This window comes from Curtobacterium sp. MCBA15_016, assembly GCF_001865105.1.
GTDB lineage: Bacteria > Actinomycetota > Actinomycetes > Actinomycetales > Microbacteriaceae > Curtobacterium.
In genome coordinates this window covers 1-50,283 of record NZ_MJGR01000027.1, presented here as the reverse complement: position 1 = coordinate 50,283, position 50,283 = coordinate 1, and the positions used below count along the sequence as shown (strand labels likewise).

Annotated in this window: 52 protein-coding genes, 1 tRNA gene and 1 riboswitch; of the genes, 31 read left to right on the top strand and 22 right to left on the bottom strand. The window is 70.9% G+C overall.

What is annotated here, in order from left to right:
- Nucleotides 1–58 precede the first annotated feature (58 nt).
- Genes rlmB through BIV03_RS12060 form a run of 4 tightly spaced genes read right to left on the bottom strand, consistent with a single transcriptional unit; the run spans nucleotide 59 to nucleotide 4,232 of the window.
- Nucleotides 59–1,069, bottom strand: a complete 1,011-nt coding sequence (gene rlmB, locus BIV03_RS12075; protein ID WP_070417805.1) for a 23S rRNA (guanosine(2251)-2'-O)-methyltransferase RlmB — start codon at nucleotides 1,067–1,069, stop codon at nucleotides 59–61.
- Between the two features lie 28 nt (nucleotides 1,070–1,097).
- A complete protein-coding gene (cysS, locus tag BIV03_RS12070) occupies nucleotides 1,098–2,507 on the bottom strand; it encodes a cysteine--tRNA ligase (protein WP_071295881.1) in 1,410 nt (469 codons plus the stop codon).
- 17 nt (nucleotides 2,508–2,524) lie between these two features.
- Nucleotides 2,525–3,700: a 2-C-methyl-D-erythritol 4-phosphate cytidylyltransferase gene (gene ispD, locus BIV03_RS12065; protein ID WP_083403400.1), complete on the bottom strand. Its 1,176-nt coding sequence runs from the start codon at nucleotides 3,698–3,700 to the stop codon at nucleotides 2,525–2,527.
- A gap of 49 nt (nucleotides 3,701–3,749) precedes the next feature.
- Nucleotides 3,750–4,232, bottom strand: a complete 483-nt coding sequence (locus BIV03_RS12060; protein ID WP_017888066.1) for a CarD family transcriptional regulator — start codon at nucleotides 4,230–4,232, stop codon at nucleotides 3,750–3,752.
- Between the two features lie 158 nt (nucleotides 4,233–4,390).
- Here BIV03_RS12060 and BIV03_RS12055 point away from each other — a divergent pair, with 158 nt between their 5' ends.
- Nucleotides 4,391–4,996: a hypothetical protein gene (locus BIV03_RS12055; protein WP_071295879.1), complete on the top strand. Its 606-nt coding sequence runs from the start codon at nucleotides 4,391–4,393 to the stop codon at nucleotides 4,994–4,996.
- A 79-nt stretch (nucleotides 4,997–5,075) separates the two neighbouring features.
- Here BIV03_RS12055 and BIV03_RS12050 read toward each other — a convergent pair whose 3' ends face one another.
- Complete coding sequence (locus tag BIV03_RS12050) at nucleotides 5,076–5,756, bottom strand: response regulator transcription factor (protein WP_022906624.1); 681 nt, start codon at nucleotides 5,754–5,756, stop codon at nucleotides 5,076–5,078.
- Nucleotides 5,753–6,919, bottom strand: a complete 1,167-nt coding sequence (locus tag BIV03_RS12045) for a cell wall metabolism sensor histidine kinase WalK (RefSeq protein ID WP_070417801.1) — start codon at nucleotides 6,917–6,919, stop codon at nucleotides 5,753–5,755. Before BIV03_RS12045 ends, BIV03_RS12050 begins: the two co-directional genes overlap by 4 nt.
- A 146-nt stretch (nucleotides 6,920–7,065) precedes the next feature.
- Here BIV03_RS12045 and phoU point away from each other — a divergent pair, with 146 nt between their 5' ends.
- Nucleotides 7,066–7,737, top strand: coding sequence for a phosphate signaling complex protein PhoU (gene phoU, locus BIV03_RS12040; protein ID WP_070417800.1), 672 nt, complete (start codon nucleotides 7,066–7,068; stop codon nucleotides 7,735–7,737).
- 95 nt (nucleotides 7,738–7,832) lie between these two features.
- Nucleotides 7,833–8,381 (top strand): AAA family ATPase, encoded by a 549-nt coding sequence (locus BIV03_RS12035; RefSeq protein ID WP_071295878.1) that lies wholly within the window; start codon nucleotides 7,833–7,835, stop codon nucleotides 8,379–8,381.
- A gap of 62 nt (nucleotides 8,382–8,443) precedes the next feature.
- Here BIV03_RS12035 and BIV03_RS12030 read toward each other — a convergent pair whose 3' ends face one another.
- On the bottom strand, nucleotides 8,444–9,190 hold the full coding sequence (locus BIV03_RS12030) for a phosphoglyceromutase (protein WP_071295877.1): 747 nt from the start codon (nucleotides 9,188–9,190) through the stop codon (nucleotides 8,444–8,446).
- Between the two features lie 56 nt (nucleotides 9,191–9,246).
- Here BIV03_RS12030 and BIV03_RS12025 point away from each other — a divergent pair, with 56 nt between their 5' ends.
- Entirely contained in the window at nucleotides 9,247–10,020 is a 774-nt protein-coding gene (locus BIV03_RS12025; protein ID WP_070417797.1) for a methylase, read from the top strand.
- A 31-nt stretch (nucleotides 10,021–10,051) separates the two neighbouring features.
- Here BIV03_RS12025 and BIV03_RS12020 read toward each other — a convergent pair whose 3' ends face one another.
- From BIV03_RS12020 to BIV03_RS12010, 3 genes are all read right to left on the bottom strand, one after another.
- Nucleotides 10,052–11,137, bottom strand: coding sequence for a folate-binding protein YgfZ (locus BIV03_RS12020; protein WP_071295876.1), 1,086 nt, complete (start codon nucleotides 11,135–11,137; stop codon nucleotides 10,052–10,054).
- Nucleotides 11,137–11,739 carry an FABP family protein gene (locus BIV03_RS12015; protein ID WP_071295875.1) on the bottom strand — a complete coding sequence of 201 codons (603 nt, stop codon included), beginning with the start codon at nucleotides 11,737–11,739 and terminating at the stop codon, nucleotides 11,137–11,139. The genes BIV03_RS12020 and BIV03_RS12015 overlap by 1 nt, the downstream gene beginning before the upstream one ends.
- A 163-nt stretch (nucleotides 11,740–11,902) precedes the next feature.
- Nucleotides 11,903–12,184, bottom strand: coding sequence for a hypothetical protein (locus BIV03_RS12010; RefSeq protein WP_083403399.1), 282 nt, complete (start codon nucleotides 12,182–12,184; stop codon nucleotides 11,903–11,905).
- Nucleotides 12,185–12,311: 127 nt separating this feature from the next.
- Between BIV03_RS12010 and BIV03_RS12005 the strand changes: the two genes are divergently transcribed.
- From BIV03_RS12005 to pstB, 8 genes are all read left to right on the top strand, one after another.
- Entirely contained in the window at nucleotides 12,312–12,995 is a 684-nt protein-coding gene (locus BIV03_RS12005; protein ID WP_022906634.1) for a winged helix-turn-helix domain-containing protein, read from the top strand.
- Nucleotides 12,995–13,813, top strand: a complete 819-nt coding sequence (gene mshD, locus BIV03_RS12000; RefSeq protein WP_071295874.1) for a mycothiol synthase — start codon at nucleotides 12,995–12,997, stop codon at nucleotides 13,811–13,813. The genes BIV03_RS12005 and mshD overlap by 1 nt, the downstream gene beginning before the upstream one ends.
- Before the next feature lie 90 nt (nucleotides 13,814–13,903).
- Complete coding sequence (locus tag BIV03_RS11995; RefSeq protein ID WP_071295873.1) at nucleotides 13,904–16,069, top strand: RNA degradosome polyphosphate kinase; 2,166 nt, start codon at nucleotides 13,904–13,906, stop codon at nucleotides 16,067–16,069.
- Nucleotides 16,066–17,013 (top strand): NUDIX hydrolase, encoded by a 948-nt coding sequence (locus tag BIV03_RS11990; protein WP_070417792.1) that lies wholly within the window; start codon nucleotides 16,066–16,068, stop codon nucleotides 17,011–17,013. Before BIV03_RS11995 ends, BIV03_RS11990 begins: the two co-directional genes overlap by 4 nt.
- Before the next feature lie 267 nt (nucleotides 17,014–17,280).
- Complete coding sequence (locus BIV03_RS11985; protein WP_070417791.1) at nucleotides 17,281–18,390, top strand: phosphate ABC transporter substrate-binding protein PstS; 1,110 nt, start codon at nucleotides 17,281–17,283, stop codon at nucleotides 18,388–18,390.
- Between the two features lie 145 nt (nucleotides 18,391–18,535).
- A complete protein-coding gene (pstC, locus tag BIV03_RS11980; protein WP_070417790.1) occupies nucleotides 18,536–19,483 on the top strand; it encodes a phosphate ABC transporter permease subunit PstC in 948 nt (315 codons plus the stop codon).
- 13 nt (nucleotides 19,484–19,496) lie between these two features.
- Nucleotides 19,497–20,582, top strand: coding sequence for a phosphate ABC transporter permease PstA (gene pstA / locus BIV03_RS11975; protein ID WP_071295872.1), 1,086 nt, complete (start codon nucleotides 19,497–19,499; stop codon nucleotides 20,580–20,582).
- A 31-nt stretch (nucleotides 20,583–20,613) separates the two neighbouring features.
- Nucleotides 20,614–21,393 carry a phosphate ABC transporter ATP-binding protein PstB gene (gene pstB / locus BIV03_RS11970; protein ID WP_070417788.1) on the top strand — a complete coding sequence of 260 codons (780 nt, stop codon included), beginning with the start codon at nucleotides 20,614–20,616 and terminating at the stop codon, nucleotides 21,391–21,393.
- A 378-nt stretch (nucleotides 21,394–21,771) separates the two neighbouring features.
- Here the strand turns inward: pstB and BIV03_RS11965 are convergent, their stop codons facing one another.
- From BIV03_RS11965 to BIV03_RS11955, 3 genes are all read right to left on the bottom strand, one after another.
- Complete coding sequence (locus tag BIV03_RS11965; RefSeq protein WP_071295871.1) at nucleotides 21,772–22,653, bottom strand: anti-sigma factor; 882 nt, start codon at nucleotides 22,651–22,653, stop codon at nucleotides 21,772–21,774.
- Complete coding sequence (gene sigK, locus BIV03_RS11960; protein ID WP_071295870.1) at nucleotides 22,650–23,249, bottom strand: ECF RNA polymerase sigma factor SigK; 600 nt, start codon at nucleotides 23,247–23,249, stop codon at nucleotides 22,650–22,652. Before sigK ends, BIV03_RS11965 begins: the two co-directional genes overlap by 4 nt.
- Nucleotides 23,250–23,841: 592 nt before the next feature.
- Nucleotides 23,842–24,471: a DNA-directed RNA polymerase subunit beta gene (locus tag BIV03_RS11955; RefSeq protein ID WP_070417785.1), complete on the bottom strand. Its 630-nt coding sequence runs from the start codon at nucleotides 24,469–24,471 to the stop codon at nucleotides 23,842–23,844.
- Nucleotides 24,472–24,596: 125 nt separating this feature from the next.
- Here BIV03_RS11955 and BIV03_RS19650 point away from each other — a divergent pair, with 125 nt between their 5' ends.
- Entirely contained in the window at nucleotides 24,597–24,758 is a 162-nt protein-coding gene (locus BIV03_RS19650; RefSeq protein WP_175473634.1) for a hypothetical protein, read from the top strand.
- A gap of 52 nt (nucleotides 24,759–24,810) precedes the next feature.
- Nucleotides 24,811–24,883 (top strand) — tRNA-Lys (locus BIV03_RS11950).
- 56 nt (nucleotides 24,884–24,939) lie between these two features.
- On the opposite strand, the gene BIV03_RS20245 is transcribed toward BIV03_RS11950, so the two are convergent.
- On the bottom strand, nucleotides 24,940–25,284 hold the full coding sequence (locus BIV03_RS20245) for a tyrosine-type recombinase/integrase (protein ID WP_083403398.1): 345 nt from the start codon (nucleotides 25,282–25,284) through the stop codon (nucleotides 24,940–24,942).
- Nucleotides 25,285–25,533: 249 nt separating this feature from the next.
- On the opposite strand from BIV03_RS20245, the gene BIV03_RS11940 reads away from it, so the two are divergent.
- From BIV03_RS11940 to BIV03_RS11925, 4 genes are all read left to right on the top strand, one after another.
- The gene (locus BIV03_RS11940; protein ID WP_071295868.1) at nucleotides 25,534–27,252 is read left to right on the top strand and encodes a hypothetical protein; all 1,719 of its coding nucleotides are present in this window, start codon (nucleotides 25,534–25,536) and stop codon (nucleotides 27,250–27,252) included.
- 319 nt (nucleotides 27,253–27,571) lie between these two features.
- A complete protein-coding gene (locus BIV03_RS11935; protein ID WP_070417784.1) occupies nucleotides 27,572–28,675 on the top strand; it encodes an acyltransferase in 1,104 nt (367 codons plus the stop codon).
- A 63-nt stretch (nucleotides 28,676–28,738) separates the two neighbouring features.
- Nucleotides 28,739–29,548, top strand: coding sequence for an SGNH/GDSL hydrolase family protein (locus tag BIV03_RS11930; protein WP_175473635.1), 810 nt, complete (start codon nucleotides 28,739–28,741; stop codon nucleotides 29,546–29,548).
- Between the two features lie 165 nt (nucleotides 29,549–29,713).
- Nucleotides 29,714–30,034, top strand: coding sequence for a hypothetical protein (locus tag BIV03_RS11925; RefSeq protein WP_070417782.1), 321 nt, complete (start codon nucleotides 29,714–29,716; stop codon nucleotides 30,032–30,034).
- A 240-nt stretch (nucleotides 30,035–30,274) separates the two neighbouring features.
- On the opposite strand, the gene BIV03_RS11920 is transcribed toward BIV03_RS11925, so the two are convergent.
- A complete protein-coding gene (locus BIV03_RS11920) occupies nucleotides 30,275–31,207 on the bottom strand; it encodes an aldose 1-epimerase family protein (RefSeq protein WP_071295866.1) in 933 nt (310 codons plus the stop codon).
- Entirely contained in the window at nucleotides 31,204–32,082 is an 879-nt protein-coding gene (locus BIV03_RS11915) for a DeoR/GlpR family DNA-binding transcription regulator (protein WP_083403395.1), read from the bottom strand. Before BIV03_RS11915 ends, BIV03_RS11920 begins: the two co-directional genes overlap by 4 nt.
- A 64-nt stretch (nucleotides 32,083–32,146) precedes the next feature.
- Here BIV03_RS11915 and galT point away from each other — a divergent pair, with 64 nt between their 5' ends.
- Nucleotides 32,147–33,256: a galactose-1-phosphate uridylyltransferase gene (gene galT / locus BIV03_RS11910; protein ID WP_071295865.1), complete on the top strand. Its 1,110-nt coding sequence runs from the start codon at nucleotides 32,147–32,149 to the stop codon at nucleotides 33,254–33,256.
- The gene (gene galK, locus BIV03_RS11905; protein ID WP_071295864.1) at nucleotides 33,253–34,389 is read left to right on the top strand and encodes a galactokinase; all 1,137 of its coding nucleotides are present in this window, start codon (nucleotides 33,253–33,255) and stop codon (nucleotides 34,387–34,389) included. Before galT ends, galK begins: the two co-directional genes overlap by 4 nt.
- A gap of 41 nt (nucleotides 34,390–34,430) precedes the next feature.
- Here galK and BIV03_RS11900 read toward each other — a convergent pair whose 3' ends face one another.
- The 4 genes from BIV03_RS11900 to glyA all read right to left on the bottom strand — a co-directional run bounded on the left by BIV03_RS11900 (nucleotide 34,431) and on the right by glyA (nucleotide 37,849).
- Nucleotides 34,431–34,934, bottom strand: a complete 504-nt coding sequence (locus tag BIV03_RS11900) for a hypothetical protein (protein ID WP_139201954.1) — start codon at nucleotides 34,932–34,934, stop codon at nucleotides 34,431–34,433.
- A gap of 29 nt (nucleotides 34,935–34,963) precedes the next feature.
- Complete coding sequence (locus BIV03_RS11895) at nucleotides 34,964–35,416, bottom strand: hypothetical protein (protein WP_071295862.1); 453 nt, start codon at nucleotides 35,414–35,416, stop codon at nucleotides 34,964–34,966.
- Between the two features lie 211 nt (nucleotides 35,417–35,627).
- Entirely contained in the window at nucleotides 35,628–36,539 is a 912-nt protein-coding gene (locus BIV03_RS11890; protein ID WP_070419370.1) for a tetrahydrofolate dehydrogenase/cyclohydrolase catalytic domain-containing protein, read from the bottom strand.
- A gap of 26 nt (nucleotides 36,540–36,565) precedes the next feature.
- Nucleotides 36,566–37,849 carry a serine hydroxymethyltransferase gene (gene glyA, locus BIV03_RS11885; protein ID WP_302847420.1) on the bottom strand — a complete coding sequence of 428 codons (1,284 nt, stop codon included), beginning with the start codon at nucleotides 37,847–37,849 and terminating at the stop codon, nucleotides 36,566–36,568.
- A gap of 59 nt (nucleotides 37,850–37,908) precedes the next feature.
- Nucleotides 37,909–37,994, bottom strand: a riboswitch (ZMP/ZTP riboswitch).
- A gap of 37 nt (nucleotides 37,995–38,031) precedes the next feature.
- Here glyA and clpS point away from each other — a divergent pair.
- The 8 genes from clpS to nagA all read left to right on the top strand — a co-directional run bounded on the left by clpS (nucleotide 38,032) and on the right by nagA (nucleotide 44,456).
- Nucleotides 38,032–38,331: an ATP-dependent Clp protease adapter ClpS gene (gene clpS / locus BIV03_RS11880; protein WP_083403394.1), complete on the top strand. Its 300-nt coding sequence runs from the start codon at nucleotides 38,032–38,034 to the stop codon at nucleotides 38,329–38,331.
- The gene (locus tag BIV03_RS11875; protein ID WP_071295861.1) at nucleotides 38,328–38,804 is read left to right on the top strand and encodes a DUF2017 family protein; all 477 of its coding nucleotides are present in this window, start codon (nucleotides 38,328–38,330) and stop codon (nucleotides 38,802–38,804) included. Before clpS ends, BIV03_RS11875 begins: the two co-directional genes overlap by 4 nt.
- Nucleotides 38,801–39,742 carry a GNAT family N-acetyltransferase gene (locus tag BIV03_RS11870; RefSeq protein ID WP_071295860.1) on the top strand — a complete coding sequence of 314 codons (942 nt, stop codon included), beginning with the start codon at nucleotides 38,801–38,803 and terminating at the stop codon, nucleotides 39,740–39,742. The genes BIV03_RS11875 and BIV03_RS11870 overlap by 4 nt, the downstream gene beginning before the upstream one ends.
- Before the next feature lie 51 nt (nucleotides 39,743–39,793).
- The gene (locus BIV03_RS11865; protein ID WP_071295859.1) at nucleotides 39,794–40,225 is read left to right on the top strand and encodes a MarR family winged helix-turn-helix transcriptional regulator; all 432 of its coding nucleotides are present in this window, start codon (nucleotides 39,794–39,796) and stop codon (nucleotides 40,223–40,225) included.
- 164 nt (nucleotides 40,226–40,389) lie between these two features.
- Complete coding sequence (locus BIV03_RS11860; RefSeq protein ID WP_083295175.1) at nucleotides 40,390–41,724, top strand: MFS transporter; 1,335 nt, start codon at nucleotides 40,390–40,392, stop codon at nucleotides 41,722–41,724.
- Between the two features lie 269 nt (nucleotides 41,725–41,993).
- Nucleotides 41,994–42,881: a formyltetrahydrofolate deformylase gene (gene purU, locus BIV03_RS11855; RefSeq protein ID WP_083403393.1), complete on the top strand. Its 888-nt coding sequence runs from the start codon at nucleotides 41,994–41,996 to the stop codon at nucleotides 42,879–42,881.
- Between the two features lie 7 nt (nucleotides 42,882–42,888).
- Complete coding sequence (locus tag BIV03_RS11850; RefSeq protein ID WP_083295174.1) at nucleotides 42,889–43,287, top strand: YrdB family protein; 399 nt, start codon at nucleotides 42,889–42,891, stop codon at nucleotides 43,285–43,287.
- Nucleotides 43,284–44,456: an N-acetylglucosamine-6-phosphate deacetylase gene (gene nagA, locus BIV03_RS11845; RefSeq protein WP_175475814.1), complete on the top strand. Its 1,173-nt coding sequence runs from the start codon at nucleotides 43,284–43,286 to the stop codon at nucleotides 44,454–44,456. Before BIV03_RS11850 ends, nagA begins: the two co-directional genes overlap by 4 nt.
- Nucleotides 44,457–44,468: 12 nt before the next feature.
- On the opposite strand, the gene BIV03_RS11840 is transcribed toward nagA, so the two are convergent.
- Nucleotides 44,469–46,925, bottom strand: a complete 2,457-nt coding sequence (locus BIV03_RS11840; RefSeq protein ID WP_254790873.1) for a GH92 family glycosyl hydrolase — start codon at nucleotides 46,923–46,925, stop codon at nucleotides 44,469–44,471.
- A 109-nt stretch (nucleotides 46,926–47,034) separates the two neighbouring features.
- Here BIV03_RS11840 and BIV03_RS11835 point away from each other — a divergent pair, with 109 nt between their 5' ends.
- Together BIV03_RS11835 and BIV03_RS11830 are read left to right on the top strand one after the other, a co-directional pair.
- On the top strand, nucleotides 47,035–47,700 hold the full coding sequence (locus BIV03_RS11835) for a hypothetical protein (protein WP_139201953.1): 666 nt from the start codon (nucleotides 47,035–47,037) through the stop codon (nucleotides 47,698–47,700).
- Between the two features lie 36 nt (nucleotides 47,701–47,736).
- Nucleotides 47,737–48,924 carry a MalY/PatB family protein gene (locus BIV03_RS11830; RefSeq protein WP_071295857.1) on the top strand — a complete coding sequence of 396 codons (1,188 nt, stop codon included), beginning with the start codon at nucleotides 47,737–47,739 and terminating at the stop codon, nucleotides 48,922–48,924.
- A 9-nt stretch (nucleotides 48,925–48,933) separates the two neighbouring features.
- On the opposite strand, the gene nagB is transcribed toward BIV03_RS11830, so the two are convergent.
- Nucleotides 48,934–49,719 carry a glucosamine-6-phosphate deaminase gene (gene nagB, locus BIV03_RS11825; protein ID WP_071295856.1) on the bottom strand — a complete coding sequence of 262 codons (786 nt, stop codon included), beginning with the start codon at nucleotides 49,717–49,719 and terminating at the stop codon, nucleotides 48,934–48,936.
- A gap of 61 nt (nucleotides 49,720–49,780) precedes the next feature.
- On the opposite strand from nagB, the gene BIV03_RS11820 reads away from it, so the two are divergent.
- Nucleotides 49,781–50,260, top strand: coding sequence for an NUDIX domain-containing protein (locus tag BIV03_RS11820; RefSeq protein WP_071295855.1), 480 nt, complete (start codon nucleotides 49,781–49,783; stop codon nucleotides 50,258–50,260).
- Nucleotides 50,261–50,283 lie beyond the last annotated feature (23 nt).

Here is a 50,283-nt window from a genome sequence, read left to right as displayed (position 1 = left end):
GCAGGAATGGTCGCCTCCCGAACCGGGAGGCGACCATTCCTGCTCACGAAGTGCGCGACTACTCGGCGCGACGGCGCCGGGCGACCTCCCACAGGGTGACGCTCGCGGCGATGCCCGCGTTGAGGGACTCCGTCGCGCTCGAGATCGGGATCGAGACGATCGCGTCGCAGGTCTCGGTGACGAGGCGCGAGAGGCCCTTGCCCTCGGAACCGACGACGATCACGATCGGACGGTCGGCGAGCTCGAGGCCGTCGAGCTCCACGTCGCCGTCACCGTCGAGGCCGAGGACGAACAGGCCCATCGACTTGAGCGACTTGAGGGTCTGCGTGAGGTTCGGGGCCATCGCGACGGGGGTCCGGGCGGCCGCACCGGCGGAGGTCTTCCACGCGGACGCGGTCACACCGACCGAACGCCGCTGCGGGACGACGACACCGTGGCCGCCGAAGGCCGCGGTGGAGCGGATGATCGCACCGAGGTTGCGCGGGTCGGTGATGCCGTCGAGGGCGACGAGCAGCGGGACCTCGTCCTTGGCGAACGCCCGCTCGACGACGTCCTCGGCCACGGCGTACTCGTACGCCGGGACCTTGAGCGCGACACCCTGGTGCACGCTGTCGTGCCCCGTGATGCGGTCGAGCTCCGGACGCATGATCTCCATGATCGGGACGCCGCGGTGGTTGGCGAGCGCGAGGATCTCCTTGACGCGGTCGTCGACCTCGATGCGGGAGGCGATGTACAGCGTCGTCGAGGGGGTCTTCGTGCGCAGGGCCTCGAGCACCGAGTTGCGGCCGGTGACCAGCTCGGAGTCGTCGGTCTTCCGCTGCGGCGGACGACCGGTGCGCTGCTGCGGTGAGCTCGACGCACCGTGGCGCCCGCGAGCGGCCTCGAAGCGCTCCTTCGCCGCCTTGCGCTTGCCGGCGGGGTGGTACGGACGGTCCTCGGCCTTCGGCGTGGGCTTGCGGCCCTCGAGCGCCTGCGCGCCCTGGCCGCCGGAGCCGACCTGCTTGTTGCCCTTGCGACCGGTCCGGACGGCGCCCGGCCGTCCCTTCTTGCTGCCCGAGACGTTCTTCATTGCTCTCTCCTGTCCGGCACTGCCGTTGTCAGGCGATGCTCCAGCGTGTACCTGCTGCGGTGTCCTCGATCGTGATGCCCGCGGATGCGAGGTCGTCGCGCACGCGGTCGGCCGTGGCGAAGTCGCGTGCGGCCCTGGCGTCGGCGCGTTCCTGCACGAGGCGTTCGACGAGTGCTGCGAGCGGTGCGGCCGATGCGTCGTGGCCACCACCCGACCAGTGGGCGGCTCGCGGATCGATGCCGAGCACTTCCACCATCGCAGCCACCTGATGGTACGCGGTTCCGAGCGCTTCCGCATCGTCCGCGTCGAGGGCGGCGTTCCCGGAGCGGACGGTCTCGTGCAGCACGGCGAGGGCCTGGGGCACCGAGAGGTCGTCGTCCATCGCCGCGGCGAAGGCCTCGGGCACCCCCGGGGCATCGGCCAGCCGGACGCCCTCGAGCCGCGGCGCGGCCCGGGTCAGGAAGCCCTCGATCCGGTCGAGCGCCGCCTCGGCCTCGGCCAGGGAGCCGTCGTGGTGGTCGATCGACGAGCGGTAGTGCGCGGCGCCGAGGAAGTACCGGACGACCACGGGACGCGCGGACCCGAGGAAGTCCGCGGCGAAGATCGAGTTGCCGAGCGACTTCGACATCTTCTGCCCGTCGACGGAGACCAGGCCGTTGTGCAGCCAGTAGGAGGCGAAGGCGTCTCCGGCCGCCGTGGACTGCGCGAGTTCGTTCTCGTGGTGCGGGAAGCGCAGGTCGAGCCCGCCGCCGTGGATGTCGAACGCCGGGCCGAGGTAACGCCGGGACATCGCCGAGCACTCGATGTGCCAGCCCGGGCGGCCGGGACCCCAGGGCGAGTCCCAGTTCGCCGTCGACGGCTCCCCGGGCTTGGCGCCCTTCCAGAGCGCGAAGTCGCGGGGGTCGCGCTTGCCGCGGGGGTCGGCGTCGGTGGCCTCGACCATGTCCTCGCGCCGCTGCCGGGTGAGCGCCCCGTAGGACGCCCAGCTGCCGGTGTCGAAGTAGACGTCGCCGGAGCCGTCCGCCGCCGCGTAGGCGTGCCCGCGGTCGATGAGCTTGGTGATGATGTCGTGCATCTGCGGCACGCTCGCGGTGGCCCGGGGCTCGTACGTCGGGGGCAGGATGCCGAGGGCGTTGTACGCGGCCGTGAACTCGAGCTCGACGCGGTACGCCCGGGCGAACCAGGCCTCGTCGGTGCCGTGCGCGAGGTCGAGCACCTTGTCGTCGATGTCCGTGACGTTCCGCACGAGCGTGACCCGGAGGCCGCGGTGGGTGAGCCAGCGGCGCCAGATGTCGTAGACGAGCGCGGAGCGGAGGTGCCCGATGTGCGGCGACGACTGCACGGTCGGACCGCACACGTACATGCTCACCTGTCCGTCGACCAGCGGGACGAGGTCGACGACGGCAGCGGCGCGGGAGTCGTAGAGGCGAACGGTCACGCGTCCAGCCTAGGACGTCAGACCGGTCGGACGACGGCTGTCGCGATCGCGGCGAGCCCCTCGCCGCGGCCGGTGAACCCGAGACCGTCCGTCGTCGTGCCGGAGACCGCGACCGGGGCCCCGACGACGGCGCCGAGGGCGTCCTGCATCTCGGTCCGACGTGCGCCGATGCGCGGGCGGTTCCCGATGACCTGCACGGTGACGGACACGGGCGCCAGACCGGCGGCGGCCAGCATCGCGACCGCACCCCGGACGAAGACGTCGCCCGCTGCCCCGGCGTAGGCGGGGTCCGACGTGCCGAACGTCCCGCCGATGTCGCCGAGCCCGCCCGCCGAGAGCAGGGCGTCGCAGACCGCGTGCGCGACCGCGTCGCCGTCGCTGTGGCCGGAGAGCCCCGCTTCACCGGGGAAGTCGAGCAGCCCGACCCGGCACGGGGACGCCGCGTCGAACGCGTGCACGTCCACCCCGAGGCCGACCCGGGTGTCCTCGGGGATGGCGGCGCGGGCACGCACGATCGACTCGGCACGACCGAGGTCCCACGGGGTGGTGATCTTGAAGGCGTCGGCGTCGCCGGGGACGAACCGCACGGTGCCGCCCGCCGCCTGGAACACCCCGGCGTCGTCGGTCTCGGCCTGCTGCGACACCGCGTACGCCTGCCGGAGCGCGGCGAGCGGGAACCCCTGCGGCGTCTGCACCCCGACGAGTGCCGCGCGGTCGACGGTCTCGACGACGGCGTCCCCGTCGACGCGCTTGATCGTGTCCGTGACGGGCAGTGCGGGGACGAACCCGGCACCCGCCCCGTCGTGCAGCGAACCGGCGACGGCGTCGAACACCCGCTCGAACTGGGCTGCCGGCGTCAGACAACGCGCCGCGTCGTGCACCAGCACCGCGGTGACGGAGTCCGGCAGCACGGCCAGGCCGGCCTCGACCGAGGCATGGCGATCCGCGCCTCCGGGGACGACGGCCGTGTAGGCGACCGCAGCCCCGGCGACGGACGCGACCACCTGTCGGCAGTCGTCGAGGAGCGCCGCCGGCGCGACCACCACGACGAGCGTCGGCGACGGCAGGGCGAACAGCGGCTCGAGCGCCCGCGCGAGCATCAGCGTGCCGGCCACGGGGACGAACGCCTTGGCCGTCCCGATGCCGAGCCGCGTGCCGGAACCGGCCGCAACGACGACGACCGCCCTGTCCACCCCGTGGGGGAACAGAACGGTCGAGGACGTGTTCAGTGGTCCGGTGCGCTCAGGAGGCGAGGACCTCGTCGAGGACGGTCGATGCCTTGTCCTCGTCGGTCTTCTCGGCCAGCGCCAGCTCGGAGATCAGGATCTGCCGCGCCTTGGCGAGCATCCGCTTCTCCCCCGCGGACAGGCCGCGGTCCTGGTCGCGGCGCCAGAGGTCGCGGACGACCTCGGACACCTTGATGACGTCACCGGAAGCGAGCTTCTCGAGGTTCGCCTTGTAGCGACGCGACCAGTTCGTGGGCTCTTCGGTGAAGGGGGCACGAAGGACCTCGAACACCTTGTCGAGGCCTTCCTTGCCGATCACGTCACGGACTCCGACCAGGTCGACGTTGTCCGCCGGGACCTCGATCGTGAGGTCACCCTGGGTGACCCGCAGCTTCAGGTAGACCTTTTCCTCACCCTTGATGACGCGCGTCTTGACTTCAGAGATGGTTGCCGCCCCGTGATGGGGGTAGACGACGGTCTCGCCGACCTCGAATTGCATGTATCAGGCTCCGTTCCGAGACACCCAGTTTACCACAAGCGTTGTTCGGGTAAGGGGCGCCTAACAACTGGCACCCCCGCTGATCGGTAGGATGGTGCCGGACCGTCCGGTCCACAATCGTGATCTTCCGGAGGAATCTCTTGCGAGCTCGGGTACTCGTGTCCGTCGCCGTTGCGGCAACCATCGCGCTCGGCGCCACCGGCTGCGAGTTCATGTCGCCCGCACAGACGACGGAGATCAAGCAGATCACCGACGGCGTGAACGTGTCGACCGGCAAGGTGGACATCCGCAACGCGCTCCTCATCGCGGACGACGCCGACGGGGCCCGGTTCGTGGGCACGATCGTGAACAACGCCGAGCGGGACGACATCACCCTCTCGATCGAGGTCGGTGGGGACACCCAGACCGTCACGGTCCCGGCGAACACGCACATCGACCTCGGCGGCGCCGCGGAGCCCTCCGAGCAGGCCACCGCCTCGACGGAAGAGGGCGACGGCACCACGCAGGGCACGGCCGCCGGCGACTCGCGCGAGGTCGTCTTCGACGACGCCGACACCAAGCCCGGCTCGCTGGTCAAGGTCTACTTCTCGTACTCGGGCGCCGAGGGCGTCTCGGCGAGCGTCCCGGTGCTGACCAGCCAGCAGGAGGAGTACGCGACGCTCGCGCCGACCTCCTCGCCGGAGCCCACCAGCGAGATCACCCTCCCGGTCGAGACGCCCGCGGCCACGCCGACGGACGACGCGACGCAGGACGCCGGCAACTAGCAGCAGACGCACGCACAGGAGGCGCGGTGCCGGTCCCAGGGACCGGCACCGCGCCTCCTGTGCGTCAGCCGACCTCGCGTCAGCCCTCGATGCGGTAGCCGAGCCCGCGGACGGTCACCAGGATCTCCGGCGCGCTCGGCACGCGCTCGATCTTCGAGCGGATGCGCTTGATGTGCACGTCCAGGGTCTTCGTGTCGCCGAAATAGTCGGAGCCCCACACCCGGTCGATGAGCTGCCCCCGGGTGAGCACGCGCCCGGCGTTGCGGAGCAGCAGCTCGAGGAGCTCGAACTCCTTGAGCGGCATCGGCGTCTCCGAGCCGTCCACCGCCACGGTGTGCCGCTCGACGTCCATCCGGATGCCACCGACCTGCAGGATCCCGCTGTCCGCGGGGTCGTCCTCGGTCCGGCGACGCAGGACCGCACGGATGCGGGCGAGGAGCTCGCGGGTCGAGTACGGCTTCGTCACGTAGTCGTCCGCGCCGAGCTCCAGCCCGACGACGATGTCCACCTCGGAGTCCTTCGCGGTGAGCATGATGATCGGGATGTTCGAGCGCGTCCGGATCTGTCGGCAGACCTCGGTGCCGGAGAGTCCCGGCAGCATGAGGTCGAGCAGCACCAGGTCGGGGTTCTCCGCGTCGAACTTCGACAGCGCGGTCACGCCGTCCGCAGCGACGGAGGTGTCGTACCCCTCGCGCTGCAGCAGGAACTCCAGGGGCTCGCTCAGGGCCGGCTCGTCGTCGACGATGAGGATCTTGGTCACGATGGCTGCTCTTCCAGTTGCTCTTCGAGTGCTGTGGTCAGTTCGGGGTCCGCCTCGGGCAGGCGGATGGTGAAGGTCGAGCCCTTGCCGGGCTGCGACCAGACGCGCACGTCCCCGCCGTGGTTGCCGACGACGTGCTTCACGATGGCGAGGCCGAGGCCGGTGCCGCCCGTGGCACGCGACCGGGCGGGGTCGACGCGGTAGAACCGCTCGAACACCCGGTCGAGGTCGGCTTCGGGGATGCCGACGCCCTGGTCGGTCACCGCGATCTCGACGAAGCCCTTCGCGGACCGAACGCCCACGCCGACGCGGGTGTTGTCCGGGGAGTACTTGACCGCGTTGGCGATGAGGTTCGACACCGCGATCTGCAGCAGGGCGGGGTCGCCCATCACCCGCAGCTTCGACTTCTTCGCCCGCACGAGTTCGATGTCCCGGGCGCGGGCGACGATCTCGTTCGCGTCGACGGCGGCCTGCACGATGCGGTCGATCGACGTCTCCTCGCTGTTCTCCAGCGTGTCGACGGACTGCAGCCGCGAGAGTTCGATGATGTCCTTCGTCAGGGCGGCCAGCCGCTCCGACTCGGTGACGAGCTGCGCGGCGAACTTCCGCACGTGCTGGGGTTCGTCGGCGGCGGCGACGAGGGTCTCGGAGAGCAGGCCGATCGCGCCGATCGGGGTCTTCAGCTCGTGCGAGATGTTCGCGACGAAGTCCCGCCGTACCTCGTCGATGCGCCGGGTCTCGGTCAGGTCGTCGGCCGTGACGAGCACGTACCGGTTGCCGAGCTGCGCGGCGCGGAAGCTCAGGTAGCCGATCTGGTCGCTGCCCCGGCCGCGGGGCAGCTCGAGGTCCTCGGCACCCATCTCCCCGCTCTTGCGCACGCGGTCGACGAGGTCGACGAGCTCGCGGTGCACGAGCTTCCGCCGCACCACCAGTCCGACCGTCAGTGCCTGCGGCGAGGCGGCGACGACCGTGTTCGAGGGGTCGACCACCACGGCCGGGTTGTGCATCGTGGCGATGACCGCGGCGACGCCGTCGGGCAGGGTGCGTTCCGCCACGTCGGCAGCACGAGCCGTGCGCTCGGCGGTGATGATCAGCACCACGACGCCTGCTCCGAACACCCCGCCGAGGAGCATCGACAGTGGCACGAGCCACGCGTTGTCCATGCCGTCAGTGTAGGGATGGTCATGCGGGGTTCCGGTACCGTTCACCGTCTGCGGAAGGCCGGATCGCGAAGCGTTCAACCGCACGTCACCGTTCGTTCACCTGACGTGACGACACTCGACCGGTACGCAGAGAGAGGTACTCCCCCATGCGCGAAGTCTTCCAGCAGGAACTCCAGGACGTCCAGGAGCGACTGACCGAGATCGCCGGGCTCGTCGAGTCCGCCATCACCCGAGCCACGCAGTCGTTCAGCGAGTCCGACGTGTCCCTCGCCGAGGAGGTGATCGCCGACGACGTCAAGATCGACGAGGCGGCGAACAGCCTCGACGAGATCGCGATCGACATCCTCGCGCGTCAGGCCCCCGTCGCCCGCGACCTCCGCGTCGTGGTCACGGCCCTGCGCGTCAGCTCGTCGCTCGAGCGCATGGGCGACATGGCCGAGCACATCGCCCAGCTCACCCGGCAGCGCTTCCCCGAGAAGGTCGTGCCGAAGGGCCTCCGCGGCACCTTCAAGAAGATGGGCCAGCTCGACGTCGCGATGGCGCAGAAGCTCACGCGGCTGCTCGCCACCGAGGACATCGCCCTCGCCGGGGAGATCCGCGACGAGGACGACGCCATCGACGAGCTGCACGCGAGCGTGTTCGACTTCGTGCTCGGCGAGACCTGGAAGGGTGCGCCGATCGACACGGTCGACGCGACCCTGGCATCGCGCTACCACGAGCGCTTCGCGGACCACGCGGTCTCGATCGCCAAGAAGGTCGAGTACCTGGCGACGGGTGACTGGGCCGGCGCGTCCTCGGTGACGGTGTCGCCCGCCTGACCCGACGCTGCGGCGTCACCGAGCCGGACGGACCACACGGTCCGCCCGGCTCGCTGCGTTCCGCTCGGCTCGCTGGGTTCTGACAGGATCGAGGCATGGCCCAGGTCGCGATCATCGTCAACGGCATGCCCGGTTCCGGCAAGAGCACCATCGGTGCCGCCCTCGCCGAGGTGCTCGGCTGCCCGTTCCTGTCGAAGGACCGGATCAAGGAGCCCCTCGCCGAGCTCGTCGGCCCGATGATCGCGTCGCGTCCGCTCGGCGGCATCGCGATGGACACCATGTGGTCGATGGCGCAGGCCGTCGAGAACGGCGTCGTCCTCGACGCCGTCTGGCTGCCGTCGCGGGACCGCGGACTCCTGGAGGCGCGGCTCGCCTCCGCCGGGTCGCCGCGCGCTGTCGAGGTGTGGTGCGACACGGACCGGGCAACCGCCGAGGAGCGGCTGCGCGACCGGTACGACCCGGGCACCGTGCCGGTGCGCCACGAGGTGCACGGGGACCTGGCCGACGTGCTCGCGTTCTGGGACGAGCACGGCGACGCCGCCCAGCCGGTCGGCCTGCCGGGCGTCCCGGTGGTCCGCGTCGACACGACGAAGCCGTACGACGTCGGCGCGCTGGTGCAGGAGATCGCCTCCCACTTCGTGTGAACGCGCAGAACGCCCCGCCCGGTCAGTCCGGGCGGGGCGTTCGTGTGTGCAGCGCTGCGCTGCTACTTCTTGGCGCCCTGGGCGGCCACGGCGGCGGCTCCGGCAGCGGCGGCCTCGGGGTCGAGGTAGTACGCCGGCTTCGTCGGACGGAAGTCGTCGTCGAGCTCGTACACCAGCGGGATGCCGGTCGGGATGTTCAGGCCGGCGATGTCCTCGTCGGAGATGCCGTCGAGGTGCTTCACGAGCGCCCGGAGCGAGTTGCCGTGCGCCGTGACGAGGACGGTCCCGCCCGCACCGAGGTCCTTCGTGATGTCGGACTCCCAGTAGGGCAGCAGGCGGTCGATCACGAGCTTGAGCGACTCGGTGCGGGGCAGCTGGTCGCCGAGGTCGGCGTAGCGGCGGTCCCCGAACTGCGACCACTCGGCGTCGTCGGCGATGGGGGGCGGCGGCACGTCGAACGACCGGCGCCACTCCATGAACTGCTGCTCGCCGTACTGCTCGAGCGTCTGGGCCTTGTCCTTGCCCTGCAGGTCGCCGTAGTGGCGCTCGTTGAGGCGCCAGTCGCGCTTCACCGGCAGCCACGCCAGGTCGGCCTGGAGCAGCGCGATGTCGGCCGTCTGGATCGCACGGGTGAGGAGCGAGGTGTACAGGACGTCGGGGACGATGCCGGACTCGGCGATGAGGTCGCCGGCGCGCTTCGCCTCCTTCTCGCCCAGCTCGCTGAGCCGGACGTCGACCCAACCGGTGAACAGGTTCTTCTGGTTCCAGTCACTGTTGCCGTGACGGAGCAGGACGAGCGTGGAGGTCATGCCCCGAGTCTACCGAGCGCCGTGCAGCCGGTCCCCGGACCCGTACCCTGGTCGGCATGCCCATCGGGAACGTGACGCGCGGGACGACCGGGTACAACCGGCTCCGCCGCGTCGACCGGTGGATCGCCACGCTGCCGGCCCTCCGCCGGAGCGCCGACCCGCTCGTCGCCGACGTCGGGTACGGGGCCTCGCCGACGACGACCCTCGAACTCCGGGACCGCCTGGCCGCCGTCCGCCCCGACGTCGAGGTCACCGGCATCGAGATCGAGCCGGCCCGGGTGGCCCTCGCGAACGCCGGCACGCGGGACGGGGTGACGTTCCGGCTCGGCGGGTTCGAGACACCGACACCGGGGAACCGCCGGCCCGCCGTGATCCGCGCCTTCAACGTGCTGCGGCAGTACGACGAGTCCGCGGTGGTGGAGTCCTGGCGGATCATGCAGGACCGCCTGCAACCGGGCGGCGCGCTCGTCGAGGGGACGTGCAACGAGGTCGGGCGGGTGGCCTCGTGGGTGACGCTCGACGACGTCGCGCCACGCACCTTCACGGTGTCGCTCCGGCTGGCGGGGCTCGACGTCCCCTCGGTCGTGGCCGAACGGCTGCCGAAGGCCCTCATCCACCGGAACGTCCCCGGCGAGCGGGTGCACGCGTTCCTCGGCGACCTCGACCTGGCGTGGGCGGTCGCGGCGCCGCTCGGCACGTACGGCCCCCGGCAGCGGTGGATCGCGACGGTCCGGGGCATGCGGGACCGGGGGTGGCCGGTGCTGCACGGGGTGACGCGGTGGCGGCTCGGCGAGCTCAGCGTCCCGTGGGCCGCGGTGGCCCCGGCCTGACCGGCCGGCGCGCGCCGCGGGCCCGCGCGGGCTAGGAGCGGCGGACGGCGCCGAGGCGCGGCAGGCGCGGGACGTCGGCGGTGGCGCCGGCTCCTGGCGGCACGATGACCTCTTGCGTGGCGGACACGACCACGTCGTCGGCGCTGAGCGTCAGCGTGGCGGCGGGGTCGAGGGAACGCTTCACGACCGCGAGCCCGATCGGCCCGAGCTCGTGGTGGATCCCCGACGCCGTCAGACGTCCGACCTCCTTCTCGCCGGACACGACCGGCGTCCCCGGAGCCGGCAGCACGCCGTCCGACCCGTCGAGGTGCAGCATGACGACCCGGCGCGGCGGGTGTCCGAGGTTGTGGACCTTGGCGACCGTCTCCTGCCCCCGGTAGCAGCCCTTCGACAGGTGCACGGCGGAGCGGAGCCAGTCGAGCTCGTGCGGGATCGTGCGCTCGTCGACGTCGGACAGCGAGGGTCGCCAGGCGGCGATGCGCAGGGCCTCGTACGCGAGGAGTCCCGCGACGGGTTCGTCCGACGCGGCGATCGCGCCCGCGGTGCCGGGGGTGACCACGGCGATGCAGAGGGTCCAGTCGGAGGCGGGGTGCGCCTCCTGGTCGGCGTAGCCCCACCCGCCGGGCGTGACGGACGCCCACGGGTCGACCCACTCGGCGACCGGGGTCTCGGGCAGGTCGGTCGACGCGAACGGCGCGGACTCGCCGAACCAGCCGATCGTCGCGAAGTCCGCCGAACGGTCGGCGACCTCGACGCGCAGCATGAACCGCATCGAGTCGAGCCAGGCAGCGAGCGGTGCCGCGTCGGCGGGCTCGGTCAGCAGCCACGCCACCGACCCGTCGTCGACGACGCGCGCCGCGTGCTCGACCCGACCGGACTGGTCGAGCACGAGCGTCTCGGTGCTCACGCCGGCGGCGAGCCCGGTGAGCAGCTGCGAGGTGATCGAGTTGAGCCACGACAGACGGTCCGGGCCGGTGACGGTGACGACACCGAGGCCGAGCTCGACCACGGCACGGCCGCGGGCGAGCAGACGCTGCTCGCCGAGCGGGTTGCCGAAGTGCGCGGCGGGGCCGGAGTCCGTCGCCACGAAGCCGGCGCGGCCGGCGAAGGCGGACATCAGTCGACCTTCGCGAGCTGCCCCGAGGCGTGCGAGGTCAGCTCCTTGCCGAGTGCGGCGATGTCCCACGCCCAGAAGAGCTTGCCCTCGACCAGGCCGTAGAGCCGGGTCGCCGCGGAGTAGTCCTTGGCGTTCGGCGAACGCATCACGGCGTCGGTCGCGAGGTCGATGCGGCCCTTGCGGACCCGCCCGACGTAGAGCTCGTTGACGCCGGTGGGGTGGATGATCGCCGCTTCGACGTCGAAGCCGTCCGTGGTGTTCCGCAGCGCCTCGACGCTCTCGACGGTGCCGAACGGCGTCGGCCCCTCGCCGAGGAGCATCGCCGGGCCGCGGTCACCGGGCTCGGACGGACGGTCGATCCGCCAGTAGCCCATCTCGGCCGCGAGCGGGGTGTGCTCGTCGTCGAGCAGCCACGTCGTGGAGGAGTAGTTGAGGTAGGGCAGACCGTCGTGGCTGAAGCTCACGCGCTGGCCGAACTCGTACTTCCGGGGTTCGTCCTCGTCACCGACGGGGTACTCGACCACGCCGGTGCCCTCCCAGACGCCGACGAGCCACGACAGCGGGACGAGTTCGGGCGCGAGGCCCTCCGGCAGTTCGATCAACGCTGACCCTTGAACAGCTTCACGACGACGGTCACCGAGACGAACGCGATCGCGAGCGACGCGAGGCCGAGCAGGCCCACGTAGAAGAGCTCGAGCGCAAGCAGCGAATCCATGGCTGGAGTCTACGCGTCACGCCTGACGGCGCCAGGCGGACGGCGGCGCGTCAGCGCACCAGCAGGACCACCGCAGTGACGAGCACGACGACGAACGCCCCGGACGACGCGATGCTGATCCGCTCGACCAGCCCGTCCTTCGTCGCGGTGATGAGCTGCAGCACGAAGCTGACCAGCACGCAGAGCACGAACACGAGCAGCAGCCACGCGAACGAGTCCTTGTCGGTGAGGGTGAGGACGAGCACGGCGCCGACGACCGCGAGCAGCCAGACCGGCAGCACGGACGTCAGCCGGAGGCGGCGCTGGTCGGTGGGCTGAACAGGCTCGGTCACGCGCCCCATCATGACAGGGCCGCGTGCCGAAGGTGCCCGGAACGCGTCCCCGACCGTCCGGCCGGGAGGGATGCTTCCCGAGCATCACTAGGATGTGTGCACGACTCCCCCACGCCCTGGAGGTCCTGTGGCCCAGCTCCTGGTACTCACCTCAGCCGCGCCCGGCGACGTCCTGCCGAGCCTCGGACTGCTGAGCCACCGGATCCGCCACGTCCCCGCCGAGGCCGCACAGCTGGTCAACGCCCCGCAGAGCGACCTCATGTTCGTGGACGCCCGGACGGACCTCGCGAGCGCCAAGGCCCTGTGCAAGATCCTCGCGACGAGCGGCTCGACGACGCCGATCATCCTGGTCGTCACCGAGGGTGGTCTGACCGCGGTCAACAGCGAGTGGAACGTCGACGACGTCGTGCTCGAGACCGCCGGCCCGGCCGAGGTCGACGCCCGCATCCGGCTCACGGCCGGTCGCGCGTCGAAGAACCAGACCGGGTCGAAGATCCAGGCGTCCGGTGTCGTCATCGACGAGGCCAGCTACTCGGCGAAGGTCCGCGGTCGGCCGCTCGACCTCACCTTCAAGGAGTTCGAGCTCCTCCGCTTCTTCGCCACGCACCCGTCGCGGGTCTTCACCCGCGAGCAGCTCCTCAGCGAGGTGTGGGGCTACGACTACTTCGGCGGCACCCGGACGGTCGACGTGCACGTGCGGCGCCTCCGCGCGAAGCTCGGCGACCTCGAGTCCCTCATCGGCACGGTCCGCAACGTCGGGTACCGCTTCAACGTCTACGACGACGAGGCCGACCGGCTCGCGGGCCAGTAGTGGTCGACCTGTCGCGCTTCGTCGTCCCGGGCGAAGCACCGCCGTTCTCCGACCAGACCCTGGTCGACGTGCGTGCCGGCCGCGCGACCGTGCTCGGCGACGAGCGCGGGGTCGCGGTGGTCCGTGACGGCGAGCTGGAACTCGTGGTCGCCCAGGAGGCGCGGGGCCACGGTCTCGGCACCGCCCTCGCCCGGCAGGCGCTCACCCCGGGCGGCGGGGCCGCTCCCGTGGACGGGCCGGCCCCTCGGCTCGCGTGGGCGCACGGGGACCACCCCGCTGCCCGAGCACTCGCGGCCCGCTTCGGCTGGACGGCGGTCCGCACGCTCCTGCAGCTCCGCGCCCCGATCGCGTCCGTCGCCCCCGACCCCGCGGTGCCGGCCGGTTGGTCCCTGTCGTCGTTCCGGACGGGCGACCCCGCCGACGAGGCCGACTGGCTGGCGCTCAACGCCGCCGCGTTCGCGCACCACCCGGAACAGGGCCGGATGACGCTCGACGACCTGCGCGCCCGCGAGGCCGACGACTGGTTCTCCGGCGACGACCTGCTCCTGCTCCGCGACGACTCCGGGGACCTCGCCGGGTCGTGCTGGCTCAAGGTCGAGGGCGACACCGGCGAGTTCTACGCCGTGGCCGTCCGACCCGACCTGCAGGGCCGGGGACTCGGCGGCGTCCTGATGCGCGCGGGGACGGCTCGCCTGACCGGCCGGGGCCTCTCCGCCGCGGCGCTCTACGTCGAGGGGGACAACGCCCCGGCGCTGGCCCTGTACCGCCGATCCGGGTTCGAGCAGCACGCGATCGACGTCCAGTACGCGGCCGGCTGACGCTCCTCCACACGGCGTCGTTCACCGCCCGTTTCCACAGCGTCCACGTGCGGCCCTCCTGGCGCAGGGGGTGGGTGGCAGGATGTGGGCATGGACACCGAACCGCAGCTCGACGGCGACTCCGTCGCACCGGACCTCGACGACTTCGACGAGGTCGTCGAGATCGAGCACGAGTCGCTGCCCACCGACCGCTACTTCGACCGTGAACTCAGCTGGCTCCGGTTCAACCAGCGCGTGCTCGAACTCGGCGAGGACCGTACGCAGCCACTCCTCGAGCGGGCGAACTTCCTGGCGATCTTCGCGTCCAACCTCGACGAGTTCTTCATGGTCCGGGTCGCCGGCCTGAAGCGCCGCATCGACACCGGCATCGCCGTGCCGACCAACGTCGGTCGCGCGCCGAGCGACGTGCTGCGCGACATCGCGACGAAGGCGCACGAGCTGCAGGACCGCCACGCGCAGGCGTTCATCGGGTCGCTCAAACCGGACCTCGACGCCGCTGGAATCCACATCGAGCACTGGTCCGACCTCGACGAGGCCGACCGGCTCCGGATGCGCGAGTACTTCAACGAGCAGATCTTCCCGGTGCTCATGCCGCTCGCGGTCGACCCGGCGCACCCCTTCCCGTACATCTCCGGGTTGTCGCTCAACCTCGCGGTGCGCGTGCGCAACCCGAAGTCGCAGCGGCAGGAGTTCGCCCGCCTCAAGGTCCCGCAGAACTTCTCGCGGTTCATCAAGCTGCCGGACGACGACTCCGGGCTGCTCCGCTTCATCCCGCTCGAAGACCTCATCGCGAACCACCTCGACGACCTCTTCCCGGGGATGGAGGTCCTCGAGCACCACGTGTTCCGGGTCACCCGGAACGAGGACGTCGAGATCGAGGAGGACGAGGCCGAGAACCTCATCCAGGCACTCGAGCGCGAGCTGCTCCGTCGTCGGTTCGGGCCGCCCATCCGTCTCGAGATCACCGAGGACATGGACCCGGTGACGCTCGACCTGCTCGTGCGCGAACTCGACATCACCGAGCAGGAGGTGTTCCGCCTGCCGTCGCCGCTCGACCTCGGCGGCCTGTTCGAGATCGCCAAGATCGGCCGCCCGGACCTGCACTACCCGAAGCACGTGCCGACGACCCCGGTGCAGTTCCAGCCGGGCGAACCGAACACGAAGCCGGACCTCTTCCGCGCGATCGCGGCGAAGGACGTCCTCGTGCACCACCCGTACGAGTCCTTCGCGACGAGTGTGCAGGCGTTCCTCGAGCAGGCCGCTGCCGACCCGAACGTGCTCGCGATCAAGCAGACGCTCTACCGCACCTCGGGCGACAGCCCCATCGTCGAGGCGCTCATCGACGCCGCGGCCGCGGGCAAGCAGGTGCTCGCACTCGTCGAGATCAAGGCGCGCTTCGACGAGCAGAACAACATCACGTGGGCCCGCAAGCTCGAGAAGGCCGGCGTGCACGTGGTCTACGGCCTGGTCGGGCTGAAGACGCACTCGAAGCTCGTGCTCGTCATCCGGCAGGAGGGCGGCACGCTCAAGCACTACAGCCACATCGGGACGGGCAACTACAACCCGAAGACCTCGCGCATCTACGAGGACATGGGGCTCTTCACGTCGGACGACACCGTGGGCAAGGACCTCACGCGCCTGTTCAACGAGCTGTCGGGCTACGCGATCGAGAAGAAGTTCAAGCGCCTGCTCGTCGCGCCGCTGCACCTCCGGAAGGGTCTGCTCAAGCGCATCACGACCGAGGCGGACAACGCCCGTGCCGGCAAGCCCTCGGGGATCCGCATCAAGGTCAACTCGATGGTGGACGAGCAGATCATCGACGCGCTGTACCTGGCGAGCCAGGCCGGTGTGCCGATCGACGTCTGGGTCCGCGGCATCTGCTCGCTCAAGCCCGGCATGGAAGGCGTCAGCGACACCATCCGGGTGCGCAGCGTCGTCGGCCGGTACCTCGAGCACTCGCGGGCGTTCGCGTTCCACAACGACGGCGACCCGGCCGTGTTCATCGGCTCGGCGGACATGATGCACCGCAACCTCGACCGCCGCGTCGAGGCGCTCGTCCGGCTGTCCGACCCCGGCCACGTGAACGAGGTCCACGAGATGTTCGACCTCGCCATGGCGGACACGACGAGCTCGTGGCACCTCGAGTCGGACGGCGAGTGGACGCGCCACTCGACGGACGAGGACGGCCGACCGCTCGATGACGTGCAGAATGTCCTCATGCGGAAGATCTCGGCGCGGAAGCGCTCCACTCGGTGAGCGGCGGCTCCTCAGGGCCGGTCGTCGCTGCGGGTGCCGTCGTCTGGCGTGAACAGGACGGCGTCCCGCTCGTGCTGCTCATCCACCGCGACCACCACAAGGACGTCTCGTTCCCGAAGGGCAAGGTCGACCCGGGCGAGAGCGTCCCGACGACCGCCGTGCGCGAGATCGACGAGGAGACCGGCTACCGCGTGCACCTCGGCGCTCCCCTGGGCACGGCCGAGTACGTCCTGCCGAGCGGCCGCGACAAGGTGGTGCACTACTGGTCCGCCCGCGTCCCCGCGAAGGAGTACGAGCGCGCCGGCAAGTTCCGCCCGAACGACGAGGTCGCCTCGGTCGAGTGGGTCACGCTCGATGACGCCCGGCACCGACTGACGTACGAGCGTGACGTCGCGATCCTCGACCGGTTCGCCGACCGCGTCGCCGCCGGGGAACACCGCACCTTCGCCCTCATCGCCCTCCGGCACGCCAAGACCGTCCCCGGATCGGAGTGGAACGGACCGGACGCCACCCGTCCGCTCCTGCCCGTCGGCCGGTCGCAGGCGAAGTCGGTCGCGTCGCCGGTGGCAGCCTTCGGTCCGAAGAAGATCGTCAGCAGCACCGCAGCCCGGTGCCTCGCGACGGTCGAACCGCTCTCCGACCGGACGCACCTCGGGGTCTCGAGCACGCCGGACATCAGCCAGGACGCCCACGACCGGGGTGCCGCCGACGTCAAGGGCGTCGTGCAGAAACGCCTCGACAAGGCGAAGACGACGGTCCTGTGCTCGCACGGGCCCGTGCTGCCGGACATCATCGCCCGCATCGCGACCGCGACGGCCGACGAGTCCGGACGGTTCGACCTCCGTCGTGCCGCGATGCTCTCGGTCGGCGACTTCTCGGTGCTGCACATCGCCGGCGGCAGGCTCGTGGCCGTCGAGACGCACCGCAACCCCGTCTCGGCGTAGGCCGAGCGCCCGGGCCGAGCCGCGCCTCCAGGCCCCTGCGGTGTGCATGCGCACGCATGCGCCCGCGCACGGCGCGGCGTTCCCGATCCTGCACCCGCGCGCGCTCCGACGCACGGCGCCCCGTCCAGGACAACCCCTCGTTCACCTCCCGTTCACCAGGGCGGGTGATCCCCGTCACCTCGCGTCCCTACAGTCGCTCCCGGGTCAGCACCGGCCCACGGGACCAGCAGCGGTCCCACCTGCACTGACATTCCCGAAGGGACCCCTGTGAACATCAAGCGAATCGGTACGGTCGCGGCAATCGCGATCGCCGGCGCGGTCGTGCTCTCCTCGTGCGCGGCGAACGAGGACGCGGGCAACACGCCCTCGTCCAGCTCGAGCTCCGGCACCGACTACTCGAAGCTCTCGGGCACGCTGACCGGCTCGGGTTCGTCCGCCCAGCAGACGGCCGAGGCCACCTGGGCCGCTGGTTTCCAGAACGTCGCCTCCGGCGTGACGGTCAACTACTCGCCCGACGGTTCGGGCGCCGGCCGCAAGAACTTCATCTCGGGTGCTGCCGACTTCGCCGGCTCCGACGCCGCACTGAAGGACGAGGAGCTCGCGGGCTCGTTCGCCCTGTGCGCCGCGGACTCGAAGGCCATCGACATCCCGGTCTACATCTCCCCGATCGCCATCGCCTACAAGGTCGACGGCGTCAAGGACCTCACGCTCGACGCGAAGACCATCGCGGGCATCTTCTCGGGCAAGATCACGAAGTGGAACGACTCGCAGATCGCCGACCTGAACAAGGACGCGACCCTGCCGGACGCGAACATCACGGTCGTGCACCGCTCCGACGACTCGGGTACCACGCAGAACTTCTCCGAGTACGTCGCGGCGAACGCCAAGGACGTCTGGACCGAGGCCCCCAGCCAGACCTTCCCGTACCAGGTCGGCGACAGCGCGAAGGGCACCTCGGGTGTGGCCTCGGCCATGGCCAGCGCCTCGAACGCCATCACCTACATCGACGACTCCGGCGCCGGTGACCTCGACAAGGCGAAGCTCATGGTCGGCGACAAGGCCACCGAGATCTCCGCCGAGGGTGCTGCCAAGGTCGTCGCGGACTCCGAGACGGTCTCCGGCCGCGCGGACAACGACCTCGCGATCGACATCAACCGCACCGACACGGCCGAGAACGCCTGGCCGCTGGTGCTCGTCTCCTACGCGATCGCCTGCCAGGAGTACAAGGACGCCGACAAGGGCAAGCTCGTGAAGGGCTACCTCGACTACGTCGTCTCGAAGGACGCGCAGGACGCCGCCGCGAAGGAGGCCAAGTCGGCCGCCCTCTCGACCGACCTCGCCGAGAAGGCCGCGAAGGCCGTCGCCTCCATCAAGTAAGACACCCTGAGCGCCCGGACGCCGGTCCCACCCACCTGACCGGCGTCCGGGCCCTCGCCGGTCCGCTCCACGCTCCGAGCGGACCGCGCACCACCGGACACCCCCGACCCGTCGCCTCCCCCGGCGTTCCTCCGACAGGAGTCCCATGACGACCGCACCGGCCCAGCCAGTGGCCCCCGTCACCCCCAAGCCGAAGCCCGTCGTCCGCATCGGCGACCGCGTCTTCTCCGCCGCGTCGGTCATCGCCGGCGGGCTCATCCTCTTCGTGCTGGTGCTCGTCGCCGCCTTCCTGGTCTGGCAGAGCATCCCGGCGTTCTCCGCGAAGGTCGGCGAGCTGCCGAACAGCGCCACGAACTTCTGGGACTACGTCGGCCCCCTCGTCTTCGGCACCGTCTGGTCCGCGCTCATCGCGCTCGTGATCGCCGTGCCGCTCTCGCTCGGGATCGCGCTCTTCATCTCGCACTACGCCCCGCGCCGGATCTCGCCGGTGCTCGGCTACGTGATCGACCTGCTGGCCGCGGTGCCGTCGGTCGTCTACGGCCTCTGGGGCATCGTGGTGCTGGCACAGTTCGTGAAGCCGTTCTACGTCTTCCTGAACACCTACTTCGGCTGGATCCCGCTGTTCTCCGGGCAGGTGTCCGGCACGGGTCGCACGATCCTCACCGCGTCGATCGTCCTCGCCGTCATGGCGATCCCGATCATGACCGCGGTCATGCGCGAGATCTTCCTGCAGGCACCGCGCCTCAACGAGGAAGCGGCCCTGGCCCTGGGCGCGACCCGGTGGGAGATGATCCGCCTCTCGGTCCTGCCGTTCGCCAAGTCCGGCATCGTGTCCGCGATCATGCTCGGCCTCGGTCGTGCGCTCGGCGAGACGATGGCGATCGCGCTGGTGCTGTCGGTGTCGACGAACGTCACCTTCCAGATGCTCACGTCGCTCAACCCCTCGACGATCGCGGCGAACATCGCCCTGCAGTTCGCCGAGGCGTCCGGCACGGCCCTGAACGCGCTCATCGCGTCGGGTCTGATCCTCTTCGTCATCACCCTGGTCATCAACATGCTCGCGCGGTACATCGTCCGCAAGCGAGTGAGCTGAGAGGTACGACCCGATGTCCCTCGCCATCCGTCAGTCCGGCGTCGCCGGCAACGTCTACGCCAACGGCAAGCTGCACAAGTCCGTGCCGTGGCTGCTCCTCGTCGGCTCCTGGATCGCGCTGATCCTCGTCTTCGCCCTGCTCAACGCCGGCGGCGCGGTCAAGGACTTCAACGTCGTCGCGGCGCTCTTCCTCGGCACGGTCCTGTTCGACGTCCTCATCGTCGTCGTCTCGCGGATCGTCGAGGGTGGTCGCAAGGCCGTCGACCGGCTCATCACCTCGCTCGTCATCACGGCGTTCGTGATCGCGGTCCTGCCGCTCGTCTCCCTGCTCTACACGGTGCTCGCGGACGGCCTCGCCCGCTTCGACGTGGAGTTCTTCTCGTACTCGATGCGCGGCGTCATCTCCGAGGGCGGCGGCGCACTGCACGCCCTCATCGGCACGCTCGAGATCACGCTGTTCGCGGCGCTCATCTCGGTGCCGATCGGGCTGCTCACGTCGATCTACCTCGTCGAGTACGGTACGGGCGCCCTCGCCAAGGGCATCACGTTCTTCGTCGACGTCATGACGGGCATCCCCTCCATCGTCGCCGGCCTCTTCGCGTACTCGCTCTTCGCGCTGTTCCTCGGCCCGGGCGCCCGCTTCGGCCTGGTCGGCTCGGTGGCGCTGTCGGTGCTGATGATCCCGATCGTCGTGCGCTCCACCGAAGAGGTCCTGAAGATCGTGCCGATGGAGCTCCGCGAGGCCTCGTACGCACTCGGCGTCCCGAAGTACCTCACGATCCTCAAGGTCGTGCTCCCCACGTCGCTCGCCGGCATCACCACCGGCGTCATGCTCTCGATCGCCCGCGTCATCGGCGAGACCGCCCCCCTGCTGGTCACCGCCGGGTTCACCGCGAGCATGAACTACGACCTGTTCAAGAACCCGATGATGACCCTGCCGGTGTTCGCGTACACGCAGTACTCGCAGCAGGGCGCCAACCCGGTGCCGTTCGTCGACCGGGCCTGGACGGCAGCGCTCCTGCTCATCCTCATCGTGATGCTGCTGAACCTGCTCGCCCGCTTCATCACCCGCCTCTTCGCCCCCAAGCTCTCGCGCTGACGCGCGGATCCACCCACCCCGAAGGAACACAGTGTCCAAGCGCATCGAGGTCGACGGCCTCAACGTCTACTACTCGAAGTTCAAGGCGGTCGAGGGCGTCGACATGACGATCGAGCCCCGCACCGTGACCGCGTTCATCGGTCCGTCCGGCTGCGGCAAGTCCACCTTCCTCCGCACGCTGAACCGCATGCACGAGGTCATCCCGGGCGCCTACGTCGAGGGCTCGGTCAAGATCGACGGCGACGACCTGTACGGCGCGGGCGTCGACCCGGTGCTCGTCCGTCGCCAGGTCGGCATGGTGTTCCAGCGTCCGAACCCGTTCCCGACGATGTCCATCAAGGACAACGTGCTCGCGGGCGTGAAGCTCAACAACAAGCGCCTCTCCCGCTCCGAGTCGGACGACGTCGTCGAGCGGTCCCTGCAGGGCGCGAACCTCTGGAACGAGGTCAAGGACCGCCTCGACAAGCCCGGCATGGGGCTGTCCGGCGGCCAGCAGCAGCGCCTCTGCATCGCCCGGGCGATCGCGGTGCAGCCGGACGTGCTCCTCATGGACGAGCCGTGCTCGGCGCTCGACCCGATCTCGACCCTCGCGATCGAGGACCTCATCGAGGAGCTGAAGAAGGAGTACACGATCGTCATCGTGACCCACAACATGCAGCAGGCCTCGCGCGTCAGCGACAAGACGGCGTTCTTCAACATCGCCGGCACCGGTGCCCCCGGCAAGCTCATCGAGTTCGACGACACCGCGACGATGTTCTCGAACCCGTCCGTGCAGGCCACCGAGGACTACGTCTCCGGCCGCTTCGGGTGATCGTCGTCCGCCCGTCGCGCTGACGGTCGACCAGGAGGCCCGGTGCACGTCCGCCACGGACGCGCACCGGGCCTTCCGGCGTGCGCGGGGCGCGGGGCGCACGTGCGCTCGTGCGCGTGCATGTTCCGACGTTCCACCAGTCGATCGACCGGTGGAACGTCGAACGATGCGCACGCAGACGGTGCGGGTGCATGTGTCGACGTTGCACGCGTCGATCGACGAGCGCGATGTCGGAACATGCACGCGCAAGAACCGCCCGCGCACGACCGCCCACGCCCACGCCCACGCCGCGCGACCGGCACACCCGCCGGGCACGACGAACTCCCCGCCCGCGGACCGTGCCACGCGAGCGGGGAGACGTGCGAACCAGTGCCCGGGTCAGGCCGAGGTGGTCGGGACCGCCATGATCGGCGTCGTCGTCGGCTGGTCCGAGCCACCGGCGGGCTCCACCGTCATGCCGATCGTCGCACCGTGCGACAGCGACCCCTTGAGGACCGCCGAGTGCACCCCGGAGGACACCCCGTCCATCAGGCCGGCAGCGTTGATCTTGCCGCCGGTGCCCTCGGAGCCGATGTACCAGAGTTCGTAGGTCTTGCCCTCCGGAGCCGCGGGGACCCCGTCGAGGATGACCGCGGACTTGCCGACCTCGTTCGACCAGACGACCGTGGCCGTCCCGCCGCCCGCGACCTTGGCGGTGCTGCGCTGGAAGTCCGACGCGGCGTAGATGCGGTCGAGTCCGCCGGACGCCTGGGTCGTACCAGGGCCGGGCTCGTTCGAGGGCGTGAAGGACGTGCCGACGCCGAGTCCGACGCCGAGGAAGACCACGGCGACGGCGGCCGCGGCGGAGAGTGCTGCTGCCGGACGCTGGAACCAGCGACGGCGAGCCTTCTCCGAAGCCGCACCACCGGCGGACGCGAGGTCCGTGGCGGGGGCGAACCGCGCCTCCTGGCCGGCATCGCCGACCGGCGCGTCAGCGACCGGAGCGGTCGTGGCAGCCGGCTCGGACCGCGAGGCCACCGGAGCAGCCTGCGGGGTCGATGCGATCTGGGCCATCAGCGACGCCTTGAGCGACGAGGGCGGCTCGATCGGGGTGACGGCGTAGGCGAGCTGCAGCGCGGTCTCGCGCAGCGAGTCGGTCTCGGCCTGCAGCTCCGGAGAGGTGGCGAGCGCCGAGTCGAGCAGTGCCCGCTCGTCGTCCGACAGCGCGTCGAGGGCGTGTGAACCCGTCAGCAGTGCGGGGTCGTCGTGTCGTTCGGTCATGATGTCACCCCCATCTCGTCGCGGAGTCTGATCATCCCGTCACGGAGACGGGTCTTGACGGTGCCGATCGGGACACCGAGGTGGTCGGCCATCTCGCTGTGCGAGTAGCCGCCGTAGTACGCGAGTTGGACTGCCTGGCGCTGGAACTCGGTGAGCTTCGCGAGCGCCCGGCTGACGCGTTCGTGTTCGATCCGGATCTCGACCGACTCGGAGACCTGGTCGAAGCCGGCCTCGAAGTCGCGGATGCCGATCTTCGTGTCGCGGTCGTGCGAGGACTGCGATGCCCGCACCCGGTCGACCGCCCGGCGGTGGGCCATGGTGAGGATCCAGCTCGCTGCGGTGCCGCGCTTGCGGTCGTAGCGGGTGGCTTGCTGCCAGACCTCGAGGAAGACCTCTTGTGTGACCTCTTCCGACTGTGCGCGGTCCCGGAGGAGCCTCGTCACGAGGCCGAGCACGCGGCCCGAGAGCACGTCGTACAGGTCGGAGAAGGCTGCCTGGTCGCCGGACGCCACGCGGGTGAGGAGGTCGTCTGGGGACGCCTGAGCCGGCTCGGTCGAGCTCCAGCTCTCGGTGTCACTGTCCACGATGGCAAGCATTGCAGGTTTCCCTCCTCTCGGTTGCGATCTGGCTGTGAGTCCTGTCCGACCACGCGTTCGGGTCTCGTGGTCGGGACAGTGGTGCAGGACAGCACGAGGGCCCGCGTGACCCGCAGGGAATTGACCGCCAGGGAGCGGACCGGGTCTCGCGGGACCCTCGCTGTCGTGACCGGCTCATCGCCTGTCACGGTGATGATTCGGCACCCTCGCCCAACCGGATTGGAGCGGTTCTCACGGCTTGTCGCTGGGGCGCGGTCGGGGCACGCCCGGCGTCGGTTCTGTCCACCGAGAGTGAACAGGGTCGTGTGCACGGCCACGGTCTCGTAGAATCGATGTCGCCGGGCCGCAGCAAGCCCCGGGCTCCAAAATTCGCCGCTTCGAGCGGCCTCGCGCCGAGAGGCGCTTCTGCGGCCCGGTTCTTCTCTGCCCGCTTCTCGTGTGCGCGTTCCGTGCCCGCTTCTCGGGTGCGCGTTCCGTGCCCCCTTCTTGGCGTGCGTGTCGCGTGCCCGCTTCTTGCGTGCGTGTCGCGTGCCCGGTGGGCGTCGTCGCGTTCGGGCCAGGAGGCGCGGTGCGGGTCCGCCCCGCGGCCCGCTCAGTCCAGGCTGTCGCGGCGCCAGAGCGACGCCGCCTCGGTGAGGTCGGCCGCCAGTTCCGACAGGCGCAGCGCACGCGTCGTGAGCTCGGACGCCCGGTCCCCCGCCGTGAGGTCCGCGTCGTCCGCCACCGCGGTCGCGCCCGCCGCGGTGAGCCGGCAGAACGCGGCACCGCGGTCGAGCGCCACCGCGAGGTCCCCCGTGTAGAGGCCGTGCAGGATCCGGTCGGCCAGCGTCAGGATCTCCGCCGGTCCGGTCGGCTGCTCCGCGCCCGCGACGGCCTGGTCGATCGTGCCGATCCGCTCCGTGCCGCGCGCGAAGAGGTACGCGATCTCCTCCGGGTTCTGCCGGATGACGGTGCGGACGAGGTAGATCCGCCACAGTGCGCCCGGGAGCGTGTGCGCCCCGACCCGCGCCCACAGCTCGGCGATGGCGTCGATGCCGTGCACGTCCGTGTAGGTCACCAGGCGCTCGACGACCGCCGGGTCCGGGTCCTGCCGCACGCGGTGGAGCAGGGCGTTCGCGGTCTCGTGCGCGACGCGGTTCACCACGGCCGGGTCCTCGCCGCCCTGGATCGCGGCGAACTCCTGGTCGGTGAAGTGGACGGGACGGTGGTGATCGCGAGGCACCGCGTCAGTGTAGGCACGGCCGGTGACGCGCCCGCCCTCCGTTCGCCCAGAACGCAACCGCTCCGTCGCGCGTACGGTGTCTGATCGGGAGGCGCTCCTCCCGCACGCGAAGGAAGAGGACTCCCATGAACCCCCTGCTCATCATCCTGGCCGTGATCGCGGTCATCCTGCTGTTCGTCGGTGGCTTCACCGCGAGCCTGAAGTTCCTGCTCTGGGTCGGCCTCGTGCTGCTCATCGTCGCGGTCGTGCTGTGGCTCGTCCGCACGCTCACCGGGCGTCGCAGCTGACCCGTCCCCTCGGTTCTTCCCGGAGGCCCTCACCCGCTAGCCTTGCGGGTGAGGGCCTCTAGCTCAGTTGGTAGAGCACCGGACTTTTAATCCGAGGGTCGTGGGTTCGAGCCCCACGGGGCCCACAGTTGCAGGGATCGAAGGCGCCAGGCGCACCGCACCCCGAACTTTCCCCGAACAATCACGCCGCAGTAGCCCGTGCGAGCAGCGAGTCGAGAGCAGCTGCCGCCCTAACCGTACCGGCGGTGCGGCTCATGTACACGTCCTGCGTGAGGCTCGGATTCTCGTGCCCGAGGAACTCGGCGATCTCGCGGGTGCTCAGCCCAGCCTGGTCGAGCACCGTGGCCACGGTCTTGCGGAAGCCGTGTGATTTGAAGCCAGGGAAGCCCAGTCTGTCTCGGTTCGCGCGCCAGTCTGCCTCCGTGTTCGACGACACTCTCGCTGGCGCACCACCGATACGGCCGGAACTCACCGTTCCCTTCCTCCACCGACGGAAGTAGCGAGGCACGTCCGAGCACAGCGCCATGGCGCGCGCGCCTCCCGCCGCCGGTACTAGACCTCTCGACCAGGACTGGCGACTGGGTCTGTCGATCGACGCGGCGTCACGAAGAGGCCCGAACGACAGCGAGTCTCAGGAGCCCTCTTGATCGCTACGCTGCCAGGACGACTCAGGGTGGTGTGCCCACTACGGGGTACATCAGCTTCGCGATAGGTAGCGGCAGACTTGCGACCGATACTCACATCCGCGAGTGATCGTGGTGACGAACGGACGAGCATGCTCCCCAAGATTCCTGGATACACGGACGACTCCCCGTCGCTTGCCGCCGAGTGGCAGCAGCCGCCCGGTGACTACGCAACCGAGTTGTGGCCTAGTGGCGCACTCGGGTCGATCGAGGAGCATCCCACAGGTTGGCTTGTTGTCGAAGAGCATGACTACTCGGCATCGTCCGGCTCGTCCGGCGTCTCAACCTTCTTGACCAGCCTTGATGGATGGGCGATCGCAGCAGATCACTTCGATTGGGATGCTCGGTACCTCGGCGACTACTCCTTCGATGAATACTCCGGCGACGAGACAGGCCTCGCGCAGGACGATCGGGGGATTATCGCCGAGTTTTTCGTTGACACTCAGTCGAATCACGGCCTAAAGCCTCGGACGGTTGACGTGTCCTTGCCGTTCCAGTGGTTCTGGAATGCTATGAGAGACGGCAACAATTGGAGCTATCTTGATAGCGCAGGCAACGAGCATCCCCTCGTCCGCACAATTGCCACTTCCGACTCCTGGCGCGTCGAGGTGAGCGCGCGCGAATTCCGCCGCTTCCTTGAGCGGACAAGACGTGTCGCCGTCATCCAATACGACGTTGTCACCTATGCCAACTCCGCGCCCTTCGCGTCTACGTCGGACCAGTTCCGCAATGCTTGGGCGTCCTTCACGTGGACTCCTGTTCGCGACGCTATTGGCCACGGCTATAACGCCTTCTCCAGACTGCTGGGAAAGCGGCTAATCAGCGGGATGAGCAGCGGCCCCATTCCTCCCGCTCTCGATCACGAGGACCCGCGGAGCAACGAGCACCCCGACTACATCATCGGGGTGGATCCACAGACAGGCTCTGACCGAGTCTTCACCAGCGACCCCGAGAGGTTGGCGAATTACTTCGGGAAGAACCCTGAAGCTCCTCATTACCTCACCCTCGTGCACTTTGACCAGCGCGTTCTCAATAAATATCGAGATGAGCCTTCTAAGTACGAGGTGACCGCGACGCGGCTCAGTTGCCTTGGGCTCTGGTCTCTCGGGCTAGGCACAGGCACAGAAGGTTCCATCCAAGTTTACCTTGGTGACCTCGGTCGAGATCTTCCATGGCAAGAGCGAGCGCACTGGAAGAGCTACAACGTTCCACCCAGGGGCACTATGGATGAGTCTCGCTTCCGGCGTGATTTTCTTGCCGAGTGGGCTGGTGGCCCGACCACCCTGGAGGAGTTGCGAGCGAATCTCGAAAGCCTCCGGCAGACCGCCTTGGAGAGGCTGAGCACGCCTGTCATACGTGAGCTCGATAGCCACGACCGACTCAACTTCGAGCGACTTACGCCTCCAGGGACTGATGAGCGACACGAATTGGTCTTGCCAGTGATCACTCTGACGAAGGCACTTGTCGACGCGATCGATGTGAAGGGCCTACGGACATTCCTCGGTGCCGGTCATGAGGAAGAGCGAGGGCTTGCTCTCCTCGAATCTGTGGTTGTTCGAGTAGGCGGCTCCGCCACCATGGTTCAGCCGTTTCGGGCGCTTCAGCGACTGAGGTCCTCTGGTGGTGTTGCGCACTGGGGTGGAAGCGAAGCGGGCAAGGTGATAAAGGCGCTCGGCCTGGAGGGCATGAATCCGGCTGAGACAATTGAGTTTCTCGCCGCTGGGATTTCCGCCTCGCTAAAGGACCTGCGGGACCTCATCTCCGATACCCCGGGCGAGCCCGACGCGCCCCGCACGGAGCCTTCGAAGTGACGCGCGGTCCTCACGTCGGGCAGTGCTGGCACGTCCTCCCTCTGGTCGTCCGGAGGGGTTGGGGATCGTCCCGCGCGCTTGTGGAAGCGCCAGGACCGCTTAGCGAGCCCGAACTTACCCCGCACAAAAGACGGAACCTCGCGCAGTTCCACGCAATCCCTAGGCAGCCGTCCGCGGGTCCGTCGGCGGCCAGCGGAACATGGTGCGACCCCGCGGAAGGCTCCTACGCCTAATCCGAGGGTCGTGGGTTCGAGCCCCACGGGGCCCACCGAACGTGACCGTTCCTTGGCTTGGCCGGGCTTCCCGTAGGATCGTCGGCATGCGCGATCGCCCAACCGGCAGGATCGGCTCACTGGACGGACTCCGCGGCGTCGCTGCCGCCGTCGTCGTCGTCCACCACGCCTTCCTCTCGATCCCGACCCTCTCGGACGGCAACTACCGCCGCGACGTCCCCGACTGGGCGAGCTGGATGGTGTACTCCCCCGCCCACCTCGTGTGGGCCGGCAGCGAGGCCGTCTTCGTCTTCTTCGTGCTGAGCGGCTTCGTCCTGACCCTCCCGGCCCTCCGCCGGTCGCAGGACTGGATCGCCTACTACCCGAGCCGGCTCGTCCGCCTCTACCTGCCGGTGGTGGCGTCGATCGCACTCGCGCTCGTGTTCTTCTTCCTCGTGCCCCGGCAGGACCAGCCGCACCAGTCGTTCTGGATCAACCGGCACGCCGAGCCGTTCACCCTGCACGGCCTCGTGAACGACCTCACGCTCCTCGCTCCGACGCTCGTGAACAGCCCGCTCTGGTCGCTCACGTGGGAGGTCCTCTTCTCCCTGCTCCTGCCGCTCTTCGTCTCGATCGCCGCGGTCACCCGACGCTGGTGGTGGGTGACCGCCATCGTCGCCGTCTTCCTGTCGGCACTCGGCGAGTACGAGCACTCGAAGTGGCTGATGTACCTGCCGATGTTCCTGCTCGGCTCCGCGCTCGCGGCCGGCTGGGAGCGCCTGCCGGACGTCCCGACGCTGCTCGGCTGGGTCCTGCTCGTGGTGAGCCTGCTCGGCATCACCGTGAAGTGGTGGCTGCCGACGACGGCGTGGTGGTCGCCCGTGCTGCCCGCGATCATCCTCGCCTCGGCCGGCACGATCGTCGTGCTCGCCGGCAGGTGGTTGCCCGCCGAGCGCTTCCTGCTCGGCGCGATCCCCCGCGAGCTCGGACGGCTCTCGTTCAGCCTCTACCTCGTGCACGAACCCATCACGGTGTCCGTCGCGAACCTCCTCCCGCGTGCCCTGCCGTCCTGGCTGGTCCTCGTCGCGATCCCGATCGGCATCGGCGTCGCCTACGTGTTCTCGCGGCTCGTGGAACTGCCGGCGCACCGCTTGGCGAAGCACATCGCGAAGTCGCTCTCGAGCCGTCCACCCGTCCCGCAGGCTGTCTGACGGTTCAGCACCTCGCCGGGCGGGTGTCCGGGGGCACGGATGCTGAGCACCTACAATCCCGGTGTGGCTCGACGAACCGACGGCGGTGTGCCCGGCGGCTCCCGTCGGTCCACCGCGCAGACCAGGCGCCGACGAGCGGTCCCCGCGATCGCCCTCGGCGCCATGTGCCTCGGCATCGCCGGGCTGCTCGTCATGCTGCCCGCCGTGTCCGACGCCTGCCAGCCGGTGCCCGCGACGTCCGACTTCTCGGCTGAGCAGGTCGCGGACGCGATCGCTCCGGGCTCCGACGTCCTCATCGTCGGCGACTCGTACACGACGGGTCGCGGTTCCTACGACGACGTGCACGGGTGGGCGCAGGACCTCGTGTCCGAGCGGCAGTGGGACGCGACCATCAACGGCTACCCGGGGACCGGCTACGTGAACCCCGGCCGCGGTCGCTCCTCGCGCGCCGTCTACCTGTCCCGGATCGAGCAGCGGGCAGCACTCACGCCGGACCTCGTCATCGTCCAGGGCAGCCAGAACGACTGGCTCACCGACTCCGCCACCCTCGAGAAGACCGTCGAGCGGACGCTCCGACAGGCCGAGGTGCAGTGGCCGGACGCGGTCGTGGTGGCGATCGGCCCGTCGGCACCCCAGCCGCGCGCCGAGGCCACGACCGGCATCAACGACGCGGTGGCCGCCGGCGCCAGCGCCGTGGGCGTCCCGTACATCGACGCGATCGACGGGCAGTGGTTCACCGCGATGAACAGCGGCAGCTACGCCGCGACGGACCAGCAGCACCTCAACGACGCCGGGTACCTGTACCTCGCGGGCAAGATCGACGCCGAGCTCGAGCAGCTCGCGACGCAGCCCGACGGCGAACAGTGCCTCTGAGCACTCGACCGGGGTACAAGTCGTCCTCAGGAGCCTCAGGGTGGTTCCACTGCACAGTTCAGTCCGCGTTCAGCCGACTGTTGGGCTCCCGCCGATAGTGTCGTTCCCGGATCCGATCGACGGATCCTGCAGCACCGCACCATCGCAGAACGAACGGGGTACACCGTGATCGAGCCCATCGAAGCCACGCAGACCAGCACCACCGGTGACGCGCGCCGCATCGTCGAGCTCGCAGCAGCGACCAACACGACGATGAGCAACGAGCTCCTGCTCGACACGCTCCGCCGGAACGCCCAGGTCACGACCCGCCACATCCGCAAGGACTTCGTCGAGGTCGCGACCGGCACCGCGGTGCTCGGCTACGTCTGCCGGCAGCGCAAGGACTTCATCGCCCTCCGCGGGGACGACCCGGCGTGGGCGCACGAGGTGGGCCGCTACGCGAGCGAGTCCCTCGCGGTCGAGGCGCTGCGCATGCGTCGCGCCTGACCCTCCCGGACGAACGACGAAGGCCGCCCCTCCCCGGGGCGGCCTTCGTCGTGTCCGGCGCGGACCAGCGGCGGTGCCCCACTGCCCGACCGAGTCTCGCCTCCGCGGACACCCTCGCGCCGCACGAGTCGCGAACGTGTAAGCAGGGCCGAGTCTCGGCTCCGCGGACACCGTCGCGGCGCGGGACACGCGAAACTGTCCGCCGGGCCGAGTCTCGGCCGCGGACCGGCCGCGCCCGGGTCAGGACCAGACGCGGCGGATGCCCCAGCTGCCGGTCCAGGCCTCGTCGGGCTCGAGCCAGCGCAGCCCCTCCCCGGAGTTGAGCGCGTCGGCCGGCGCCGTCATCGGCTCCACCGCCACGGCCAGCCCGGTGCCGTCGCCACGGGGGAAATCGCGGGAGGTGAACACCTGCACGTACGGGAACGACCCGTCCTGCCAGAGTTCGACGCCGTCGCCCTCCGGCCCGTGCATCGTCGTGCGGCGGATGCCCTCGGCGTCAGGCGTGACGTCCGTGTAGGCGGTGTCGAGGTCCGCGTCACCGGCGCGGACACCGGAGCGCAGGTCGAACGGGGTGCCGTCGACGGCCACGGTGCCGTTCGGGATCTTCCGCTCGTCCACGGTGAACGCCGTCGCCGCGTCGAGCCGGACGACGAGGTCCTCGGCGGGGGTGTCCCCGGCACGCAGGTACGGGTGTGCGCCGATCGCGAACGGCGCACGCGCGCCGGAGCGGTTCACGACCTCGTGCGTCACCCGGATGCCGTCGTCGACGAGCTCGTGGTGCACGCGGGTCTCGAGCGTGAAGGGCCAGCCGTGCTGCGGGTGGATCGTGGCTTCCTGCACGATGCCGGACTCGGTCTGGGAGACCACGCGGTACGGCGCGAACCGGAGCAGCCCGTGCGAGGCGTTGCCGTACTTCGGCTCGGAGACGTCGAGCTGCTGCCGCTTGCCGTCGAGTTCCCACACGCCGCCGGCGACGCGGTTCGGCCACGGCGCGAGCACGATCCCGTTCGCCCCGGGCGGCTGCGACGTGACGGGGAACGGCTCGGTGAGGTCGAACCCCGCGACGCGGAGTTCCCGGATGCCGGCGGCCACCTCGGTGACGATCGCCTCGACGACCCCGTCGGGTCCGGCGTGGCGGAGGTGGTACTGCCCTCCGGTGGGAGCTGCGGTCATGAGGTACGGGTCCTTCCCGGTGCGGATGGTGCGGATCGTGCAGATGGTGCGGGTACTGCCGGCTCGTCCGCCACGACCACCTCGACGCCGGCCGCCCGGATCGGGGCGACCTGCTCCGCCGTGGTCTCGGCGGTGACGACGACGTCGATGTCCTCGAGCGCGCGGACGACCCCGATGTGGGCCCGGCCGAACTTCGACCCGTCCGCGACCACGACCGTACGCCGAGCCGCGGCCGCGAGCATCCGCTTCGCCTCGGTCTCGGGCAGGTTCACGTTGGTGAGGCCGTGCACGACGTCGACCCCGGTGCCGCCGAGGAACACGAGGTCCGCGGCGATCATCGGCAGCAGCGTGCCGTTGAACGGCGCCACGAGGGAGTGCTGCAGCGGACGGAGCGTCCCCCCGGTGACGATGACGGTGAAGCGCGGGACGGCGGCCTCGAGCACGAGCGCGGTCGTCAGCGAGTTCGTGACCACCGTGACGTCGACGAGGTCCTCGCGGGCGACCAGTGCCGTCGCCACGGCGGCGGGCGTGGTGCCGACGTCGAGCACGACGCACTGCCCGGAGCGCACGAGCGCCGCCGCGGCGCGGCCGATGGCGGCCTTGGCCACCTGGTGCTCGACGGCGGTCTCCTCGAAGGGGCGCTCGGTGGAACCGGCCCCGAGGCGGACGGCACCGCCGCGGACCCGCCGGATCCGCGCCTCCTGGTCGAGCAGGGAGAGGTCCTGCCGGACGGTCACCTCGCTGGTGCCGAGGGCCGCTGCCAGGGCGGCCGTGCGGACGAGTCCGGGCGCGCCCTCGACGATCGAGACGATGCGGTCCTGCCGCAGCGGCGCGGGGAGTGCGCCGGCCAGGAAGGAGAGGTCGTCGTCCGTCATGCCACCAGTTTCGCGTGCTTACGAACACTTTCGCAATGCTTCGTGGAGCCGCTAGGGTTGTGCGGTGATCACCAAGCGCGTGACGAAGCTCGCGGACGGACGCGACCTCTTCTACTTCGACGACGCCGACTCGACGCTGCCCGCAGAACGCAGCATCGACCAGCGTGTCCTCGACCCGCGGCCGGAGACGGCGCGCATGCGGCAGGACGTCCTCACGGGCGAGTGGGTGTCCATCGCGGCGAGCCGGCAGAACCGCGTGTTCCTGCCGCCAGCCGACCAGGATCCGCTCGCGCCGCAGTCGGCGGAGAACCCCTCCGAGATCCCGAGCCGGTACGACGTCGCGGTGTTCGAGAACCGCTCCCCGTCCTTCGGCCCGATGCTCGCCGGACCCGACGGGGCGGACGACGCCCCGCCATCGCTCGACTCCCTGACCGAGGTCGGGCTGAACCGGCAGTTCCGGAGCGTCGGGCGGTGCGAGGTCGTCTGCTTCTCGCCCGCGACCGAGGGCTCCTTCGCGTCGATCTCCGAGTCACGCGCCCGCACCGTGGTCGAGGCGTGGGCGGACCGCACGGCGGCGCTGTCCCAGATGCCCGGCATCCAGCAGGTCTTCCCGTTCGAGAACCGGGGCGAGGCCATCGGCGTCACGCTCCACCACCCGCACGGGCAGATCTACGCCTACCCCTACGTCACCCCGCGCACCCAGCGCCTGCTCGAGAGCATCGAGCGGTTCGGGCCGGACCTGTTCGAGCAGCACCTCGCGAACGAGCGCGCCTCCGACCGGGTCGTCCTCGCCGGTGAGCACTTCACCGCCTTCGTGCCCTTCGCCGCACGCTGGCCCATCGAGATCCACATGCTCCCGCACCGGCACGTCCCCGACTTCGCCGGGCTCACCGACGCCGAGAAGGACGAGCTGGCGCACATGCACCTGCGGCTCACCCGCGGGATCGACAAGCTCTACGGCGACCCGACGCCGTACATCGCCGCGTGGCACCAGGCGCCGGTGCACACCGGCCGCGACACCGTGCGGCTCATGCTCCAGATCACGTCCCCGCGTCGCGCGGCGGACAAGCTCAAGTTCCTGGCCGGCAGCGAAGCCGCCATGGGCGCGTGGATCGGGGACCTCGTCCCCGAGAAGGCGGCCGAGTTCATCCGAGGAGGGATCGAACGCGCATGACGTTCCAGCAGGTCTACGGGTACGAGCCCGCGGTGCGGTACTCCGCGCCCGGCCGGGTCAACCTCATCGGCGAGCACACTGACTACAACGACGGGTACGTGCTGCCCTTCGCGATCGACCGTCGCACGACCGCCTCGATCGCGCCCCGGGACGACCGGCAGCTGCGCGTCGCGTCGGCGTTCGACGCGGGCACCGTCGTCGAGCTCTCCCTCGACGAGCTCGCGCCCGAGCGCATGGACGGTTGGTCGGCGTACGTCCTCGGCATCGCGTGGGCACTCCGCGAGCAGGCGGGCGCGGACCTCACCGACAAGACCGGCTTCGACGTCTTCATCGAGTCGGACGTCCCGGTCGGTGCCGGGCTCTCGTCGAGCGCGGCGATCGAGTGCGGCGTCGCACTCGCCTTCAACGACCTGTGGGAGCTCGGGCTCGACCGGAAGACCCTGGCCCGGGTCGGCCAGTACTCCGAGAACCACGCCGTCGGTGCCCCCACCGGGATCATGGACCAGTCCGCCTCGCTGCTCGGGGAGCAGGACGCGGTCGTCTTCCTCGACTGCCGCACGCTCGACACCGCCGTGGTCGACCTGGCGCTCGAGGCGAACGGGCTCGAGGTCCTCGTCGTCGACACGCGCGTCGAGCACGCGCACGCCACGGGCGGCTACAAGGCCCGACGCGAGTCGTGCGAGCACGGTGCGGCCGTGATGGGTGTCGAGGCGCTCCGCGACCTGTCGGTCGACGACCTGCCGCGCGCGCAGGAACTCCTCGACGACGAGACCTTCCGCCGTGTCCGGCACGTCGTGACCGAGGACCAGCGCGTCCTCGACACCGTCCGCACGCTTCGCGAGCACGGGCCGCGGGCGATCGGGTCCCTGCTGGTCGCGTCGCACGAGTCGATGCGGGACGACTTCGAGATCTCGGTGCCGGAGCTCGACCTCGCGGTCGCGACCGCGATGGAGCACGGTGCGGTGGGCGCGCGGATGACCGGTGGCGGCTTCGGCGGTGCGGCGATCGCGTTGGTCGACCAGGAGGCGCGGCAGACGATCGCAGACGCGGTCGCCGCCGCCTTCGCCGCGGCCGGGTACCGCGAGCCGACGGTGTTCACGGTGCACGCCGCGCAGGGCGTCCGGCGCGACTGACGCGCCGGGTCTCTCGGGCTGGGCCGGCCGGGGGCCCCGGGTCAGCGGGTCGCGTGCCCTGTGGTGACCGTCACGCCGCCCCACGGGAAGCCGTGCGGGTGCAGGACCTCGTGGTCGATCTGGTCCATCACGACGTGCCCCTGCCACACGGTGTAGATCAGCACGCCGACCACGACGACCACCGGGACGGCCAGGTACGCCGCGAACCGGACGACGTCACCGAGCGATCGCTTGCCGAACCGCGCGAGCATCGGCGGCAGGAACACCCCGACGACGACCACGAGGAGCAGGACGGCGATCGCGGCCGGCGCCGTGTGTCTCTCGACGTGCACGGTGGGCGGCGCACTCGACAGCGGGTTGCCGGCGTTGTCGATCCAGTGCCCGTCGCCGTCCGTCCCGCCGTACTCCGACGAGGCGGACCACATCGTGAGCGTCGGGTACGACAGGAGCGCGACGGCCCCGATCAGCACGAGGCCCCGCGCTCGCGGTCGCAGCTGCCGTCCGGCGTGCGCCATCACGGGCGCGGTCTGCACGTTCTCCCCCATGTTCGAGACCGTAGCACTGCGGTCGACGCTCACGGCGCGCCCTCGAGTCGCTGGATCGACCACGAGACGTCACCGATCGTGAACGGGTGCAGGTCGCCGTGCGCGACGGCCCAGTACACCCACTGCCACTGCACGATGAACAGCACCCACACCAGCACGGTCACCCCGACCACCCCGCCCAGACCGAGCGCGAGCACGCGGTCCTGGTCCCACCGTGCGGCTCCGCGCCGAGCGACCCCGACGACGAAGCCGGCCACCGCGAAGCCGACGGTGAGGAGCACCCACCCGCTCCACGGCCGGGCCTCGAACTGCACGAAGCCGAGTTCGTGCACGTCCGTGCTGCCGGGCAGCCGCGGCTGAGCGGACCAGTTCTGTCCGAGGACCTGCAGGAACAGGCACAGCAGCGTGATCCCGACGAGCTTGCGGGCGTCCTTCGTGAAGAGCGACTCGTGTGCCCGAGGCTCCGCGGCGGAGGTGGTCATGCTCGAACGGTAGCGCGGTGCCGGCCGCGGCAGAAGCGCCCGTCCGGGGCACGCCCCGGACCCGGCCACCTCGTGCCCGCGCGGACGTGGCGGCGGCGACCCGCGCCTCCCGACCGTGCTTCGTGAGCAGAAATGGTCGGGTTCCACGACGGGACCCGACCATTTCTGCTCACGAAGCGCACAGCGCGGCGCGCGCGACGCGCGCCGCGCGCTAGTGCAAGTGGCGCTCGGCGGCCTCGACCACGTTCTTCATCAGCATCGCGCGGGTCATCGGGCCGACACCGCCGGGCGTCGGCGACAGGAAGCCCGCCACCGAGGCGACCGCGGGGTCGACGTCGCCCCGGAGGCGAGCCTTGCCCGTGTCCGGGGAGACCACGCGACTGATGCCGACGTCGATGACCGCCGCACCGGGCTTCACCCAGTCCGGCTGGACGAGCCCCGCGACACCGGCCGCGGCGACGATGATGTCCGCGCGGCGGCACTCGGCGGCGACGTCCTCGGTGAGGGAGTGGGTGAGGGTCGCGGTGGCCTCGAGCCGGGTGAGGAGCAGCCCGAGCGGACGACCGACCGTGAGCCCCTGCCCGATGATCGTGACGTGCTGGCCCCGGATCGGGACGTCGTACGCCTCGAGCATCGCGACGATGCCGCGCGGGGTGCACGGCAGGGGTGCGTCGATCGTGCCGGCACCGCCCGGGACGGCGAGCACGAGCTCACCGAGGTTGGTCGGGTGCAGGCCGTCGGCGTCCTTCGCCGGGTTCATCAGCTCGAGCATCGGGATCGGGTCGATCCCCTGCGGCAGCGGGAGCTGCACGATGAACGCGGTGACCCGGGGATCGTCGTTCATCTGCAGGATCGCTGCCCGGATGTCGGCGGCCGACGCGGTCTCGGGCAGGTCGATGCGGACCGAGTCGAGCCCGATCTGCGCCGAGTCGCGGTGCTTGCCCGCGACGTAGGACACCGAGCCCGCGTTCTGGCCGACCATGATCGTGCCGAGCCCGGGGCGGAACCCGTGGTCGTGCAGCCGGTCGATGCGGACCTTCAGGTCGTCGAGCGTGCGGGCGGCGAGGGCGGTGCCGTCGATGCGGACGGCACTGCCCTCACCCGCCCAGCGCTCGCGCGGCAGCGGCGCGGGCGACGGGGCGGCGGCGCTCACGCGTAGAGCGGGAACGCGTCGGTCAGGGCCTTCACCCGGGCCGAGAGCGCGTCGATGTCGGGGTTCGGCATGAGGGTCAGCGCGATGATGTCCGCGACCTCGGTGAACTCCGCGTCGCCGAAGCCACGCGTGGCCAGCGCCGAGGTGCCGATGCGGACACCCGAGGTGACCATCGGCGGGCGCGGGTCGAACGGCACGGAGTTGCGGTTGACGGTGATGCCGACCTCGTGCAGGAGGTCCTCGGCCTGCTTGCCGTCGACCTCGGACGTGCGGAGGTCCACGAGCACGAGGTGCACGTCGGTACCACCGGTGAGGACGTCGATGCCCGCAGCCTTCGCGTCGTCGGCCGTCAGCCGTGCGGCGAGCGCCTGTGCACCGCGGATCGTGCGCTCCTGGCGCTCCTTGAACTCCGGGGTGGCGGCGAGCAGGAACGCGGTGGCCTTGGCGGCGATCACGTGCATGAGCGGACCGCCCTGCTGGCCCGGGAACACGGCCGAGTTGAGCTTCTTGAAGAGCGACTCGTCGTTGGACAGGATGATGCCGGAGCGGGGGCCACCGAGGGTCTTGTGCACCGTCGAGGACACCACGTGGGCGTGCGGCACCGGGGACGGGTGCAGGCCGGCGGCGACGAGACCGGCGAAGTGCGCCATGTCCACCCAGAGCTTCGCGCCGACCTCGTCCGCGATCTCGCGGAACTTCGCGAAGTCGAGCTGGCGCGGGTAGGCCGACCAACCGGCGATGAGGACCTTCGGCTGGTGCTCGATGGCCTTCGCGCGGATGTCGTCGTAGTCGACCTCGAACGTCTCCGGGTCGACGCCGTACGCGACGGCGTTGTAGATGCGGCCGGAGAAGTTGAGCTTCATGCCGTGGGTCAGGTGACCGCCGTGTGCGAGCTCGAGGCCGAGGATGGTGTCGCCGGCGGACGCGATGGCGTGCAGGACGGCCGCGTTCGCGGTCGCACCCGAGTGTGGCTGGACGTTGGCGTACTCGGCGCCGAACAGCGCCTTCGCGCGGTCGATGGCGAGCTGCTCGGCGACGTCGACGTACTCGCAGCCGCCGTAGTAGCGCTTGCCCGGGTAGCCCTCGGCGTACTTGTTGGTGAGCACGGAGCCCTGCGACTCGAGGACGGCGCGCGGCACGAAGTTCTCGGATGCGATCATCTCGAGGGTGTCGCGCTGGCGGCCGAGCTCCTGCTCGAGGACGCGGGCGATCTCGGGGTCGACCTCGTTCAGCGGGGCGTTGAAGGCGGTGTTGGTGGCTGCGGGGGGCAGATCGGTGATGGACACGGGACTCCTCGTTGTCTGTTCCGTCGCGCACGCGCACGACGAGGTGGACGGGTGGGCGCGGCCCAGGCGTACGGCCGCGCACCGTGTCAGGTGTCGCTCCCCGATGGTGACCCATCCAACGCCAGTCGCGACCCCCCGATCGTACCGAGCGAGCAGGTTCGTGTCACCCTGGGTGCATGACCCTGTTGACGCCCGACGTGGACGAGCGCACCGACGCCCGCACGAGCGTGCGACCGGACACGCCGTGGGTCGCCGTCGTGTGGGACGACCCGGTGAACCTCATGTCCTACGTGACCTACGTCTTCCAGCAGTACTTCGGCTTCCCACGGGCGAAGGCGGAGCGACTCATGCGCCAGGTGAACGACGAGGGACGCGCGATCGTGGCGACCGGCCCCCGCGAAGCGATGGAGGCCCACGTCGAGGCCATGCACGGGTACGGGCTGCAGGCCTCGGTGGACAGGGCGCCCGCTCCGTGATCCCGTTCGTCCGCCGTGCCGACGGCGTGCACCTCGCCATGTCCTCCGGCGAGCGCGGCGTGCTCACGTCGCTGACCGAGCAGCTGCAGCAGGTGCTCGACGGGGACCTCGCATCCGACCCGGTCGCGGCGCGGATGTTCCCGGACGCTTACCGCGACGACGCCGAGGCGAGCGCGGAGTTCCGGCGGTGGACCGAGTCGGACCTGGTGGCGAGGAAGACCGAGAACGCCCGGGCCGTGCACGCGTGGCTCACCGGGGCACGGGACGGCGCCTTCGAGACCTCGGACGAGCAGGCCTGGCTGCGCTGTCTTACGGACCTGCGGCTGACGATCGCGGACCGGCTGGGGATCGTGGACTCCGCCACGGAGGAGCAGTCGTACACCGCCGACGCGAGCGTCGGCCTCCGGGACGTCTACGACTGGCTCGGGTACGTGCAGGAGCACCTGGTCGAGACCCTGACCGGTCCGCGGTGAGCGTCGCCTTCCGCCCCGTCGACGGTGACGACCTGGAGGCGCTGTTCGCCTTCTCGACGGACGAACCGGTCGCGTGGATCGGTGCGGACCGGTACCGGGCCGAGTCCGCCACGGGGAACTACCGCCCGGAGTGGTCGTGGCTGGCCCTGCGGGACGGTCGCCCCGTCGGCCGTGCGCTCTGGTGGGGCGGCGCGGACGCCACGGCACCGTCGACACTCGACGACCTGCTCATCGCACCGGGGTCGTCCGACCCCGACGAGCGCCGGGAGATCGCCGCCGGACTCATCGCCGCGGGAGCCGCCGCGTTCGGTTCGCTGCCGGAGTGGATCGTCGACGTCGCGGTGGACTGGCACACGGACGACGACGCCGTCGCGGCCGTGCGGTGGCGGACGGAAGCGGCCCGTGCCGCCGGACTCGGACGGATGACCGAGCGGGTCAGCGTCGCGCTCGAACAGCCGGGCGCTCCCGCGACGGGGTCGGTGTCGACGCCGGCCCTGCGGTTCCGCGGCGGCGACGACGCCGAGTTCGTGGACCTCTTCGCGCGCGTCGCGGTCGGGAGCCTCGATGCACACACGCTGGCCTCCGTCGCCGAACTGGGCTCGCGGGGTGCGGCCGCCGACGACCTCGCGTTCTACCGGTCGCTGCCCGGATCACGGGACGGGTGGCGGATCGCCCTCGACGCGGAGGGGCTCGTCGTCGGCTTCGTCATCGCGACCCGGACGGCGTACGACGCGGCCGTCAGCTCCATCGGCGTCCTGCCGCAGCACCGGGGGCGCGGCATCGTCGACGGACTGCTGGCCGAGGCGGTCCGGGTGCACGCCGCTGCCGGTGCACCGCGGGTGGTCGGGACGACGGACGCGACGAACACCCCGATGCGTCGGGCGTTCGAGCGTGCGGGGTTCGTGGTGACGAAGCGGCGGATCGTCTTCGAACCCTGAGTTCAGAAGGCAGCCTTGCAAGTTCGCCTGTCGAAGTAGTACCGTGACGGTATGGAATCGGACGGTGACGGCTCGGACGTGCTCGCCGGTGCGCTGCTGACGCTGTACGGCAAGATCCGCCGCACGACCCTGGTCGGCAAGGTCGACGACGTCACGGCCTCGCAGTCCGCCGCACTCGGGCGGCTCGTCCGCGACGGTGCGACCACGACCGCCGAACTCGCCCGCGCCGAGGGCGTCCGCCCGCAGTCGATGGGCGCGACCGTCCAGGCGCTCGAGGACCTCGGCCTCGTCACCCGCACGCAGGACCCGACCGACGGGCGCCGGACCATCGTCGCCGCGACCGACGCCGGCCGCACCGCCCGCGACGAGTCCCACCGCGCCCGGACCCGCCTGCTCGCCGAGCGCCTCGCGACGCTCGACCCAGACGACCGTGCCACGGTCGCCCGCTCCCTCCGCATCCTCGAACCCCTCGTCGAACCGTGACCACCAGGAGGGGCGACCCGCGTCGACCGACGCGAGCCGCGCCTCCTGGCCGTCACGACGCGACCCCCTCGCAAAGGCAGTCGACCACGTCCACCGCAACCGCCCCCACACCCGTCTCCCCGTCGACCGGCCCCGGCGGCAGCGGCTTCGGCCCGAAGCTCCTCGTGCCGGTCCTGGTCGGACCGCTGCTCAACCCGATCAACACGACGATGGTGTCGGTCGCCCTCGCGCCTATCTCCCGCGACCTCGGGATCGGTGCCGCGCAGGCGATCTGGCTCGTCGCGGCGCTGTACCTCGCGAGCGCCATCGCGCAGCCGACGATGGGCAAGCTCGCCGACCGGTTCGGTCCGAAGAAGGTGTTCCTGACCGGACTCGTCATCGTCGGGATCGCCGGGATCGTGCCCGAGTTCCTGACCGGCTTCGGTGGCGCGGTGTTCGCGCGCGTGCTGATCGGCATCGGGACCTCGTCGGCGTACCCGGCCGCGCTGACGACCCTGCGCCAGCACTCCGCCCGCATCGGGAAGCCCACCCCGCCGCTCGTGCTCGGCGCGCTGTCGATCACGTCGCTCGTGTCCGCCGCCGCCGGGCCGCCCCTCGGTGGAGCGCTCATCGCCGCGTTCGGCTGGCACGCGATCTTCCTCGTCAACGTCCCGCTCGCCGCCTTCGGGATCGTCGTCTCCGCGCTGTGGCTGCCGTCCGACAGGCTCCGGCCGCGGACCGACGAGGACCTGCCCGTCCTCACCGCGCTCGACCCGTTCGGGATGCTGCTCATGACCGGCTTCGTGTCGGCGCTGCTCGTGTTCCTGCTCGACCTGTCCGCCGGACTCTGGTGGCTGCTCGGCACGGCGGTCGTGCTGCTCGTCGCGCTCGTGCTCTGGGAGCTCCGCGCCGTGCGGCCCTTCGTCGACGTTCGGATGCTCGCCCGGAACGGTGCCCTCTCGCGCACGTACATGCGGCTGTTCCTCGTGTACCTGCTGGCGTACACGATGACCTACGGCTTCTCGCAGTGGGTGCAGGACGTCGCGGGGTACTCGAGCGACGTCGCCGGGTACATGCAGCTGCCCGCGGCGATCGTCGCCGGGGTCGCGTCGTTCCTCATTGCCCGGAAGACCGCCGTGCGGGGGCCGCTCATCGTCGCGGCCGTGGTGCCGATCGTCGGCGGGCTGCTCCTCCTGCTGCTCCACACCGGGTCGCCGGTGTTCCTGCTCGTCCTCGCGCCGGCGCTGTTCGGCGTGCCGCAGGCCCTGGCGTCCGTGTCGAACCAGGCGGCGCTCTACCGAGTCGTGCCGGCGGAGTACATCGGCACGGCGGCGGGGCTGTCCCGGACGAGCGTGTACATCGGGGCGATCGGGGCGTCCTCGCTGATCGGCGGGGTGTTCGGCCAGGCCCCGACGACGCCGGACCTGCACGTGCTGGCGTGGGTGATCGTGGGGGTCGCGGTGCTGTTGAGCGTCCTGACGATCGCCGACCGGGCGTTGTCGCGGCCGCTCCCGCGCTGACCGCGCGGCGCGGGCGGCGCCGGGCGGGCGCGGCGCCGGGCGGGCGCGGCGCCGGGCGCGGCGCGCCCGCCCCCGCCCCCGCGCCCGCGCCCGCGCCCGCGGACCCCACTTCGTGAGCAGAAATGGTCGGGTCACGTCACCGCACCCGACCGTTTCTGCCCACGATCCCGCCCGCGCGCGCCGCGGCCGCGCGACCGCCGGCGGGCCGCAGCCCGACCGGCGGGGCCGCGCCGCGCCTCCCGACAGCCCGATCCCGGTAGCCTGATCCGGTGACCGACCCGACCGCTCCGACCGCCCCGAGCGAGCAGACCCCCACGCACTGGACCCTCACGCTGGTCTGCGACGACCAGCCCGGGATCGTGCACGCCGTCTCCGGAGCCGTCGTCGCCGCGAGCGGGAACATCACCGAGTCACAGCAGTTCTCGAGCGTCGACACGAACACGTTCTTCATGCGCCTCCAGGTCATGGCCCCCGTCGACCGCTCCACGTTCGAGGCCGCGCTCGCTCCCGTCGCCGAACGCTACGACGCCCGCGTCCAGCTCGACGTCGTCGGCCGGCCGCTGCGCACCCTCGTCCTCGTGTCGAAGGCCGGGCACTGCCTGAACGACCTGCTGTACCGGCAGCGCGGCGGACAGCTCCCGATCGAGGTGCCGCTCGTCCTCTCGAACCACGCGGACCTCTCCGAGCTCGCGTCGTTCTACTCCGTGCCGTTCGAGCACCGGCCGGTGACCGACGCCGCGAGCAAGCAGGAGATGGAGCGCCGGGTGCTGCAGGCGGTCGAGGAGCACGACATCGAGCTCGTCGTCCTCGCCCGGTACATGCAGATCCTCTCGCCGGAGCTGTGCGCCGCCCTCGAGGGTCGCGCGGTGAACATCCACCACTCGTTCCTGCCGGGCTTCAAGGGCGCCAACCCCTACCGGCAGGCGCACGCCCGCGGGGTCAAGCTCATCGGTGCGACGGCGCACTTCGTGACGAGCGACCTCGACGAGGGCCCGATCATCGAGCAGAACGTCGTCCGCGTGGACCACACGAAGGACCCCGCCGAGCTGGTCTCGATCGGCCAGGACGAGGAGTCCCGCACGCTCACCCAGGCGGTGCGCTGGATCGCCGAGGACCGTGTCCTCCTCGACGGCGCCCGCACCATCATCTTCAAGTAGGCACCGCATGTCAGCACCGCAGTCCCCCGTCGATTGGGGCGACACCCCGGACCCGCACGCCATCCGCCCGCGGAGGCTCGACGGCTGGACGGTGCTCCGCATCCTGGTGTGCGCCTTCGGCCTGGTCTCGCTGGCGTACTGGGGCTACATCGCGTGGCCGTTCCCGATGCCCGGCATCCTGTTCATGATCGGCGCGCCGGTGTTCGCGGCGGTGGTCTGGTACCTGTTCCGGTCGCAGGCGTCGCCGATCGAGACCGACATCGTCGGCAAGACCATCGTCGAGGTCGCCCTCGTGATCGCGGCCGGCGGGTGCTGGATCTCGATCGGGCACCCGGTGGTGGGGCTGGTCTTCATCCTCGTGGCGGCCCTGTCGGGCGTGGTGCAGTTCCGCAAGGAGACCCGGTGAACGTCGGCGGCTCCGGCGGACGGGAGGCGCGGCGCACCCTGATCCGCTCGGCCCACGTGGTCGACGCGGCCGGCTCCACGGCGGACGGCTGGGTCCTCGTCGTCGGTGACACGATCCACGCGGTCGGCTCCGGCCCCGAGGCACCGGCGGCGACCTCGGTGCACGAGGTCGTGGACCTCGGCGACGCCGTCCTGACGCCCGGCTTCATCGACCTGCACGGCCACGGCGGCGGCGGCACCGCGTACGAGGACGACTCGATCGCGGCCGCCCTCGAGGTCCACCGGTCCCACGGCACGACCCGCTCGGTCCTGTCCCTCGTCGCGAACCCGGTCCCCGCGCTGACCGCCTCGCTCGACCGCATCCGCAGGGTGATGGCCGACGACCCGCTCGTGCTCGGCGTCCACCTCGAGGGACCCTTCCTCTCCCCGCACAACAAGGGTGCCCACAACGAGTCGTTCCTGATCGACCCGGCGCCCGGTCCGGTCGCGGACCTGCTCGAGGCCGGCGAGGGCGTCGTGCGCCAGGTCACCATCGCGCCGGAGCTCGCCGGCGCCCTCGACGCGACCGAACGGTTCGTCGCCGCGGGCGTCACCGTCGCCGTGGGCCACACCGTCGGCACGTACGACCAGGCCCGGGCAGCGTTCGACGCCGGCGCGACCCTGCTCACGCACGCGTTCAACGCCATGCCGGGCATCCACCACCGGGCTCCCGGGCCGATCGCGGCCGCCGTGGCCGACGACCGCGTGACGCTCGAGCTCATCCTCGACGGCGTGCACGTGCACCCGTCCGTGGCGTCGATGCTGCTGCGGGCGGCGCCGAGTCGTGTCGCCCTCATCACCGACGCCATGGGCGCTGCCGGTGCGGCCGACGGCCCGTACACGCTCGGATCCCTCGCCGTGACCGTGACGGACGGGATCGCGCACGTCGCGGGGACGGACACCATCGCGGGGTCGACGCTGACGCAGGACGTGGCGCTGCGGAACGCCGTGACCCTCGCGGGGCAGACGCTGCCGGACGCCGTGGCGGCGCTGACCAGCGTGCCGGCGGCGGCGCTGGGGCTCGGCGACCGGCTGGGTCGGCTCGCGCCGGGGTACGCCGCCGACCTCGTGGCGTTGTCGCCGTCGTTCGAGGTCCGCCGCGTCTGGGGTGCCGGGCGGCGGCTCCGCTGATCCCCGCGGCGCCTACCGGTCGACCGGCCGCCCCCGCACCCCGCTCGCCCACGACGTGTCCGCCGTGTCCCCGACCCGCAGCGACAGCGTCCCACCGCGGGTCACGAACGACGCCGGCACCCAGGACTTCTCGAGCGTCCGGCCGTCCAGGCGTGCACCGTGGACGTACGCCTCCGTGCCGGAGGACCGGACGACGATCCGCTCCCCGCTCGACCGCCGGATGTCGACCGTGCTGAACGTCGGGCTGCCGATGAGCATCTCCGCCCGCCCCGGCGTCTGCGGGAACAACCCGATCGACGCGAAGACGTACCAGGCGCTCATCGTGCCGAGGTCGTCGTTGCCCGGCAGCCCGCTCGGCCCGGTCGTGTAGGCGTCGTCGACGACCCGACGCACGGTCTCCTGCGTCTTCCACGGCTTGCCGAGCGCGTTGTACATCCACGGCGTGTGGATGTCGGGCTCGTTGGTCGGATCGAACTTCGTGGGGTCACCGCCGGTCACCGCGAACGCGCCGGAGCTGTCGTGGAAGAAGGCGTCCAAGCGAGCCGCAGCGGCATCGTCTCCGCCCAGCGCGGTCGACAGCCCGTGCACGTCCTGCGGCACGAGCCACGTGTACTGCGCGCTCGTCCCCTGCGCGAACCCGGTTCCGGTCGAGGGCGACCAGTCCGGCGTCCACGATCCGTCGGCCTGGCGAGCGGCCTGGTACCCGACGGCCGGGTTGAACGTGTTCTTCCAGTAGGCACCACGGGCGCTGAACATCCGGGCGTCCGAGCGAAGCCCCAGCGACGAGGCCCGGTACCCGAGCGCACTGTCGGAGATCGAGTCCTCGAGGGTCTCGGCAGCGCCACCCCAGCACGAGCAGTCGTCGTTCGCCGCGTACTGCCGCTGCAGGTACTCGTCGAGGGCCGGCCGCTGCGCCAGGCACTGGCCCGGGCAGCCGATGTCGCTCTCGGCGTCGGCGTTCTCGACGGTCGCCTGGTGCTTCAGCGAGGCGTAGGCGGCCCGCACGTCGAAGTTCCGGACACCCATGGCGTACCAGGTGGCGAGGGTCGCGGCCGAGGGGTCACCGGTCATGACGTGCGTCGGCGCACCGAGGTGCAGCCACCGGTCCCACACCCCGCCGTTCTGCTCGGCGAACCGCAGCATCGACTGCGCCATGTCGCCGGCGACGTCCGGTCGCAGCAGGGCGAGCAGTTGGATCTGTGCCCGGTACTGGTCCCACCCGGAGTACGTGCCGTAGACGGCCCTGTGGCCCCTGTCCATCCGGTGCACCCGCTGGTCCGGCCCGAGGTAGCGGCCGTCACGGTCGTTCAGGGTGTTCGGCTGCATGAGCGCGTGGTACACGGACGTGTACAGCTGGGTGGTCCGGTCCGCGGTGCCGCCACCGACGCGCAGGCGCGACAGTTCGCGGTTCCAGGAGGCGCGGGTGCCGGCCGCGACGCTGGCGACGGTCGAGCGCGGGGTCACCTCGCCGTCGCGGTTCGCGACGGCTCCTGCGGCGCTCACGTACGAGATGCCGATCTTCGCGTGCACCGTCGCACCGCGACGCGCGTCGAACCCGACCCACGCGCCGGAGCCGCGTCCGGCACGGTCGGCGCCGGTCAGGTAGCCCTCCCCGCCGGAGGAGGACGTGCCTCCTGGCCGGACCGTGCCGTCCTGCCAGGTGCCGGTGCTCGTGAACGCCCGGCCGAAGGTCGCCGTGAAGAACAGGCGGTAGTAGCTACGGCGGTCGGGGTTGGTGGCCCCGCCCCCGTTCGCACGGCGGCTGCAGAAGCCGCCGGTCAGGACGCTGCCGCTGACCGTGCGGGTCCGTGCGTCGACGCGGGTGGTGGCCGCCTCGCTGCCGTTGATCGAGTTCGACGTGCGGAAGAGCAGGTTCGCGTCCTTGCCGGCCGGGAACGCGAACTCGCCGATGCCGGCGCGCGTGGTGACGGCGAGGTCGGTGCGGACGCCGTTGTCGAGGCGGACCGTGTAGCGGCCGGGGCTCGCGGACTCGTCGTCGTGCGAGTAGCCGGCGGCGTAGACCGCGTCGGTGGAGTCGGACGACGGCGAGGTCGTGACCGGTGTGGTGACGGGCATGATCGGCACGTCGCCGGCGGCCCCCGGCGCGCAGCCCGCACCGTTGAGGTGCGTCAGGCTGAACCCCCGCAGTCGGTCGACGTCGTACGAGTAGCCGTTCGCGACCGGGGTCGAGGTCTGGTCGCCCGCGGTGCCGGTGGGGCTCCACTGGAGCATGCCGAACGGAGCGGTCGCGCCGGGCCAGGTGTTGCCGTCGCCGCTCGTGCCGATGAACGGGTCGACGTACCGGGCGGGGTCGGAGACGGTCCGGGCCGCCTGCCCCGCCTGCCCGGTCGGCGAGGCGACCGCCGGTGCGGCGACCATCCCCGTCCCGAGCAGCGCGGCGATCGTGGCCACCGCGGCGAGCGGTAGCGGGCGGAGGAGCGGGCGACGGTGCACGCGGGAACGGTTCACGCCCGCGACGCTAGACCCCTCGGACGGGGGACGCGCGATCGGTCACCGAGCGCTCCCCTGCTGTTCACGTCGATCGGTCGCCCCGCCCGCGCCTGCTTGGATGGACGCCATGCACCACGGGGACGAGCACGCGCCGGGCGGTCGACGTCGCCCACCGCGGGCGATCGTCCTCGTGATGGCCGAGTACGGCGTCGGGGACTCGCCGCTCTGGTACCGCGGATCCTCCGAGGACGTCGGCCTCGTCGATCCGGACGCGGACGGCCTCGGCCTCAGCGCTGCCCTGCGGCACGACCTCGAGGCGTGGAACGACGTGTTCGACGCGCTGAGCGGGACGTCGTTCGAGTGGCCCTCGGCCGCGGTCCGTGACGCCCACCGGGTCGACGCGTTCACGCTCGCGAGCAGGGTGCAGCTCGAAGTCGGTGACGACGTCCACGTCTGGTGCGGCGCCGGCAGCGGGATCGACACCTTCCCGGTCGCGCACCCCGTCGTGGTGGCGCCCGCCGACCGCGTCGGCACCGAGGTCGAGTCCTGGAACGGCCGCCGCCGCGCCGAGATCATGTCCGCGCGCGCCGCCGGGCTCCGCGAGGGCACCGCGCGCGCGATCGTCGGGTGGCGCGCGCTGACCGAGCGGGCCGGGGGTCCGTTCGGTGACGCGGGGACCCGAGCACTGGGACTCCGCACAGCAGCACGCATGCAGGGCGACGTCGGCGTCCGGGCGCAGGTGGTGTCCTTCGCGGGCGCGAGCGGACCGTACACCCTCGCCGACGTCGACTGAGGTCCAGATCACACCCTCCGCTGCGAGGATGGCCCCATGAGCGTCATGGTCTCCCTCTTCGATGCGCACCGCACCCGCACCAGCGAGAAGTACACGGCCTACCCGCCGGACGTGCTGCCGATGTTCGTCGCGGAGATGGACAGCATGCTCGCCGAACCCGTGCGGGACGCCCTCGTGGCCGCGGTCACGAACGGCGACACCGGGTACGTCGGGCACGGCCGGGCGCTCCCCGAGGCGTTCGCCGACTTCGCCGAGGCCCGCTGGTCGTGGCGCCTCGACCCGGACCTCGTGCGGACCACCACGGACGTCTCGGTGGCTGCGGTGGAGACGCTCCGCCGGGTCATCGAGCCCGGGGACCAGGTCGTCATCATGCCGCCCGTGTACCCGCCGTTCTGGGAGTACGTCGCCGAGGCAGGCGGCTCCGTGACCGAGGTCCCGCTGCTCGCACCCGAGGGCACCGCGGATCCGTTCGACACGACGGCCGGGTGGCGGATGGACCTCGACGGGATCGGCCGGGCGTTCGCGGACGGGGCCCGCACGGTGCTGCTCTGCAACCCGCACAACCCCCTCGGACTCGTCCACACCCGCGAGGACCTCGCCGCCCTCGCCCGAGTCGCCGCCGAGTGGGACGCCGTGGTCGTCTCGGACGAGATCCACGCGCCGCTCGTGCACGCGGACGCGACGTTCACGCCCTTCCTCGACTCCTGCCCCGAGGCAGCGGAGCTCGGGGTCACCCTGACGAGCGCGAGCAAGGCGTGGAACCTCGCGGGGACGAAGTGCGCCCTGATGGTCGGCGCCTCCGAGCGTGCTCGCGCCTGGTTCGACGGCATGCCCGGCGAGGTCGTCGAGCGCACCGGGATCCTCGGGTACACCGCGAGCGTGGCGGCGTTCAGCGAGGGCGGACCCTGGCTCGCGTCGCTGCTGACCGAGCTCGCCGCGAACCGCCGCACCCTGGCCGAGCGACTCGGTGACGTGCTGCCCGGCACCGGGTACCGGCAGCCGCAGGCGTCCTACCTGGCGTGGCTCGACTTGCGGGCGCTCCCGTGGGGTGACGACCCCGCAGCCCTGCTCGTCGACGAGGCGAAGGTCGCGCTCGGCAGCGGGCCTGACTTCGGACGCCAGGGGGCCGGGTTCGCGCGACTCAACTTCGGGTGCTCGGCGGAGACCCTCGACGACGGACTCAGCCGCCTGCACACCGCGTTCGAACGACGTGCAGGCGGCTGATCCGCGGCCCTACTCGAACAGCTGCCAGGCCGGCTTGTTCGCGTACGTGTACGTGTAGTAATCGGCGAGCTCGAGGCCCACCGCGGCTTCCTCGTCGACGACGACGGTGGCGTGCGCGTGCAGCTGCAGCGCGGACCCGGGGACGAACGACGACAGCGGCCCCTCGACCGCGGCGGCCACGGCGTCGGCCTTCGACGAGCCCTGGGCGACGAGGACGAGCTCGCGGGCCTCGAGGATGGTGCCGAGCCCCTGCGTCATGCAGTGCGTCGGGACCTGGTCGAGGCTGTCGAAGAACCGGGCGTTGGCCTCGCGCGTGGACGGGGCGAGGGTCTTGATGCGCGTGCGGGACGCGAACGACGACGTCGGCTCGTTGAACCCGATGTGCCCGTTCGCGCCGATCCCGAGGATCTGCACGTCGACCCCGCCCGCGGCACGGATCGCGGCGTCGTACTCCTTCGCCGCGAACTCGAGGTCGGACGCGCGGCCGTCCGGGACCCGGACGCGGGAGGGCTCGAACCCGAGCGGATCGATGACGTCGCGCTGGATCACCGAGGCGTACGACTCGGGGTGCTCGAGCGGGATGCCGACGTACTCGTCGAGGGCGAACGCGCGGGCCTCGGCGAACGAGATCTCCCCCGCGTCGACACGACGCTGCAGGTCGGCGTAGATGCCCTGCGGGCTGGACCCGGTGGCGACACCGATGACGGCGGACGGCTTCTTCGCGACGACGGAGGCGATCTTGGCCGCGGCGACGCGACCGACCTCAGCCGGCGTGGGCAGGATGATGATCTCCACGGTGACAGCCTACTGGTCATGACCAGTCCGCGACAGGGTCCCGTGTCGGTAGCGTGGCGGCATGCCCACGCCTCACTTCGTCCTGTCCCTCCGCTCGAAGATCGGGAACGAGCCGCTCTGGCTCACCGGGGTCACCGCCGTGGTGACGCGCGGCGAGGGTCCGGACCGTGAGCTCCTCGTCGTGCGCCGGGCCGACAACCACGCGTTCACGCCGGTCACCGGCATCGTCGACCCCGGCGAGGAACCCGCGGTCGCCGCCGAACGCGAGGTCCTCGAGGAAGCCGACGTCGTCGCCGTCGCCGAGCGCCTCGCGTGGGTGCAGGTGCTGCCGGAGATGACGTACCCGAACGGTGACCGAGCGCAGTACCTCGACCTGGTGTTCGCCTGCCGGTACGTCTCCGGGGAGCCCTTCCCCGCCGACGGTGAGAACACCGAGGCCTTCTGGGCGCGGCTCGACGCGCTGCCGGAGATGCCCGCGACCATGCGGGCGCGGATCGAGGCGGCCCTGTCCGACGACCCGGCCGCGCGCTTCCAGCGCTGACCCACGGGACGGGAGGCGCGGTG

Bases quoted from the DNA above. Each gene is read 5' to 3' on its own strand.
- pstC (WP_070417790.1), top strand. From the start codon at position 18,536: ATGACGACCGCACCGGCCCAGCCAGTGGCCCCCGTCACCCCCAAGCCG.
- BIV03_RS20245 (WP_083403398.1), bottom strand. From the start codon at position 25,284: ATGGCGCTGTGCTCGGACGTGCCTCGCTACTTCCGTCGGTGGAGGAAG.
- BIV03_RS12035 (WP_071295878.1), top strand. From the start codon at position 7,833: ATGGCCCAGGTCGCGATCATCGTCAACGGCATGCCCGGTTCCGGCAAG.
- BIV03_RS12020 (WP_071295876.1), bottom strand. From the start codon at position 11,137: ATGTCCGCCTTCGCCGGCCGCGCCGGCTTCGTGGCGACGGACTCCGGC.
- BIV03_RS12045 (WP_070417801.1), bottom strand. From the start codon at position 6,919: ATGGACAACGCGTGGCTCGTGCCACTGTCGATGCTCCTCGGCGGGGTG.
- BIV03_RS11850 (WP_083295174.1), top strand. From the start codon at position 42,889: ATGTCAGCACCGCAGTCCCCCGTCGATTGGGGCGACACCCCGGACCCG.
- BIV03_RS12025 (WP_070417797.1), top strand. From the start codon at position 9,247: ATGCCCATCGGGAACGTGACGCGCGGGACGACCGGGTACAACCGGCTC.
- BIV03_RS11895 (WP_071295862.1), bottom strand. From the start codon at position 35,416: ATGACCACCTCCGCCGCGGAGCCTCGGGCACACGAGTCGCTCTTCACG.
- sigK (WP_071295870.1), bottom strand. From the start codon at position 23,249: ATGCTTGCCATCGTGGACAGTGACACCGAGAGCTGGAGCTCGACCGAG.
- BIV03_RS19650 (WP_175473634.1), top strand. From the start codon at position 24,597: ATGAACCCCCTGCTCATCATCCTGGCCGTGATCGCGGTCATCCTGCTG.
- BIV03_RS11915 (WP_083403395.1), bottom strand. From the start codon at position 32,082: ATGACGGACGACGACCTCTCCTTCCTGGCCGGCGCACTCCCCGCGCCG.
- BIV03_RS12060 (WP_017888066.1), bottom strand. From the start codon at position 4,232: ATGCAATTCGAGGTCGGCGAGACCGTCGTCTACCCCCATCACGGGGCG.
- BIV03_RS11940 (WP_071295868.1), top strand. From the start codon at position 25,534: ATGCTCCCCAAGATTCCTGGATACACGGACGACTCCCCGTCGCTTGCC.
- BIV03_RS11995 (WP_071295873.1), top strand. From the start codon at position 13,904: ATGGACACCGAACCGCAGCTCGACGGCGACTCCGTCGCACCGGACCTC.
- BIV03_RS11835 (WP_139201953.1), top strand. From the start codon at position 47,035: ATGCACCACGGGGACGAGCACGCGCCGGGCGGTCGACGTCGCCCACCG.
- galK (WP_071295864.1), top strand. From the start codon at position 33,253: ATGACGTTCCAGCAGGTCTACGGGTACGAGCCCGCGGTGCGGTACTCC.
- BIV03_RS11965 (WP_071295871.1), bottom strand. From the start codon at position 22,653: ATGACCGAACGACACGACGACCCCGCACTGCTGACGGGTTCACACGCC.
- clpS (WP_083403394.1), top strand. From the start codon at position 38,032: ATGACCCTGTTGACGCCCGACGTGGACGAGCGCACCGACGCCCGCACG.
- pstA (WP_071295872.1), top strand. From the start codon at position 19,497: ATGTCCCTCGCCATCCGTCAGTCCGGCGTCGCCGGCAACGTCTACGCC.
- rlmB (WP_070417805.1), bottom strand. From the start codon at position 1,069: ATGAAGAACGTCTCGGGCAGCAAGAAGGGACGGCCGGGCGCCGTCCGG.
- BIV03_RS12030 (WP_071295877.1), bottom strand. From the start codon at position 9,190: ATGACCTCCACGCTCGTCCTGCTCCGTCACGGCAACAGTGACTGGAAC.
- BIV03_RS11820 (WP_071295855.1), top strand. From the start codon at position 49,781: ATGCCCACGCCTCACTTCGTCCTGTCCCTCCGCTCGAAGATCGGGAAC.
- BIV03_RS11865 (WP_071295859.1), top strand. From the start codon at position 39,794: ATGGAATCGGACGGTGACGGCTCGGACGTGCTCGCCGGTGCGCTGCTG.
- BIV03_RS11900 (WP_139201954.1), bottom strand. From the start codon at position 34,934: ATGGGGGAGAACGTGCAGACCGCGCCCGTGATGGCGCACGCCGGACGG.
- phoU (WP_070417800.1), top strand. From the start codon at position 7,066: ATGCGCGAAGTCTTCCAGCAGGAACTCCAGGACGTCCAGGAGCGACTG.
- BIV03_RS11830 (WP_071295857.1), top strand. From the start codon at position 47,737: ATGAGCGTCATGGTCTCCCTCTTCGATGCGCACCGCACCCGCACCAGC.
- BIV03_RS11920 (WP_071295866.1), bottom strand. From the start codon at position 31,207: ATGACCGCAGCTCCCACCGGAGGGCAGTACCACCTCCGCCACGCCGGA.
- BIV03_RS11935 (WP_070417784.1), top strand. From the start codon at position 27,572: ATGCGCGATCGCCCAACCGGCAGGATCGGCTCACTGGACGGACTCCGC.